The sequence below is a fragment of the Candidatus Bathyarchaeota archaeon genome (assembly GCA_026014725.1).
In the GTDB taxonomy this organism is placed as follows: domain Archaea; phylum Thermoproteota; class Bathyarchaeia; order Bathyarchaeales; family Bathycorpusculaceae; genus Bathycorpusculum.
In genome coordinates this window covers 287,298-344,968 of record JAOZHV010000044.1, presented here as the reverse complement: position 1 = coordinate 344,968, position 57,671 = coordinate 287,298, and the positions used below count along the sequence as shown (strand labels likewise).

The following is a 57,671-nucleotide window of genomic DNA, read 5'->3' as shown; positions in this document are numbered from 1 at the left end:
GAGGAAAAGTCTCAATAACACTGTAACCATAGACTATTGGAGACTTCTCAGAAAACAAATTAAGATTCCAAACAACCAAACCAACCACTACCGTGAGAACGACGATAATAAGAACTAAAGCTAACAGAGACCTCTTTTCCATGGAACAGAAAAATGACAACCACATTAATATGTACAACGCTAAAAACACCACAAAAACAGCAAAGCGAAACACTTAAGTGTAGAGAGAATCCTAACATGTGTCAGACTACAAAAATAGGTGTTGAAATCAATTGGCTGTTGAAGGTTTTTTCGAAAACAAAAAGGAACCTGTAGAAGCAAAAGTCGGCGACTTAACTCCGCAATCTAAAGCAGTTAATGTCACGGCCAAAGTAGTATCCAAAACAGAGATAAGAGAAATCCCGATGGGTAGAGACGGTTCACCCCACAAAGTATGTGATGCATTAGTGGGCGATGAAACAGGCGTGGTATACCTAACACTGTGGGATGACAACATTGAAAAAGTCAACGAGCAAGACACCATCCGCATAGAAAACGGCTACGTAACGCTATTCAAAGGAAACATACGCCTAAATATTGGCAAATACGGCAAACTTGAACTGGCAGAAACCCCTCTAGAAGCAGAGGTAAACACAGAAAACAACGTCTCAAGCAAAACATATGAACAGCAAAGACGACCATTCAGACGCGGTGGCGGCGGACGAGGATTTGGCGGTGGCGGATATGGCGGCAGAGACAGGCGCGGTGGCGGTGGATACGGCGGCGGGAGAGATCGTGATCGTCGCGGTGGCGGCGGATATCGACCAAGATATTGAGCTTCCAACATGTTGAGTTAGTAAACTATTCTCTTTTTTGATTTTTTTAATTTCATGTATTGATTTCTTATTTTTTTACTGATAACTGCTTATGTTTTGTAATTGAGAAAGGACTGAAAAACTAGAAAAATTTTATAACCAACTTAGTGCATATACAACCTAGCTACTTTTAGGAGAATAAAAAATGCAATTGACGAAATTTTTGGCTATTGCCACGGTTGTAATTTTAGCATTTTCAATGATGGCGGCTATTTTACCTACTTTTGCGCATGATCCGCCATGGCAGGTTCCAACTTATTCGTTCATTGTCGTTTCACCTAATCCAATCGGTATTGGTCAACGCGTCAACGTGAACTTCTGGGTTAACATACCGCCACCAACTGCAAGTGCACAGTATGGTGACAGGTGGACAAACATTACAGTAGAGGTCACTCATCCTGATGGAACAGTTGAAAATCTTGGAAAGTTTACATCTGACGCAACTGGCGGCACATATACAACATACACGCCAACTAAGCTTGGCAATTATACTTTTCAAATGAAGTTTCTCGGAGAAACCATATTGGGTCTAAATACTCCTAGCGGTTTACCATCCACAGACCCAAGCGTTGGCGACTATTTCAAACCTAGTGAAAGCAACAAATACGTTTTGACAGTACAAGAAGAGCAAATACCCTTCGAACCCATGGCTCCATTACCAACAGAGTACTGGACACGCCCAATTTATGGCGAGAACAATGCCTGGTACATAATTGGTGGAAACTGGTTAGGTCTTGGTCAATCAACTTTTGCATCCACCGGAATGTATAGTCCTGATGGCGGAAACTACGCACCATACACTACTGCACCAAACAGCGCCCACATTCTTTGGACTAAGCCTGAAGCGTTCGGCGGCATCATCGGCGGAGAATATGGTGGCAGTGAAACAGGCAATTACTATTCAACATCTCAGTATGAACCAAAGTTCGCGCCAATCATAATCCAAGGCATACTCTACTACACCAGATATCCAGGCAGTTCAACACACCCAGAAGGGTGGACTGCTGTTGATTTACGCACAGGAGAAGAAATTTGGACAAAGGAAGCCTCAGAAATCAACAATGAAGTTCTCAGATGCGGCCAAATACTCAACTACATTACGCCTAACCAATATGGGGCGCTCGCATACCTATGGTCCATACCAGTGTCTGCAGCTGGTTTTATGGCTGCCGGTTCGTACATGGCTATGTATGATGCAATGACTGGTAATTGGATTCTCAATATCACTGGCACGCCTTCTATGACAATTGTGAATGATGAACATGGCTCGTTGATAGGTTACTACGTTAACAGTACAACAAACTTTGTGACTGGCGAAGTTCAAGCTTCTCTGAGCATGTGGAACTCAACAGTATGCATCAACAAGAACGTAGCTAATTACGCTGGTGGAGAACCAGTTGCCGATCAATGGATGTGGAGACCGCCAAAAGGTGGTCAACTTAACTTTCAAGACGGGGTGCAATGGTCAAAACCCCTGCCCGCTACAGACACAGACGGCAATTCACTTACTGTCCTGACGACCTTTTTTGGCATGCAATTTCCGTCTTACCTGCTTAGTGTTTCAGCAGTAAGCGTTAAAGATGACGTGGTATACTTGCAAGGAACAGCCAGCGCGCAATTCGCTTATCAACCAGGCTGGCAAGAAGAAGCAGGATTCAAAGCGTCAACAGGCGAATTACTGTGGGGGCCATTCAATGTTACTGAAGTGCCATTTTCCATTGTCTACACTGGTGGAAACTGGGCAGGCAACGGCGCTCGTATTGAACTTACTGAATCAACACTGTCAGTGACAGGGTACAGTCTCAAAACAGGACAAAAGATTTGGGGTCCAACCTCATTGCCGAATGCTAGTCCATATTCTTCATTGGGAGCAAACTGCGTTGTCGCTGATGGTGTCGCTTACATTTGGTGTTACGGTGGAGACGTTTACGCTTTTAATATCACAACAGGAGCGCTTCGCTGGGAGTATCATACGCCGAGCGGTGGTTACGAGTCACCTTACGGTGTAGAACCATTATGGACTTTCTCGGTGGGAACCGTTGCTGACGGCAAACTGTTCGTTCCAGAAGGGCACATGTACAGTCCACCTCTATTCCACAATGCGAATCAGCTAGCAATTAACATAACGAATGGCAAACTTGTGTGGAGCATAGAAGCATTTGACGTAACTAGTGCACCTGCCGTCGCTGATGGAATCATGACAACTTTGAATGCTTATGACAACCAGATATACGCATGGGGTAAAGGACCCACCAAAATGAGCGTTACCGCACCCAGCGTTGGAGTAACAACCAACACGCCCATAGTGATTCGCGGTACAATCTACGACATATCTGCTGGCTCAAAGCAACAAGCAGTGGCTGCAAACTTCCCGAATGGTTTGCCTGCTGTTTCTGAAGAAAGCATGAGTTCATTTATGGAAGCCGTTTATATGCAGCAGCCAATGCCCAATAACATAACTGGAGTTCCAATTATTATCAGTGTTCTTGATTCTAACAATAACTTTAGAGACATCGGAACTACAACAAGCGACGGCAGTGGAATGTTCACCCTGACTTGGACGCCTGACATCCCTGGCGATTACAGAGTGGTCGCTTCCTTTGCTGGTTCTGAATCATACTATGGAACATACGCTGAAACATCGTTCTATGCTGGTGAACCTGCACCAACGCAATCACCACAGCAACAAAGCACTCTACCGCCACTTGATATGTACATCATCGGTGGCGTAATCGCCGTAATAATTGCAATAGCTATAGCCACAGTGTTAATCTTGAGAAAACGACCGTAAATAAAACGGCACTAAATCACCCCCTCTCTTTTTTTGGTTTTATTAGAAGAATGCTTGTTTTCTTGGAAATCCTTAAAACCATCAGTCAGCACTTTTAGCGTTTGAACAGGAGACTTCTCTATGGCTCACACTCCAAAAAGTAAACCCACTGTTGACGAGTTGCTTGCCAAAGCCAAAAAGCCAGCGCAACTGTCACCACCAATGCACAAATTCTACGAGGGAAAAATGCAAGTTATCCCCAAATGCGCTATCAGAAGCATAGATGACTTTGCAATATGGTACACACCAGGCGTTGCAGCCGCCTGCAGAGAAATCCAAGCAAACCCAGAAAAATCCTTCGAGCTAACCAACCGCTGGAACTACGTTGCAGTGGTTTCTGACGGCACCCGTGTTTTAGGATTAGGCAACATTGGCCCCCAAGCGGCAATGCCCGTTATGGAAGGCAAAGCGCTTATCTTCAAGTACTTGGGAGGAGTGGATGCGTTTCCAATCTGCTTAAACACTAAAGACCCAGATGAAATCGTTAGGGTTTGTAAGGCATTGGAACCATCATTCGGCGGCATTAACCTTGAGGACATAGAAAAACCCAAATGTTTTCACGTTCTCGAAAAAGCACGTGAACAGATGCAAATTCCAGTTTGGCATGATGACCAACAGGGAACAGCCACAGTTATCTTGGCAGGCTTGATTAATGCATTCAAATTGGTCGGTAAAAAACCCAAAGAAAGTCTAATCACACTGATTGGTTCAGGCGCAGCCAACATCAGAACTGCTTACGTGCTTATGCAGTGGGGTGTAAAGCCAGGCAACATTATCCTAGCCGACAGCAAAGGAGTTATCCACAGGGGAAGAGAAGACATCACCAAAGCAGATGACCCATGGAAATATGATGTTACCCAGAAGACCAACACTGAGGGAAGAACAGGAGGTATCGCCGAAGCGTTCAAAGGTGTGGACGCTGTTGTTGCAGCTTCAAAGCCTGGTCCAAACACGATAAAAAAGGAATGGATAAAAACCATGGCTTCAAATGCAATCGTTTTTGCTTGTGCTAACCCGATTCCAGAAATTTGGCCGTGGGACGCTAAAGATGCTGGAGCACGGATTGTCGCAACAGGACGTAGCGATTTTCCAAACCAAGTTAACAATAGTCTTGGTTTTCCTGCAATTTTCCGCGGCGTGTTGGATGTCAAGGCAAAGACTGTTACAGATGACATGTGCATTGCAGCAGCGCAAGAGCTGGCTAATTATGCCGAGGAGCGAGGAATTAGCGAAGAAGACCTTTTGCCTAGAATGGATGAGTGGGAAGTTTTCCCAAGAGAAGCTGTTGCATGCGCATTAAAATCCATCGAGCAAGGCGTAGCCAGAATTAAACCCAGCAAACAGGAACTGTACGAGCGTGCTTGCGCTATTATACAAAACGCTAGACAATCGACTGAGTTATTAATGAAACATGGCTTGATAAAAAAGCCTCCTAGCGAAGACGAACTCCTAAAGTAACCTCTTTTTTTGTATATAGCAAGTGATTTAAAATAAAAAATGAATAGGTTACAGCTTTGGTGCTGGCAGTAGTGTTATTCTAACTATATTTCTTTTTTCAAGCCTGCGCAGAGCATCGAGGCATTCATCTTTCTTCTCGCCAGTAATGTTGAGGTTTGTCATTATTTCCCGCACTGAAACGCCTGGTTTGCCGAAGTTTTCATGTCGCTTGTAGAGATGTTTAACGATGGATTTTTCGAGCTTACCGCATCTCCAAGTTGTATTGCGTATCAAAAACACGATGGTTCGGACAAGGGTTTGTTCGTTCGATTTCCTACCTCTGGAGTCTCCCATCTCTCCCCACCTACATGGCTTACAGCATCATCGTTTTTAAAGTTTTACTCCGCCCTAACATTCGGCTGGTAAGTTTAGAGGCTTTTTTTGAGGTGTAAACCATGTTTTTTCCCATAGTAATTGTCTAGTTTGCCTGTGATTTGGTATCCAAGAGTTTGGTATAGCTTTTGAGCTGCGTGATTATCTTCTCGAACTTCGAGGCGGCATTCTTTTATGCCTTTTTCTTTGAGTATTCTCTCTGTTTCGCGGATCAGCGCAGTGGCAACGTGTCGGCGTCGATAGTTTGGAGGTACGTTTATGGTTATTATGTGCCCGAATTGGCTATATTCATCTATATCGATTTGTGTGATTATGAACCCAGCAATGACGTTGTTTGCTTTGGCTAAGAGTGCAATGCTGTTGTAATCTGTTAGAAGGTATGCTATTTGCCGTTTAGTGAAAGCTTCTTGGTCAAAACAGGCTTCTTCGATTCGATAAAGTTTGTCTATATGTGTGATAGTTGCTGTTTCGATTTTTAATTCCATTTTGCTGGTCTTAAATTGTATTAGGTTTGAGGTGTGATTTTAGTTTTTTCTGTCTTTCCATTGGCGGCTGATAGGACTGGTTTTAATTCAAGCCATTGTTGCGCGGCAAAGCCGATGAAAAAGCGGAACCATAGTGTTATTACTCTTGTTAGGATGGTAACGGTTGCTGCTATTTCTGGGCGGACACCCATTGAAATGTAGAGCGTGGTCATGGTTGCTTCTGGAATGCCGACTTCGAAGGGTATGCCGATGGGGATGGATTTGACGGCTAAAACTATGGCTGAGGTGATTAAGATTATGCCCCATGAAATTGGATAGTTGAGTGCTTGGAAAACAAGGTAAGGTATGCTTAAGCTAAACAACCATGTTACTGTTAGGTAGAACATGGAGATTGCAAGCGGTTTAGGGTTGTGTCGGTATTCAATCATTGAATTGTGAAAGTGGTCTGCGATTTCTATGGCGTCGTGTTTGAGCTTGTCGAGGTTCCATCTTCCCTTGGTAATTTTTGCAGCGAAGCCTGTTATTGTGCTGATTGCTTTTAGCATCCATGCTTTCTTGTATGATAGGATAAGTAGTATGGCTATTATGGCTGTTATGGATGCGCCGATGAAAATTATGAAATTAAAAACAACTATGGAGACTTGGCCCTCTATTGAAAGTAATACCATGCCTGCAATTAGGATAATCACATTCATGGCCATGCCTAGCAAGCGGTGAGTGAAGAGTGAAGCTAACACTTTTCCGAAAGAGCCACATTGGTCTCTGGTTAGCAAGTATGCTCTGGCTGCTTCACCGCTTATTGATTCGGCTGGGACAACAATATCAACGTAGATGCCATACCAAACATAGAGGTATGCCTTTTTCAGTGTCATTTTAATGCAAAGGTGATTTGTGAGTGCGCGCCATGAAGCTGTGAAGAAAAGTATTTCCAGTAAACCGAAAAGTACTGCTAGCGAATAAATAAGCGGGTTTGCTCTTTGCGCCGTTACTATTATGCCCAAAATGTCGACTTGGAAGAGGTAAATGTAAAGAAAGAAACCGACTAAACCTAGTATTGGAAAAAGCACTGTCTTCCAAGTTATCTTTGCTTTAGGAGCTTGCATGTCGGTTTATTGCACCTGAAATAACGAGGGTATAAGCAAGCGATTATATACTTTGTCCAAATTGCGACCAAAGTTCACTTGAAAAATAGATGAGTGATTTCTAGTAGCCCCCTTATTTATAGGCGGTTTGACGCAATGTTGCAAAAAGTCTTGTTTGCTCTGCAACGAAGCCCTCCCCCATAAAAAGCGCCTATTTCCGGCATATTTTTGGCTTGAGAAACCGCCGATAGCACCTACCCCTCTTAGGATTCTGCAACGAGTTTCTAATATGCTACAAATATATGTGCAAAGACCGTTGGCTGCATAGGTCAAATATGGGGATGCGAGTATGTTCGTAAGTTGCTGATAACTAGAACAGGAGAATGTTAGTGATTTTGAAACTGGTTTTGTGTGTTGGCTGACCAATAGCCATCCGTCATCGAGGAGAAAGGAGAAGGCTTCGAAAACGGAAATCTGTTTTGGCATAGTGGATTAGCCTTCAACCTCACCAGTCCTCCATCACTAACAAGACTCAAGATATTTTAAAAAACTTATAAGTGTTATGAATTAGAAATTAATATTAAAAGTGTTTTTTAGCGTATTGTTAAAACGCCTTCAAGAATACTTTGTTCTGGGACTTCCAGTTGCCTAGATAGCCAACCCTTTAAAAGGGACGAGAATTTGGGAAGGGCGCCACTATAAGTGATGATTTGGTTTCCCTTAAGCGCGTCAGCTTGAAAAACTTTCTCATCTTCCTTATAGCTAAAGGACACCGTCTGAGCCTTCAAAGCCAATGGTTGGAAATCTTCCCATTGCGTGCAACGCAAAATTACCGATGGATTACCGTGTACCATGTTAGGTGTTAACGGTGGTGCGGGTGCTACGCCAACTGGTTGTGGTCTTGCAGGTGCAACTATGGTTTCCTTGGGCATACGTGACATGTAACCAATCAAGGTTGTTACTTCTTTTTGGAGACTGTTAATTTTTTCCTCAACTTTCTCCACTTTACCGCTTAATTCACCAGTGTCACCAAGTTGCTCGGTAACCGTTGCCAACTCGTTTATGAGTTTATCTAAGTCTTTTTCATGTTCTTTTAAGACGTTTACTATGAAATCGAGTGCCTCAAGAGCATCATCTCTCGATTGCGGATTCTTCGCCAATGATATCTACCCCCACTATCTGACAACTCAATATACGTATTGTATAAATAAAGGTAGCGAATCCCAAAGTAATATCACAGCAACGGTATAACTATACTGATTAAAGATACATTCTAAGTACCCTTAAGTGACGTTCGAGTCCTTCGCTGTAAAACCACAAACATAACAGTTAATGCTATCAAAATTGATGCGAATATTGCAGAACTTAACTCAACACTGAAACGCCAAGATACCCCTGAATCAGCTTGTTTAGTAATATCGTTGTCGGTTAAAGGCTCTTGCTGCGTAATATTTACTGAAGGATTCACTGGTGTAGTGTTAATATTGTTGTCTGGTTGCATGGTGGGTGTTGGCTGAACTTGCGGCTGGGGCTGCGTTGACGCTTGCTGGCTGGGGGTAAAAGGAATGCTCAACGGCGAAGAATCCGTGCCGCTCGACCGCCCTTCGGGAATTTGCAGCGTGCTCATGGTCATCGAAGTAATTAATGCTATCCAAAGGTTACCATTAGCGTTTGGAATAACCAAACGAAGGCCTTCAGGCAGAGGCGCTCCGTCTTTCTCGTAAGCGACAAGGACATCTTCTCGAACTGCTGTTTTGATTGGTATGTGGACTTTGTAGCCATCTTGCGCTTCGAAATAAATTGAGTCTACATTTTCATCTAAGCCACCTGCTTGGCTGATTAAGTCTGTTAGTTTAACGCCGCCCCAGTAGCCATCTGTGACAAGATTGCCATAGCAGTAAAGTTCAGCGTAAACGGTGGTTTTGGGCAACGTGAGAAGATAATCTGGGGGCAGGGTTATTGTTGTTCCATCGGTATTTGTCACTTTTAGGAATGGTGTAGTTTCGCCCAATGCGGTAGCTTGCATTATGAGTAAAATTGATAGAGTTAATGCAAATACGATTGTTTTTAGAAGTTTTTTCGTTATTTCTTCCCCTAAATAATGTTAAAATGACACGTGTCATAAATTTAAAGCTTCTCTAAAAAAGCGCGAACTCCTAAAAAAATGAGCATAGAGCAGTTTTAACTACTCCTCAAAAGATTAAGGGTCTGAAAAATTGTGGTGTTATGGCTTGAGGTTAGCGAGGGTTCCAAACGCACTTGATGGCTTTAGTCTCACAGGCAAGAACACAGGGTGTATTGTTGGTTTCAGGCTTGCAAGCGGAACAAGTGTACTTTATTTTTTTCCGATGTTCCTCTATTATTGCCGCCACGGTTTTATCTTCAAGGTCAATGAACTCTTCTTCTAATTGAAGCGCGCCTTGAGGGCACTGTTTAACGCATAAACCGCAACCTGTGCATTTGTCCGAATCAATCACGATATAGTATTCGCCGGAGCCGTCAGTGTAACCATAATGTATTATTATAGCCCATCACCTACGTCTTTTGGGCTTTTTCATACAAGGCCTTAGCGAAAAGAGCTGCGCCTAATGCGCCTGCAACCATGGGATCAAGACCGTTCTCGCGCCAGCGTGGCATGGGGAGCGTCTTTGTGCCGAGGATAACTTCGATTCGGCTTACTATTCCAATGTTTTTTGATTGCCCACCAGTGATTACAAGTTCTTTTTCTAAGCCCACTCGATTAATCAGGTTAGCCATGCGCACAGCCATAGCTCTCGTGTAAGCTGCCAGAACCTTCTCTTTGGACCAGCCTTTTCGCAGTAGTCCCATTGCTTCGGTTTTTGCGAAGGCAACGCATGTGCAACTCACCGGGTCGGGTTCCTTTTCCACTTTTAGAGAAATGTCACCGATTTCTTCAATGGGAATCTGTAGTAAATCAGCGAATACTTCCATGCCTCTGCCTGTTCCAGCAGCACACTTATCATTCATCAAGAACGAGACAACTCTTCCTGTCTCATCAATTTTAATAGCCTTAATATCCTGTCCACCAACGTCGAGCACGGTGCGGACGCTTGGACCCCAAATGTAGTTTGCGCCTTTGCCGTGGCAGGCGATTTCGGTTATGGCTTTGTTTGCCATCGGCACGTTTACACGCCCGTAACCTGTACCAACGATGTATTTGAGGTCGCTAACCTTGAGCCCTGTTCCTTCCAGAGCGTAACTGAGCGCTTTGTTTGCGCTTTCAGGACTGTTTGAGCCTGTGCGTGTTACTGCCCACGAGTAGGCTTTGCCGTTTATCATTATGGCGGCTTTTGAGCCAACTGAGCCAACGTCTACGCCTGCGGTGATTATGTCTTTGTTTGTCCACTTCATGCCTTCGATTACACGGTGGTATTCTTGCCAACGCCAATACTCAAGGTCTTTCACGGTGCTCGGTTCCTTCATTTCTGTGCCTCCTTTGCCCGAGATGCGGCGGTAAGCGCTGCTCCTAAAGCACCAACATAATCGGGATTCTCTGGTATAAGTACGTTGACGCCGAGTTTGCGGTTTAGTGAAGCGACAAAGCCTTCATCTTTAGCCACACCGCCAACCAAAACCACATCAGGGGTAATGCCAAGCCTGTGAATCATAGATGAGATTCTGTCTGCCATGGCATCAAAAACAGCCCGCGCGATTTCTGGCTTGGATTCTTGGCGATGAATCAGCGAAACAACGTCAGATTCGCCAAAGATTACGCATGAAGCATTAATTGGACTTGCCCGTTCTGCTTTAAGCGAGAGGGGGCCCATTTCTTCAAGTTTGACTTCTAAGGCTCTTGCCATGGCTTCTATGAATGCTCCTGCACCTGCGGCGCAACGTTCGTTGACGACAAAGTCAACCATGACACCTTTTTCGTCGCATTTTACTGCTCTGGCTTCTTCTGCGCCTACGTCTATGATTGTTCTTGCGCTGGGAATAAGGTAGACTCCTGCTTTTGCATCTGCACCCATCATGCTTATGGTGCTGTTTGCGTAGGGTGCCATGTCCATAGCTGAGCCAGTTGCGACAAAGTAAGCGATGTCTGATTGTTTGAGTTTTGCTTGTTTTAGTGCGTCTGCAACTGCTTGTTCAGCGGCTTTTGTAGGGTCGAATCCTGCGAACGCTTGCCCACGTGCTATGACAGCGCCGTCTTTTAGGATTACTGCTTTGACGCGTTGAGTGCCAAGGTCCATTCCAACTGTAATCATCTTTAGAGGTCCACTCTCGCCGTCAACATTTCAAGGAACGCTTCCACACGAGTTTTCATCTGCCCGACATCTTCTCTAGTGTACTCTGTATCAAGATAGTAAACGGGTACATTTATCTTGTCTAGAGCTTTTTTGACCCGCGTGTACTCCATGGCGTAGAGCATGCAACCGCGCACCACGTAGTAAATGACGCCTTGAATGTTCCATTCTTTAACTTTGTTTAGTAGCCAGTTGATTCTGTCTTCGTTGCCGTCCTTGGATGTGAAGCATGGGCATGTGGAAGCCATCAAGTAGCGGTCGCCGATGGCGTGAAGCATGTCATCCATTGACCACTCGTCCACTCCAACAGGGTCGTTTAGAATTCTCTCGCCTGAGCAGAGCTCGTCAGCAACTATGATGCCTTGCGGATTAGCTTCTTCGACAAGTGTAGGCAGTTTCCAGTTGTCTGGCCAAAACATCGGGGTGCCTGTGACCATGACTCTTGGTGTGTCAGGTGGGCAAACCCAATCTTTCCGTTGGGCTCTCTTTTCGAGTTCATCGCAGAGTGCCTCGGTTTTCTCTGTCCATCTTTTTTTGTCATCCCACAGGTAGGCTTGGTTGACCAGCATGGCGTCTCTGCCCATAATCACTGGTGGCCCTTTACGCAACTCTTGTAGTCGGCGGAATGCTTTTGTCGCCTTTTGATTCTGTTCAATGGCCGCTTTGAGGGCGCTGCGCGTGATTTTATTGCCTGTGAACTTTTCAAGTTGTGTTTTCATGTGCTTTAATTCGTCTGTCCAGAAACGCAGTGATTGTGGGGAATCTTTAACTCGCGGTATGTTCATGCCCCAAATTGTCTTGTAATCGCTCAAGATTTCGCTCAGCTTAGTCATGCCATCGCAGGTTAGAACGCTGATTAAAGCGTCACTCATTTCAAGGTAAGGTGAGAGTTCTATCATTTTTGCGCCTATGGTTGAGCGGAGAACTGGGCAGACCTCAACAGGAACAACCCTGTCGCCAAGTTTTGAAGTATCATACCAACCTGAATTCACCCTCACTGGAATGGCGTCTGCCGCCATAATCAGCTCGGTGGGGGCAAACAGGCACATGTAACCAATAACTTTCTTTCCTTTCTCTTTTTCAGCTGCTATTTCTTTTTGGCGTTGACCAAACAGGTCAGCGATATTATCAAAGTATTTCATAGCCTCGGGTCTGTGCGGGTCAGCTTTCTTCATGCGCTCGATGTTGTCAGCCATTATTTTCTGGGATGCAGCCTTAACGGTGGCTTTTAATTCATCGATTTCTTTTCGGGGGACTTCAGGCATATACTTTTTTTCAACAGTTTCACTTTTCATTTCTTTTTTCCTCATTCAGGTGGTGGTTGTAACCAGTCTCTTGACTTGAATACGGTTTTTTTACCTAATTTTACTTTCAATGTGTCTTGGTAGGGGCACATTTCCACACAGCGAAAGCATTGCATGCACATAGACGTAATTATTTTTCCGCCTTTCTGCTCGTAAACTTCAGTAACTTGGGCTGGGCAGACTCTCTTGCAAACCCCGCATTTGGTGCATTTCTCTTCATCCTTTTCAATGTAAAGTGCAGGTACCTTTTGAAAGCCCTTGAATTTATTCACAGCCGCCAAAGAGCAACCTGTTGGGCAGAAGCGGCACCAGACACGCCGAATAAAGAATGAACCTACAAGCGTTACAGCGACAAAGGCTATGCCGAGTATTTGACCAATATTTTGCCCAGCGTAATTGATAATGTTTTGAACATAGGGATAACTAAAGTTAATTTCATTAATTATTAACGGCGCACTTGACCATGGCACTATAAGCGGCACCATGGGATCAAGCAGAATGCCGTATGGACGGAAAGGTCCAGCTAAAACCTGCATCATTACTATTGCGAAATCCATGTTTGGCGGAGGGTCAAGCAACCACAAGCCAATAGGCAAAAGCAAGAAAACCAGCAGGATAACATACCGCAATTTATTGAGGCTATTGTTGAGTTTTTCAGAAATAAGGCGATACCGTATTTTTAATGCTTTTCTAACAACACTCACAATGTCCATGACAAATGCAAAGGGGCAAAGCCACCCGCAGAAAAACCTGCCCAAAAACAAGGACATAACGAAGACGGAAATCAAAACATACAGTAGTGGAATGGTATAGCTAAAAATATAAAATATAGTTGCAAAAGAGACTGCTTGAATAACAAACCTCAGAAAAGTGACTCGTGACGCTAGGTTTTTCTTCCATATGAGAATTGCGAGAACACCTGCTACGCCTAGGCCTGCAAGTACTGTTAATCTTAGTATGTCACCGATTATGTCCCACATCATCATCGTTTGTCACCTTTCATAGTCCCACTACCGAGCTTATTATTGTGATAGCGCCGAGCACTATCAATATCGCCGCTCCACCAACTGAAATCCACTTACGAAATAAGGGTGCCTTGTTTAAAAGCCAACCTGTAACCCCGCCCAGCAACAAAATCGGCGATAGGGCGGTTCCTAAACCAAACAACACCGCAATAGCTACAGTTCCAAGCGGATTAGAGAAAGGTATTGAATAAAGCAGTAACGCAATCAACGGTGGACACACGATTAACCCTCTGCTTAATCCAAGAGAAAAAGCGCCTAAATCTACCTCGAACCTGCTCATTCTGCTTCTCGCAGTTAGGTTTTTGTTGTCTTGCATGTTGCAGTCGCATATTTTTTTTGCTTTCAGTATGATGCTTGTTCCGATTACTATGCTTACTATGCCAAAAGCAACTGAAGAGTAAACTTGAAACGGTCCAAGGGTGGTGTCTGAAACTGACAGGTGAATTAATCCGCTGAGTAATCCTATTGCTCCACCGATTAGCGCGTAAGCAAGGATTCTTCCTGAGTTAAAAATGAAGGTTACTTTCATGCTTTTTTGGAATCCAGAGCCGATGCCTGCGATGTAACTTGCCACCACGGGAAGACAGGCTGAGGTGCAAACCGCTAACCCATACAGCAAGCCCCCTGCAAAAGCGCCAATATACGGATTAGAGATTTGAGGTATCCACGACATGCGAGTGTTCACGTTGAAATTTTGATTAAGCAAATAATGAGGCTATACCATTTAAAGCTTACAGAACTTAGCGTTTTACAGTTAAACCTTTGATTTTTGCAGAATAAAAGGAAGAGTAGAACGGTTTATGGCGGTGCTATTATGCGAGTGTTGTACTGTTGCAGGTATGCCAAGTGTACTGCGTCGTAGGGGTAACTCTCCGTGCTGGGGTAGGGGAATCCGCTCATAGCTATGAAAGGTAACGGGTTCACAGTAAAATCAAATTCGTAGCCCCAGTTTCCAGGCGGGTCTTTAAACCAGCATGCCACGAACAAGAAGTAGTCCCGTTCCATGCCTTCGGGCACTGGTTCGAGGGTGTCAGCGTTGAATTTCATTGAAACTTTGTCTCCTTGCATGCCTATAATGTACATGTCGTCAGCTTCCGCAAGTAAAGCAGTGACATCGCCGTATCTGGTGAAGCTTCCTGAAGCTGTGGAGGCGGTCATGCCGAAGTCTAAGGGTTCAAGAATGGCTGTTGGTTTGATTGTTTGAATGATTATTGGCTCTTGTTTTGACACATCGATTCCAATGTAATCGAAGGTCACGTTGAAGAAGTTGGTTATCCGTAACTCATAATTAGTTATTCCTTCAGGAAACACTCCTGTCAGGTCAACTACAAAGCTTCGCGGAACATAATCAGAGGGATGGGGCATCTGCTTGTCTTGCGGAACACGTATCCAGTTACCGTTTGCATCTTTGACTTCCATGTAGGGCGCTGGGTAAATTTGCGTATTTTGTTTGATTAAGCCTTGGGTGGCTGCTTCTTTAAAGAGGTCAATTAAGGTGTAGTAAGGTTCAGGTGCGCCCCAATCAACCATGCCGTGCATTACAAGCTTTATTTGTTCAGCGTTAGATAGGTCACCTAGATTTAGAGTCAACTGGTTTAAGGTAATGTTATTCCATGCCGGGCTTTCTATACCATTTTGACCCGGAGTGAAGATGCCGTCGATTTGTAGGATGTTTGCAAGAACGTTCTCTCCCTTTTCATTTACAGCTGAAATTGGAGTCAATATGTTGTTTTTGTTTACGGTGTAGATTTGTCCGTTAAAGACTTGGTTGATGTAGTTAGGCATCGTTGCATAAACGTCCGTGCCTATCGGGTGGTCAACCACAACCATGTAAGCTGCGTCTAAGTAGAAGATTTCGTCCCATTGCTGGAAAAGCACCAGGTCAAAGTAACCGTCGCCGTCAACGTCTTTTATCGCAAGTTTAGTGCTGTCAAGTTTTATGTGGTCCCATGGGTTTCCGCCACCGAATACCACTTCTCCGTCGGGAGTGATATAGTCGATGTATCCTAACCAGCCAGCATTTGAAACTTCTGTGACGTAAACGTAGTCTGTTCCATCCCAATAGTACAGTGAGGGGCAGGATGCGTAGCCACTTATTAAGGTGTAGGTTGCAACTATAATCAGTTTTTTATCTAAAGTGAACGTTCTAGTTGCAGTTGTTACTCCGTCACTCCAATATGAGAACTCTAACACTCCTGTTCCAACATCGAAGGGGTTTGGAACAGATAAAGTGTATTGCCCCTCAGGTAAGACCGCAGTATAGGGCGTTTGTAACTGCTCACCGTTTAACGTGAAAGGCAACGATTTCGAGCCGCCGCCCGACCTGTTGATGGTTAAAGTATGGTATCCTTTTGGAACTATAGTTAATGTTGCACTCAGAGTGTTTACTTTTATTGTATGTTTTCCTTCAGAGGTCACATTAACTATGAACTCAAATGTTTGGGTTGCTCCTCCAGCCATTGAAATAACTTGTGATTGCACCACCACCTCATCGACCGATATCTTTATCATCATCGTGTCTACTTCTGACGTTGGATTTTGAGCATTCACAGTGACCGTAACTGGGTCATCAGGCCACGCTTCATAGGGATTAAGTTTCAAGCCTGAAAGAATGATTTTGCTGAATTCAGGCGGTGCCTCTTTTACAACGAATTCGCCAGTTAAATCGCCAACTTTAACGTTGTAAGTACCATCCACCATTTCAATGTAGGTAAACTCAACAATTTCAGAAGTATAATTCCCGGAAAGCGTAATGTTAGCAGTGTCTTTTATTACCTCATTAATTTCAAGGTTTACCGTTAAGTTGCCTTCACGGTCACCGATATTGGTTACGTTAACCGAGATAACCACGGCTTCACCAGCATAAACTTCATGAGGGCTGATTTTAAGGTCTGTATAGACATATTCGGCTGGTTTTTCTGCGCCTGACACCAAACCTTGGTCTTGAAGATAAAAGTACACGCCGGCTGCTACGGCTATGATAATTAAGTCGATTACCAAGATAGCTTTTAGTTTAACTGTTGCTGACCGAGATAGCATACTTACACACTCAAATTCTATCGTTCTGAATATCGTAGTGAACAAAGAGTATTAAAAAGCTTTACCAGAAACTATCTTTCATGTCCCCAACATACAATGACGTGTTTTATGACTTTACTTTCTATATGCCTTCTGGCTCTATGTGCACCGTAACCACAGCGTTTGCAAACTGCTCCTTAGTTTCCTTTTCAACCTGTGAAGCTAACCTGTGCGCTTCCTTTATCTGCACTTGCTTGGTAAAACAGCAGTCAATGTTGATATAGCGTTTGCCTTCAGAAACATAAGTTACGACTCGTTTAATACGCAGGTTTGTTGCAATACCTTTAGCTGTTTTCTCAATTACTTTTCGGAGCTGCGCATTGTCTATTTCTGCAGTTGGAATAGCAACGCCTGAAGGCTCTATGTGCACTGTAACGTTTTCTAGAGGCTTTATGCCTGCATGCATTCTTTGTTCAATGGTCTCTGCAATTTTGTGCGCTTCTTCAACTGACAATTCAGGGTTAACATAGGCATGCAGGGTGATGTATAGCTTGCCGCCAGCATAAATTGTGGATATCTCGTGCACTTCTTTTACACCGTCAGCGGTCGCCAGCTTCTCTACTAATTCATCCAGTTTAGTGCCCTTATCGAAAGGTTCAATGTGAATAGTTGCTTCAACAGTGCCCATTTGCTCCTTCAGGCAAGTTTCAATCTTTGACGCTAAAGAATGCGCTTCTTCTAGACTCATCACTTTTGGAACTTGAACTGACGCCTCAACGAAAATCTTGGAACTTACTTTACGAACCTTAAGATTTTCAGTTTTCACCACACCATCACAAGAAGAAATAGCCTTCCTTGTTTTTTGAACCAGTTCTCTTGAGGCAGTGTCACTGAGTTCCATAACGCTTGATTTCACAAGTTTGATGCTCAAATAGCTAAGCATAACGCCAAGAAAGATGGAGGCAAAGGCGTCTGCATTAAAAATTCCCACAGTGGCTAAGCCAAAACCAAGCAAAGCTATCAGAGTTGAGCTTAAGTCTGCGATAGCATCGTATAGACCCGCCTTCATTGACGAGCTTTCAAGGTGCTGGACTTTTCTAAAAACGGTGACCCTAAGCAAAGAGATGAAAAGCGCATAACCAATAGCTATGAAACCTGCAAACTCCACGCCAGCAGTAATCTGAGTGTTTTCAATTAATCGAATAGCGGCTTCATAGAAAATCAGAATAGCCACAGCAATTAGGACTATGCCCCCGATTAGTCCGCCTATTGTTTCAAATTTTTCGTGCCCATAAGTGTGCTCCTCGTCCGGAGGCTTAATTGAAGCGCGAACAGCAAAAAACAGCATAACCATCGATAAGGCGTCCAAAAGTGCATGTAAACCGTCGCTAAGTATAGCAAGGCTGTTAACGATTAAGCCTATTATAACCTCAACGATTACAACACTAAAGATTGCAACAGCTGAAATTTTGAGCGCTTTAAGTTTATGGTTTCCTTCTTGGGCGCTTTGCATGATTTCAATCTAAGTTAGCTCATCGTAAGGGCGATTTAAGAATTTGGGTAAGATTACGTGTCTATATTGATAAAATAACTGTCTGAGATGAAGAGGGTCGGTTTGCTCTCAATTTAAATAATGCTTATGCAGAATTCATCTGAGCAATGAAGATGGCATCGCTTTTCCGCGGAGAATCCGCTGTCCTGAGAGGCAACTTTCTAATCATAACTATTAGCTGGATAATATTCTTCTTTGCGCAGCCAATCCCAGACACGTATGCTAGTCTTTTCTACCTGCATTTAGGCGCTGACGTGTTTTTGATTTCAATAATAGGATTTGTTGGCTCCATCGCAATCGCTCTTGTGCAATTTCCAGGCGGATACCTTGCGGATAAACATGGCAGAAGATGGCTAATTGTCTCTATGACTTTTGGGATAGCCATCGGCAGTTTGTTTTTCATTTTTGCGCCATCATGGCACTTCATAATGATAGGGTTACTTATCCAAAACTTGTGCTCCATTTACGGTCCAGCCCTGATGGCAATGGTTATCGATTCACTGCCGCCTCAGAACAGGGGGGCTGGGTTTAGTTTCCAATCAGTGGTTTCAACTCTAGTTTTGTTACCTGCCCCAATTATCGCTCAATATTTGGTTGCCACTTTTAATTTCGACTTAGGCATGCGGATAGCCTACACTATAGCTTCTGTTGCTTACTTTTCAGCAGCCATCCTAAGATTCAAGCTCAAAGAAACCCTGCCTGCGAGTGCCGGAACAATACGACCTAATCTAATCAGTGTTTTACGCCAATACCCTAAAGCAGTAAAAGAAGGCTTGAGCGTCTGGCGAAAAGTTCCCAAATCAGCCTTTAACCTTTTTTTAGCAATCATAATCATCAACGGCTTAGTTGTCAGCTGCCAAACTTACTTTGTTGTTTACGCCACCTACGAGCTTGGAATCTCAGAGACGCAATGGGCAATCGTTGTGGCGTTCCGATATTTGAGCATCGCCATCCCAGCCATCATCGCTGGTTTAAGCATGGATGTCTTGGGGAAAAAACGGTTCCTAATACTGGGCTATTTACTCTATGTTCCAGGCATGCTCCTTTTCATAAACGCCGATTTTAACATGTTGTTGCTTGCATTTTTCTTCTTTGGATTAGGCAACCTTTTGCAGCTGAACAGCTATCAGGTTTTGATGGGTGATTTAATTCCCAGAGGTTTGAGGGGGACAGTCACGGGGTGCTTGCAATTTTTCATGTTTATAGCGCAAGCGCTCCTGCAGGTGCTTATCGGCTTTCTGTACGCTTTTGTTTCGCCGCAGCTTCCGTTTCTTTTGCTAGCAATAACTGCAATACCGCTCTCAGTTTTTGTTTTCTGGCAAGTTTACGAGCCAGCAGTTAAAGAGGTATAAAAAATAGCTAAATGATTGTTTTGGCAATTATTTTTCCATTATTCAACTGTGTAGCTAATTCTTTTTTGTTATTACTATAGATTGTGATAGCTTTTGGGTTACTCCAAGTTTCTTTGAAGTGTTCACTAAAGGTGCCTATTATGTTTTGGTCGTTAGTCAATAGGAAACACGGATATCCCCTTTTTGTGTGCTGTTGAGTCGCAATCCATACTTCCTTGTCATCTATGACCTGATAGTTTTCGCAAATGCTCTTGTTTATCCACTTAGCTTTGAATTGCCCCTTAGTGGGCGCTATCTTTTCGATGATACGCTTAACAGAATCTATGTCTTGTGAGCCGACTATGATGAACCATATTTTTGAATTGCCGTCAGCGATTGTTCGCAGATATATTCGGAGGTCATGCAAAACTCCGTTTGTTATGTATTTGATAGAGCATACAATTTGTATCTTTTTTCTTGGTTCACTAAAAGTAATTCGGCTCTTGTTTAGAATTGCTTGTTCTGTTGTTAAAAGTGTAAAGCGTGCTTCATCCTGAATTTGTGGTTGGGACTGAATAGACGAAACTATTTCTTTTAAGTTCCGTTCTAAAAGTGAAATCATTCTTTTAGTTTTCTCTTTTTCTTTAAAAATGATGTTTCCTAAACCATCTTCTACTGGAATAGCCTCAACAGTGAAGGGTTTCTCGAGTGATTTAACAATTAAACCCATTTTTTCCAGTTTAGGCAAAAGCTTGTAAATGTCCTGCCTATGGAGCTGTGTATTTTTGGATATCCTTTCTACCCTTGTTCTGCCAGACTGGACGATACTTAAGTATACTTTGGCTTGGTTGACTGTGAAGCCGAAACCTGTCAATTTTACAACAATGTCTTCTTGCATAAAGCCCGTCTGCCTGCCCAACTTTTCGGATGCCATCCGAATAAAAGGCATAGTTTATTTGAACTGTACATAAGACTTGCGCACATAATGTGAATTCATCGAGTTTGTAGTCTTGTAGCGCTTTACCCCTTGATTCCTAATATATCTCATTCCAAATTATACGAATATAATTATCGATAGGCATTTAGGTTACAAGATAAGTATATCTGCAAACAGTTGATGCACCATGGCACTTGTGAAAATAAGCCAAATACTAGAAGACAAATACACGGATCAAAAAATAGCAGTCCGCGGTTGGGTCTACCGCAAGCGTGAAGGAAAAGAACTCATCTTCTTGCTAATTCGTGACTCCACAGGTGTAATCCAGTGCACTGTAAAGAAAAACAGCCCTTGCTGGATTGAAGCGCAAAAATTAACAATAGAATCTTCACTTTCACTTGAAGGCACCGTTAAAGAAGACAAGCGGGCTCCAGGCGGATATGAAATCGGTGCTGAAGCCATCTGTATTATTGGTTTGGCTGAAACTTTCCCGATTGCAAAGGATAAAAGTGAAGAATTCATCCGCGACATGCGCCACTTGTGGTTAAGAAGCAGAAAAATGAACTTGGTTATGAAAGTCCGAGCCGAAGTGTTAGAAGCATCACGCCGATACTTCAAAACCCAAGACTTCACGGAAGTTTCACCGCCGATGTTCATTTCAGCAGCTGTAGAAGGCGGCTCCACGCTTTTCGGCTTAAAATATTTCGACCAGGACCTCTACTTAACACAGAGTAGCCAACTCTACCTTGAAATCCTAATCTACTCATTAGAGAAAGTCTACTGTATTGCTCCTTCGTTCCGTGCGGAAAAAAGTCGAACTATTCGGCACTTAACCGAATATTGGCATATGGAGGGCGAGTGGCCTTTCGCAGACATGAATGACTTAATGAATTTTGAGGAAGGCTTAATGACTTATGTTTGCCACACTGTTGGCGCGTCATGCCAAAAAGAATTCAAGGAATTAGGCGCTGATATCACTAAACTCCAAGCCGTGAAGACGCCGTTTCCAAGAATAACTTACAAAGAAGCCATTGAGAAACTTAAATCGAAGAATCCTCAGTTGTCTTGGGGCTCTGACCTCGGCTACGAGGATGAGAAGGCGCTAGCTGACGAGTTCGGCAAGCCCTTCTTTGTCTACGATTACCCAACTGAGATTAAAGCTTTTTACTGCAAGACCTACCGTGACCACCCAGAAGTCGCCATGTCCGTTGACATGATGGTGCCACGCATAGGCGAAATCAGCACCGGCGGCGCAAGAGAAGACAACAAAGACACACTTATCGAACGCATGAAGCAACAGGGCTTAAAACCCGAAGACTACGAATGGTACCTTGACCTCAGACGATATGGCACTGTGCCGCATGTCGGTTTCGGAATGGGGTTAGAGCGCTTGCTGGTGTGGATGCTTGACTTAGACAACATAATTGACGCCATACCATTCCCAAGAACTACGAGAAGATTTTATCCTTAAAACGCCCACCAACCTAACGCAAAGAACACTGTAAAATAACACAACGCTGCCCCTGACGCAAGCACTATTACAGCATTTACTTCTTTTCTGTTAGTAAGTAGCCCAAGCAGCAAGAACATTGGAAACATTGCCATGATGTAGCGGGGAACACTAATCCACCATGACGTTGAAACTGCAAGACCCCAAGAGAGAAACATGTAAACGATGTAAGAGGGACGCAGACGCCGCCAAACAGCAAACCCAACTATCAAAAGTCCCAAGATAGCAAAAAACAGTGGTGCAATACCAATGGTAATAACGTCTGGATAAGATGCGGTCGTTACCAAACCAAACGCTCTCTTCAAACCGAGCAATGGGTCAAACGTGTTAAACCAGTGCGTTGCTTCTACTGTCATAAATGTAAAGGGGTTTCCGGTAACCTGATTGTTGATGTTAAGGTAAATCAGAAAGCCAGCCAACGGTGAAAACGCCCAAAGAATTTTCAAGTCTGCCTTTGGTTTCCAACCTTTCTGATGAAAATACTCTACTAGAAACACAGGCAAAAGCAGCAGCCCAGCTAGCCTTGTTAAGGATGCAAACAAACTAAATGCCCCTGTAAGATACCATTTGCCGAGCCGTGCATAGTAAAAAGCAGCGATTACTAAGGCGAAAAAGAGCCCTTCTGTGTAGGGCGCAGATAGAAAGTATGCTGTTGGAAAAACGCTCAAAAATAGCATGGCTTTCACGGCTACGCTCTCGTTGAATTCTAATTTTGCCAGTTTGTAAAGGTAGAAGAAGGCGACTAAACTGCTGATGTTTGAAACTATAAGTGCTGTGAGCTTGATGCAGCTTAAATCAACCGTGACTGCCCGAATAATAAGCGGGTAGAGAGGAAAAAAAACGATAAAGTTCGCTTGGTTACCAGTGTTAACATACCAATTCTGTGCAATGTCAACGTAGTTTGATGCATCCCAACGGTAAAACATGTCCCCCATTATAGTTAATGGCGAGGCAGGACCATTATTGATGTAAGTTACCACGTAACCTATGGTGAAAACAATAATTTTAACCATTAAAACGATGATAACCGCTATTTTTGCTGACTTAGGAATCTTATCTAACAGTGCTTTGGTGCTCACTTTTCAGTTGCCAATAACTTTCTTGTTAAGCAACTGTTTTAAGGTTTACACAAAATGGCAACAGTTTCGGGGCATGTCTATGCGTAGCCCGTGAAGTATTCCAACTTTAATTTTTCTTTGGATAGCCCTAAGGCTCCAACGAGTGCTTCCATCGCTTTAACCATCGGCGGTGGACCACAAGCATAAAAAACAGTCTCTTCGTAATCAGGCAGTTCTCTTTTTACCATTTCAGCATTAATATTGCCTGTTGCGCCTCTCCAGTCAGGAGTTGGTTCATTTAGGCTAAAAATCAATTTGAGGTTCTTGTTTTTTTGTGCCAGTTCTTCAAACTCTTTTCGGAAAACTATGTCTTGTTCTGTTCGGCAACCATAAAAAAGTGTAATTTTATTATTCAAGCCTTTGTCTGTAGCGTATTTGCAGATGCTTATGAACGGCGTTATTCCAATGCCTCCGCCAAGCAGGGCAATTTTTGGAGTTTCGCCTTCGAACGTGAAGCTTCCATAAGGTGCGTCAATTCTTGCCCAATCCCCCACTTTCGCATCTTTCATGGTTTGTGAAAATTCGCTGTCGCTTAGTTTTTTGGTGAATTCTATGTGATCATTCTCTGTTGGGCTACTGCTGAAACTGAAGTGTTTACGCAATTCCTTATCATTGTGTTTTAGGGTTACGAAAAAGAATTGTCCCGGCTTGTAATCGAGCCCTTCTGGACGGGGAAAGCGTAAGCTTGTAACGTTGTATGTACGTCGTTTAATTTCTTTGATTGCTGTTTCATACTTCATAAAAGGGGCACCTCAGACAGTTTTATTATTTGATTTTAATCTTTAGTACTTTGCGGCTCTTAAGTTGCTGATGGCAACCCTTTTGAAATTGGACTCGCTAAAAAACTAATATAGCGTTTTAACCAAGTACAACGTATAAGTCAGGGCTGTTAATGGACAACATAACGGACTATTTAAGAAGTCACAGGGTCGCAATTAGCTTGCTTTTAGCAACTTACGGTGCAGTATACTTGTCCTCAGTGATACTTGGCGGATGGACGCTGTCTGACTGGGGGAAAGACATCACAATTTACCCTCCATCATCTGTCAGTGCTTTGTTGCCGCGCAGTTATATCAACCCAATGTTTTTTGTCACAAGTATACCTGCCCTATTCATCGGCACCGTTGCATTGTGCATTTACAGCATTAGAGGAATCAGCGCCGATGCTACCAACCACAAAGAACATGTTGCCATATTGTTGACAGCCGCTGGTTTTGCCTACCAAGTTATTGGCGCTTGGCCGCTGGGCAACTTGGTGGATTTTCCATGGGAATGGCAAAAACAAATCATACAAAACGGAGCCACCCTCTCAGGGGCACTCTACGCGCTAAGCTTTCTTGCGTTTGTAATCGGCGGCACGTCACTGTACCTCCACAGCAGAATATACCATCAAAAACACCCAGAACTTGCTTTGGAAAGCTAACCGACTTTACATTATTTAGTTTATCCCTCTTTAATGCTTGCCAAGTCAGATTAATTGTTTGCCACAATGTTTCAACGACAAGAACTAAAAAGCGTTTCACTAATCTGCCTATGAATATGGTACCGGTCGGCTAACAATTAATGATTCTTCTCCTCGTCGGCAACTCTGGCTACCGCGTACATTGGGAATGGCTGTACTAGTAACGTCGCATAATCCATGTACGTGCTGAAAACCAACCTTGCTTTATATAGGGGGATAGGGGTAGCCGCAGAACAACAAACCTTGCCAACAGAGTACTTATACACCTAAAATCATGTGACTTGAGCAGATTCATAGGTGGTTGCGCCTCCTACAATAACAAATCAAATAACATTCACGAAGTGAAAGAATAAAAAAGGGAAAATGGGCGTTTTAAACAGGTGTTGGTGGTGGAGTATAACCTGTTGTATCAGGTGCAGTTTCCACAATCTTCATGTTGAAGAAAGCAATTGCCAGTATCAGCGCCGCAATCCACATTAAAATGAAACCTAAGCCAAACACAATTATCAAAGCTGCACCAATCAACAATAGTAAGCCAGCAGTACCAAACAAGCCCGTCTTTGTTTTATCTGAAACCTGCTTTAGCGAACGCCTAACAAAGAACGCAGCGATAATACTAAAGATCCACACAATAGCAACCACAGCTAAGATTCCTATCAGAAACGGAATTAGCTTTGTCACATCAATATTACTGGGATCAGGAGTCATGCCCTGAATTGAAGACCAATCGCCGTTCCACCCAGGGAACAACTCATACATTAAATCTTCAATGTTCGCCAAGATTACAGTAAATGCAACTGTGACCGCAGCCACACCACCCACAATACCAGCGATAACTCCGTAGAGCGCATTGTTAAAAATCCCCCGCTCCCGATAGAAATTGGCAAAGCCATGCAAAGCAACCAGAACCAAAACTGCGCCAACAAAACTAACGATCCACAAGTATGAAACTAACGGAATCGCACCAATGAATAGCAATATCGCGCCTATGCCGCCCAAATTCTTACTAGACTCAATGGTCATTTTAGATTTCTCCTAAATTCCCTTTGTCATTGAAATCAGAATAAAAGCTTTTTCATGACTGCAATAAGCCATTATAACTTTAACATGATCAAACCATATCAAAAACAAACCGGCAATCTTTCACAATAAACTCCTAAACGCCACGCTCAGCGCAATCCATCTGACCCTGCATCACACTATAAAACGTCCGCAAATACACTCGCCCGCTGTCAGTTATCGTATACACTTTACGTGAACGACCATTCTTACGCTCTCGAGTACTCGCAAGCAAACCCTTTGCCTCAAGACCATTCAGCGCCGGATAGAGCGCACCATGCCGCAATACGATGTTAAAATCCTCTTCCACCTGCTTTTTTATCCTATAACCCCATGTCGGCTGCGACTGAACGATACGTAAAAGCTGCACATCAAGCAAATTCTTGATGATGTGTTCAACAATTTCCTTTTTGAAAGTTTCAGACATACCTCTATCCAACCAATCGCCAAATGCTTGCGCTTACATGATTGTTATTATTCAAGATATGTTAATAATCCTGACGGTAAATATGCCACAATATGTTCCAATTATGCTTCTATTATGTGTCAAGATTTATATCGACCTATAGCATAATTAAACAATCAAGATATGTCTGAATAAAGACATATTGTATACAGGTATAACAGAAAAACTGTTCAACACAAATATACAAGAAGGAGAAAAAGAAAAATGTTTAAAGCAAGCTCACAAAAAGAGGTTTCAACTAAGCTAATGAAAGGCCTACTAGACCTCATAATACTGCAATTCCTAAGCACTGAACCCATGCATGGTTACCAAGTAATAACAAAAATCCGCAAGAACTTCGGCGTCTACTTCGGTCCAAGCACTATCTACCCGCTCTTAGGTACACTTGAAAAGAAAGGCTACGTCGGCAGCGAATGGAACATGAACTACGAACGACCCAGAAAAGTATACAAGCTAACAAGCGAGGGACAAAGCATGCTGAGTTTCACTGAAGAATCACTCAACCTAATCTGCAAGAAAATAACTCTAACAAGCCCTGAAGCCCCCATTCAGGCACAAAACGAACCCTCAGTAGGCATATTCAGTAGAAAAAGCATGAAACCGATAGCGTTACAGATTCACTAAAATCTCTTTTTTTACTGTGCAATTATTTTGCAAAGCCTTTTTTAAACATATAGGCTTTTCTATATTAGCATAACATGGTGACCGATTGAAACAGGAAAAATCCCTCGTTAACAACACGTTAAGCTGTCAAATTTTAGAGTTCTGTAGACATATTGCTGGGTCATCAGAAACCACAGCTATAGCTTATCTTGATAGCTATTCAATCAAAGGCTGCAACGAGCGTCAAATTCAAGAGGTACTACTGATCATTCATGATTATCAGCCAAGACTGATGAGTTACATTAAAAACGTTGACGAAAAAGCGGTTTTTGTTTTTGCAGTTGACCAATGGGTTTTTGAACGAGACATAGACAGAGGTTTTCTCGGCGAAGCTATTGCCAGTAAACTCGTCTTTCCGTATTTAGCGCTTTGTGGGGAAAGCTATTTACACCAACGGGAAATTGATCTCAAGAAGCGTCTAGTTTTAGAAACGATGGAAAATATAGCGTTAAGTTTTCCTGAACTCGCAAACCGCATTTTGATTCAGCCGCAATACTTTCTGTATGAGGTTCTGTTGAATCGTATGCGTGTTTTTCCTCTCTTAGCATATAATTTACCTGACTTAATGGGGTTCCTTATTCAAAATGAAGATTCTGCACTTGAGTGTTATCAGATAGCCTTAAGGCAACTTGAACGTGAGGGCAAGATTAGCTATTCAAATGGCTTTATAGTGATGTCTAAAAAGTTTGTTTCCCAGTGTCAAAACCCAAAGACAAGGCTTATCAATCTCGCAAGAAACGCTCCGCGAACTCTTTTCACATCTTTTTTGGGGATTTTCCCGCAATTGATTAAGGTCGTTTCGCAAAATACAGAGGCGTTTGTAAATACACAAAGAATTAACTGGCGAATTCAATCAGAGCCAACTTGCACATTTGTTGATCCACAGAAGTTTGCCTTCTTTTCTACTTCAGAAGGGTTGGTTTCGCTTGCCGATAAAGTTGACATTAGAGGCTTTGCGCAAAAGATGTTGCTGAAAGATCAAAGTGCAGACATTGAGATTTATGCTATCGGTAGTATGCTGAATGATGTGTACTTAATTAAAGCGCGAGGTAAAAATGGTGAAAGAAAGGTTTTAGCTAAGCGTTTTCGTGATTGGACAGGATTTAAATGGTTTCCTTTAAGTCTATGGTCTTTTGGAGCGCGCGCGTTTGCGGTAGCCAGTCAAGATAGACTATCAAGAGAATGCGTAATAAGCGAAGTTTTACGACAGGAAGGTTTTGATGTACCTAGAATTTTGCATGTGAGCAACGCCGAGCGACTGGTTTTTATGGATTTTATTGACGGCAAAAACCTAAGTGAAGCAATCAAGCGGATATCTGTGACTGAGAGGTTAGACGTTTTAGACGATGAACTTGCGAAGGTGCGTAAGGTGGGCGAAATATATGCGAAGGTTCACGCACGAAACATTACGCTTGGTGATACTAAGCCTGAGAACGTCTTGATTAGAAAAGACGGTAAGGTTTTTTTGATTGATTTCGAGCAAGCCATGGAAGGCGGTGACAAGGCTTGGGACCTAGCTGTTTTCCTTTATTATTGTGGGCATTATCTCCAGCCGTTCAATAGCAACAGTAATGGAAAAGCGGAATTAATTACTAGAGCCTTTATCGATGGTTATTTACGTGGCGGCGGAGATTCGAAGGTCATTCGAAAGATTGCTTTGACCAAGTACACGCGTGTGTTCAGTATTTTTACGATGCCGTCCACGATTAAGGCTATTGCAAATGTTTGCTGTGATGTAAAAGGTTGAGTGTGTTATGAATGGTTGAGGCTAAAACATCTCTAACGTTTTATGGTGGCGTTAACGAGATTGGCGGCAACAAGATTCTACTTCAAGACCATGATACAAGGGTTTTCTTTGATTTTGGCATGTCATTTAGTGCTAAGAAACAATATTATTCACCGCCATTTTTATCACCAAGAAATGAGCAAAGTTTGCAAGAGTTAGGAATTTTACCCAAACTTAATGGTGTTTACCGTTTTGACGGGTCTGAGCCACAGGTTGATGCCGTGTTTTTGTCACATGGGCATCTGGATCATTCGGCTTATTTGTCTTTTATCAAACGTGAGGTCCCGGTATATTGTGGTGAGACAACTAAGACAATTCTTAAAACGTTAGGCGACATTCGGCGGGCTGATTTAGAGTTCAATGTTGCGGATATCAGCTTTAGATCGTTTCGTACTGGCGACAAGATTCAGGTTGGAGGTATAGTTGTTGAGCCGTTTCATGTGGATCATTCTGTTCCGGGTGCTTACGGGTTTTTAATTCATACATCCAGCGGCACAGTCGTGTATACGGGCGATTTTCGTGACCACGGCGCAAAGCCCCAGATGACTTGGGAGTTTGTGGAGAAGGCACGTGAGACTGAACCTGTTGCGGTTGTGACTGAAGCTACGAATATGATTGGTGCATCGGTGTCAGATGAGGTTGAGGTTGAGTCGAAGCTTAACACTATTGCGGGACAAGTGGACGGTATTTTGTTGGCTGAGTTTGGTTATTCGGATGTTGATCGCCTCAACACATTCTTTGAGGTTGCAAAGGAGAATGGGCGGTGTCTTGCTGTTTCACTTAGACAAGCGTATTTGCTTGATGCGCTTCACGCGGACAAGCACTTGCATGTTCCAGCGCTTGATGATGATGGATTGTTGATTTTTCGAAAGTCGAAGAAGCGTTATGAGAAATGGGAGAGCGCTTTGATGGAGCGTTTTGGTGGTGGAGGTAAGGTTTTAGATGTGTTCGATGTTTCGAAGCAGCAGTGCAAGGTTGTTTTGGCTGTTAGTTTTTATGATTTTGAGGAGTTAAATGCGATTCAGCCTGCGTCTGGAAGTTGTTATGTTTTGTCGGCATCTGAGCCGTTTAATGAGGAGATGGAGCTTGATTATGAGCGTTTGATTAATTGGCTTAGTCATTATGGTTTGCCGCAATATCATGTTCATGTTTCTGGTCATATGATGCCGCTGCAACTCAAGAAGGCGCTCAAGTACATGAGTGCGAAGCGTGTTTTTCCTGTACATACTGAGAATGCTGGGTTGTTTAGGAAGTTTGTGGGTGAAGGTGTCGGTTTGGTGACTCTTGTGGATAAAGGTGTTGAGTACAGGCTTTAGAATTTGCGAGTAAGAGTTATTTAGTTTTGAAGACAATAATATTTGTTGATTTTTATGAGTCAGGAAATTTGTTTCTACAAGGGTTTACATAAGGTTAAGGTTGTTACGGAAAGTGAAGGTTACTGGATTGTGGAGGCACAGGAAGATTTTGAGGATCAGCTTGATGGGATGCGGGTAACCGTTAAGGCTGGTGAAAGACGCATTGTTCAGCCAAGTGAACTGCATAAGAAAAAGGTGCTGGCTCCGCCGATTCCTGAGCATGTTTATGAGAGGCAACTTGAGAGGCGCGTGAAGCGAATGGTTGAAGATGACGAGAATAAGAAATAGGAGAAACGTTTGTTGCTCTGCTAAAGACCCCTATCCCCTATATAACAGGAATCAAGATTTTTGTTTGGTTTTGTTTTTCTATTAAAAGAAGAAGAATCACTTGGCTTTGTTTCTTCATCTTCTTTTGGGCTTGGCAGTGCAGTTTGTTGTTGTTTTTGCGTCTGTTTCGGGCTGCTGGCTGGTTGTGGCGGATTGTACTAAGCAAAGCGGCTATTTTTTGGATCTACTGATAAAGCGCCTATTTCAGTATGCTAATGGGCTTATTTCAAGCCAAAGTGCCTGATCACTTAGGTTTCTGCGATGAGTTTCTAGTAGGCAACATCTTTTGTATGTTAATTTTCAGGTCTAATGTACACTTCAAATTGAGAATTAGAGTAAATTCTGTTATAACTCGTATCATCGGCAAGCTTGTCGTATAAAGCAGTGTAGCTGTTGTTGAAAAAGGACAAGTCGTATCTCATGGCGATAAAATAGTAAGAGTTAATTCGCATCACTACAAGGTCTGGTTTTTGTCGTGTCAAGTTGGGTGGAAAGTCTACAAGATTTAACCCTTTGGTAAGGTCGGCGTATGATGCCAGTTGCTGGTCGCTGGTCATACTTATCGTTTTATTTGAAAGGTCCACCTTCGTTGAAATAAAGACAAGACCTGTTTCTGCTGGGGGAGTGAAAGTATTGTAGGCTTCTTTACTATAAGCAATAATTGGAAATGTACAAACCAAAAAAAGAATAAACACAAACGAAGCCGCCGTTTGTACCCTAAATCTCTTGGGTCTATCTCGCGAAATATACGTTGCAATGCAAGCAGAACCTAGCAGAAGGAAAAATATCAACCCCCTGCCAAGCAAGAAGCGCTCCCCAGAAGAAGAAAAAAGCAGATAACTCATTGCGGCAGAAAGAATTGCTGTCAGCGCTAGTTCTATTCGTACTGTAGTTAGTGTATCCTTTTTCTTGATAATTTTAAAGAGGTTAAAGACAAAGACGGCCAAAACTCCAACCATAAAAAGGGCGTATATGAAAAGGCTAAGGTGACTGATCAGTGGATAAATAAATCCCTGCCCTCCTGCAGTCCATTCAACAGCATTCACTAGATTGGTTATAAAGTTTAGATTAAGGATATTTGCCACAGGAGTTTTTACGCCCACATAATTTGGTGCAACTTTATAAAATGTCCAATACGACCAAAAAATAATTAGAAACACAAACAGTAAAACAACATTTACCCTTACAAAACTTCGAGTAGCCTTACTTTTTAAAAAATCCCTCCTTACTTGCGTCAAGCTTACGAGTAAAACTGAAGACACATAAAGTCCTAAAAAGATTGGTGAGACTGGATGTGTCAAAACGAGGGCGGCAATAACAAGCAAATTCAAGATAGCTGCTTTAGTGCCCGTGTATGTCAAGAGGAGCAGTGATACTAACAACAGAACTGTTCCAGTGGCAAAAGGCGAGACGTGAGGCTCGAAGTAGTGCAATGCGGGCAACGCAAGTAACATCGCTATAAAAGCTGTTGATTTATTTGAAATTCTTGAAAGAAACAAATACGCTAAACTTGAGAATAAAGCAATGCAGAGTGGCGGAAAAATGTACAGACTGTAAGTTTGAATATTGACTCGAAGGAGCTTTTCAACTCCATAGGTGACTAGGAAAGAGAGCGGGTAGCTTTGCCCGTAATCCGTTAGCACATATTTTGAACCTGTGAGCAGAGCTGGAATATATTCGGCGACCCCACCATGCCAGAGGCTGTCAGGGCTCCAAGAAAAACCACCAAGCAAAAAAGGCGTGTAATAAAGCATCAACGAAAGTTGGACTAACAAAATCACGTGCAACCAAGAGGGGCTGTCTTTCCTGTAAAAAGCATATAAACAAATGCTTATCAATAAGGCGAGTATAATCCAAAAATACGGAAAAAGAATGTTAATCATGGCAAGCGCATCAGATTCAACCGCAGAAACATAAGTCGCCTGTAACTTCAGAACCATTATCAGCCATATAAAAAACGGTAGAAAAGACAAAAAGAGCAAGCGTTTTGGTTGTAAAAGACAGTTAGGCTCCATAGTTCAGCGCTCCTAACCATTTGGTATATCAGACCAAATTGACCGCAATTTTCCAGTTTTTGACAGCGGTATTTCATCCACAAAAGAAATGTTAAATTGTACATCGTCGGGTAAATCAAAGAACTTCTTGAGGTGACGGCCAAATTCTACAGCAAACGCATCCTTGTTTATGGAGAATTCTTTTACCTTCAAGTTAACGTTAATGAGGTCAGTTTTCTTTTGATGTATTTGAAATTGGTCAATGTCTTTGTAATGATTAAACGTGCTGATAGCATAGTTGAAAATCATAGGAGACAACACTCTGTTGTTGGGAAATTTGAGGAATGAATCCAGCCGACCTTCAACCAACTTCATTAATGGTAGCTTTCGTCTGCATGTGCAAATGTCATCTGAAGGTACACCGATGTCACCTATTGCGTACCTGATGAAAGGCATAACATAATTAAACAGGCTAGTGTAAGCCACCTCGCCTCGTTCTCCAGCTGAAACTGCCGCGCCATCTTTATCCAAAAATTCTGTTATGACGCTGTCAACATCCATGTGGTAACCTTGCCGCTCAAGGCATTGCCAAGCGCTCCTGTCGATCTCTGCGCAGCCAAACTGATCACAATAAGGTGCGCCAAAAGCATCTTCGATGCATTGCCTAGAGTTTTGGTCTATAAATTCAGCATTACCGAATACAATATGTGGTTTTATTGATGAAATATTTTTTTTCTGCACTTCTTTAGCTAACATAACAAGCGAACTTGAATACCCATCCAAAACATCGGGTTTTGCCTCGCTTACTTGTTGAATTTTCTGATCTGTTGGTTCAAAGAGCGAAATGCAGTTTTGAGCGAAAATACCTATTCTGCGCTGAAAATTAGTAGTATCATGAAAATGAGTAGGCGATGTTAATACGACCCAACGGTCTCTTGGTTTCTGCCCACAAGCAATGTTTGCTCGCATGTAAATTGCTTTTCTCCAAGCATTCTCGGTCTGGTTAATGTAAACTTCAAAGGGGGTTCCAGTTGACCCACTTGTTCGAACTATCTTGAGCTTGGAGAGATCATATTCACCAGATACAATTTGTTTAAGGCTCTGCCTCTTAAACTCAGCTTTCTTAACAATCGGCAGTTTAGATAGGTCTTCAAGTCGTTGAATACTGTTAATATCAATATTATACTTCTTGTAGTATTCATGGTAAAACGGCACGTTTTCGTATGCATATTTTACTACGCTGCGAAAGCGTTTATCTTGATAACGCTTGAGCTTGTCGCCGTCCCAGTAAAGTCGCTTATTCGCCTGCCTGAGAAAATACAGTATTTTTAGTACATTCACCATTCAGGTCATCTGTCCTGATTAAAACTTAATTTTCGTCTTTCGGTCTATGGTCTTCCAATAGACACTTTTTCTATGTGACGAAAGCAGTCCAATTACTAGATAGCACTGGTGAAGTATAAAGCTTGAGAGTAAACTGCCAAAGCGTTTAAAGGCTATCGATAGAACTAAAGTGCCAGTTAAGATTGCGCCAGCTAAAGCGTAAAGGAAAATGTTTTGGGCTAAAGCAACATAGAGACCGATTAGTACTAAGCCTGTAAGTAATAACAGAGGACATAGGGCGTGCATCAACAGTTTTAACGGAAAAATTGTGTGCCCAAAACTACCATACTTGATAGTCAAAGCTACATCGTAATTCCTCAAGAATACCTGTAACAACCTCTTAGCACGTCGAATCTTTTGCAGTTGATGGTCCCCAAGATTCTCAGGCGAGGGCTCATAAACTATTGAATTCGGAACATAGAGGAATCTTAACCCATGTCTTATAATGTTCATCGCGATGTTAGCATCAGTGCTGCCGTAATCATTCGGGATTTTTGAGGGAACTTTTGACTTATCATAAACAATTAATGGACCATTGCCTGGAAAAGCAGAATGCAACGAGCTTTCCGCCAGCATCGAAATATGATAAAAGTCTCTGTACGAAGATTCAGAGGTTTGAGCGACACCTCTGCCCTCAAACACTGGTTGAATATGACCAGTAACGCCCCCAGCATTTTCACACTCCTGCAGAACGTTCACCGCGTTAATTAGCGCATCCTTGTCAAGCAAAACATCGGAGTCTGTAATACAAATTATGTTGTTTTTGGCTTTGTCTATAGCAGTATTAAGTGACCTGTTTAAGCCCAACCTGCTGGGGCTGTGGATTACAGTTCCGTGAAGCCTCGTTTCTTTTAAGGTTATTTCTGCGATTGTACTAGTGTCATCCGTCGAATTATCATCATAAACAACTACTTCAAGCAAATCTTTTGGATAGTTAAGTTGAGAAATGTTTTTGATTTTTCTTTCAATCACTTTGGCTTCATTGAAAGTTGAGACTATTATCGAAACATTCGCCAAATTATTAACAAAGCTACCTCTCTTTTGATGAGCTATTAATGAATCAGTGAATGAGGTAATTGACGCCTTCCTTAATACTAAATAATAATAAAAAACGTAAACTATAATGACTATACTCAACATTGAGAAACCAATCAAGCCTAAGACGAGCAAGTTTGCGGTAGCCTCACTTCTATTTGCGGTTCCTGTTTGGTTGAACAGTAAAGACCAATTTCCTCGTTAACTTTAGCGATAGCTTGTAACATAGCTGGATTGAGCCCCATAGACTTAGTAAAGTAAATGAAAGCATAGAGGTCCTTGGGTAAACACATTCCACCAAACGGTTTTCCTCCATCCACACCATAGCTACCTATTCTCGGGTCAAGGGCAGCCGCGGTTGCCACAATTTTGGGGTTTATATTTAATTTCTGGCAAATTAGGTAAATCTCGTTAAAGAAAGAAATTTTAGCTGCGAGAAACGTGTTGGAAGCATATTTTATCATCTCAGCTGTATCTAAATCCGTGAAAATGATGGGGCATTTAAAAGAAGAATAAATTTTCCGTAGAGGAACACCTGACCTTTCATCTAAGGCGCCCACGACTATCCTGTTAGGATTGAGAAAGTCTTCTTGAGCGCTTTTTTCTCTGAGAAATTCTGGGTTCATACAGACGCCAAAATCAGCGCCTGCTTTTAGATTAGAATAAGTTTCAAGCAACGGAATTAAGTTAGTTCTTGTTGTCTGAGGAGGAATGGTACTACGATAAGTAACCACTGTGTATTTTTGTGCTTCTTCGAGTGCATTAGCTATTGTTTTTGTGCAGTCATAAATGTACCTGTAATCAATCTTTCTGCCAACTGTTGGCGTCGGCACACAAACAAAAAGTATATCCGAAAAATTAACAGCGTCAACCAAATTATCGGTTGTATCGTAGCCTTTACTTTTCAGAGCTAACAACTTGCCCTTATCAATGTCGTAAAATTTTACTCTGTTGCCATTGGTGGTAAATCCTATACCAGTAGCTTGTCCAACAATACCTGAACCAATAATCGAAATTTTCAAAAACCAATACCTGCCTTTCCCGTTGACTATTTCTGCCTAAAATCTCGAGTTCCCTTTCTTGTTCCGTTTTACCGAACTATACAATTTACTGCACAGTACTAAAGCACGTTCCTGTCAGTATCTTGATTTTCAAGAAACAACTATCAGTAAGACACGAAAATGACTTTTTAAGCGTATGTGATTGATATTTGCCTATCACTATGGTTAGGCAGTAAATAAGCGGCTTTGTTAAAAGCAGGATTGTAAGATTAAAAAAAGTTCTTATGTTACACTACATGCCGAGCTTGAGCCGTCGGTAGGTAGTGTAATCAAGGTATTCAATAAATGGATTTTCTGCTTGAAACTTCACCGTGATTTTCTGTCGTTTCCGCTTATCAATAAGTTGGTTGGTTGTCCTGAGCACATATGCATCACTTCCTGCACCTGAACCGTAACTGGCAACTAAAATACGCTCATCAGGTTTAGCAATATCAAGAACAGCCGCTAAACCCACAGGCGAGCAACCAGAATAAGTGTTGCCAAACTTACTTATCAAAAGCGATGGCAAAATCTGGTCATCTCTAAAACCAAGTTCTTTGGCGATGCGGGCTGGAAACTGCGGGTTAGGTTGATGAGGCACAAAATAATTCAAATCACTTGCTTTAAGGTTTAATCGCTCCATAAGTTTTGAGGCTGCCTTGCGTACATGTTTAAAGTAGGCTGGGTCACCTGTGAATCTTCCGCCATGCATAGGGAACGGTTCTCCGTCGCGACGCCAAAAATCAGGCGTATCTGATGTGCATGAGTACCAGCCCTCAACTTCAGCAATAACATCATGTTTGCCAAAAAGGAACGCTGCACCACCGTACCCCACGAAAGTATCTAATTCTCCGCCTGGGCAACCTCTTGGTGCCGCCTGAGAGTTATCTGCACCGATAACCATAGCGTAGTTTATGCCTGAACGTTGGTAGCTCACAAGCGCTACTGCGTCTTTGAACATACTTGTCGCAGCTTTACAGGCAAACTCGGTGTCCACAGCATCAACCCCTTGAATGTCACCGTCTTCTTCGCCTAGTTGGAGAACCTGCGCTACTTTCGAAGCAATTGGCTTAACGGCATACGGGTTTGATTCTGAACCAACATAAACCTTCCCAACTCGAGAACTGTCTAGTCCTGAATGAATGAGCGCCAACTTTCCAGCTTCCACCGCGGCAGTTACAGCATCTTCATCAATGAAGGGTACAGACCGCTCCATCCCAGTCTCTTTTATACGGAACCTAGAAGTATAAGCGCCATAGCCCACGATGCCTGGGAATTCATATTCCTTTTTGGGCTCAACTATTGTGTACTCTTGGTGTGGGTAGTATTCATCGGTTAATGTGAAAGCCAAAGAAATCGTTGGAACAACATCCCCGCGCCCAACAGAATAGCGCCGCCTAAACCGAGGAATAACTTCTCTGCCTTCAAGCTTTGAGAGGTCAACTTCTTGTTCATCGCAAATTAACTGGTCAGTTAGTCGAGCGGGCACGCGGATTTTGCCGTCACGGAAAGCTACGATACCGTAAACGAATTTTTCAAGTTTGGTGAACTTATTTGTAGGCTCGTTGATTAGGGTGCAAAGTTCCAGCGTGCCCTTGTCGTAGAAAAGGTCTGCACTGTCCATTTTTCCGTAGCTTTTTCTGCCACAGTTGCTACAGTAATCACGTACTTCAAAATACTCTTTACCGCAAATCTGGCAACGACTAGCTCTCAATCTATCGCCTAAGTAAGAGACACGACGCTCTATGGGTTCACTGCTCAAGCGTTATGCCCTCCGAAAATTGTAACGTACGCTTTTGTGCCAAAGCCTTCAAACTCAAGGGTGCATCCCTTCTTTGGTAAACTATCATCGATTTTAACTTGTCTCTCTCCTGCTTCTCCACGTAACTGTCGATAAATCTCAAAAATTTGCGCGCCACCAGTTGCGCCCAACGGGTTGCCGTCAGCTTTTAAGCCGCCGTTCGTGTTCACGAATAGTTTCTTATCACCAATTTTGTAGTAGTTTTGATTATTTGGGAAGCTGTCAAAAATGTTTTTCCAAGCAGTCCCTGGTGAATAAAAGCCCAAGTCCTCAAGCGAGACCATCTCCATCATGGTGGATTGGTCATAGACTTCGATGACCTGCAAATCAGACGGCAATATCTTGGTTGTTTTGGATGCGTTCTTCATTGCAAGCTCAGCGGCTACAAAATGTGAGAGGTCTTCTCGTCCTGGATAGTAGAGGTAATCGGTGGCTGAACCGTAGCCTAAAACGTAGAGTGGGTTTTCAGTTAAGGTCTTGGCAACTGATTCGCTGGTTAGGATTAGGGCTGATGCGCCATCTGAGATTGGGGCAAAATCGAGAAGTCCTAATGGTTTATGGGATGTTTTTCTTGCGTTTAGGACTTGGTCAATGGTGATTCTTTTTTGGTATTGTGCGTATTTGTTTTTGCTTGCGTTATCATGATTTTTGACGCTAATCTGAGCTAAAGCGGTGTTGAACTGGTCGAGCGGTTCGCCCTCTATGCCATACCGTTTGATGTATGCTCTTAGCATGAGTTCATGGTTTGATTCGGGTGTTCCACCGGCGTAAAAGCTCCATGGGTCATCAAGAAGCATAAGGTCATCGCGAATCTTGTCCCACCGGTCAGTCATTTTCTCAATGCCGCCCACGAGTACAGTTTTGTAAACTCCTGCCTGAATGGCGTAGCATGCTGTTTGCAGGGCAGCGCTAAAGGAGCGCATTACTTCCATGGGTACATGGAGTTCGGTTAGTTCTGAGAGAAAGCCCTCTTCTAGACCTAGTTTGTTGGTGATTGGGAGAAAGCAGTCTGACATGTAACAGGCTTCAAGGTCTTTGCGTTCTATGTTGCATTCGTTTGAAGCGGCAAGCCAGGCTTCCTCTATTAGTTTTTCTGGCTCTTTGCCGTAGTGTTCTCCAAACTTGGTTCTGCCGACAGCAACTATGGCTGGTTGCATTCATGTCCTCTCTTTTTGTGATAGCATTTTACCTTTTTCAAGAAGATTATTAAGTGTTTGCCATTTCAGCCAAAATAACAATAAAATGTCCATGTGGTAGGCGACCGCTAATGGTTATGGAAGTTAATTTCGTTTGTTGTTAATTGTTGCTTGAGCGTTTCAATTAGGTTTTGCAGTTTGACGCTTAATTCGACAGGATAAATAGAAGCGTTGGTTAGCGTCTTGTATTTCTTTGGTAATTTAGCAAGGTTTTTTGCGGCTGTTTCGCGGATTTGGGTTAGTGATGGTAATTTGTAGGTTAGTTTGCCTTTTTCCATTACTTTAATCAATAGTGGTTCTCCGTCTATCTTTTCGTCGGCTAAGGCGATGATGTCTTTTTTGAAAGTGCTGTCGTGGTTGGTGAATCTGTAGACTTGTTTTCTGCCTGGGAGGGTAATTTTGTCTTTGCTTAATTTCATGATGGGTGCGTAGATGCCGTCTGTTGTCATGGTTTCGCATAGTTTGTAGATGACGTCAAGGTAGGGTCGGTCGGCTGATGTGCCCATCTTTGTGCCGACGCCGAAGGCGTCGATTTTTGCGCCTCCTTTGAGTAGTTGTGCGATTTTGAATTCGTCTAAGTCGCCGCTTGCAAAGATTTTGACGTAATTTAATCCTTGTTCGTCGAGGATTTTTCTGATTTTTTTGCTGTTTTTGAGCATGTCGCCGCTGTCTAGTCTGACTCCGCCGAGTTTGTGGCCTTTTGCTTCGAGTTCTTTGGCTATTATGGTGGCTTTTTCTGCGCCTGTGATGTCGTTGTAGGTGTCGATGAGGAGTGTGGATTTGTTTGGGAAGGTTTTGGCGAAGGCGCGGAAGGCGTCGATTTCTTTGAGGTATGACATGATGAAGGAGTGTGCCATGGTTCCGAAGACGGGGATGTTGTATGTCATGCCTGCTAGGACGTTGCTTGTGCCTTGGCATCCTGCGATGTATGTTGAGCGTGCTACTTTCATGCCTGCGTCGATGCCTGGTTCGCGTCGTAGGCCGAATTCGATGATTGTTTTGCCGTTGGCTGCGTGGATTACTCTTGAGGCTTTGGTTGCTATGGTGGTTTGGAGGTTTATGGTGTTTAGGAGGAAGGTTTCGATTAGTTGGGCTTCTATGATGGGTGCGGTGATGCGGATTAGGGGTTCGTTTGGGAAGGCTATTGTGCCTTCTGGGATGGCGTGTACGTCTCCTGTGAATTTGAAGTTTTTTAGGTAGTTTAGGAAGTTTTGGTTGAAGCCTTGTTTTTTGAGGTATGTGAGGTGTTGTTGTGTGAATTTGATGGTTTGTAGGTATTGGAGTGCTTGTTCTAGTCCTGCGAAGAGGAAGTATGAGCGGTTTTGTGGTAGGCGTCTTATGAAGAGGTCGAATGTTGCTGGTTGGAAGTTGTTGTTGTCGTAGTAGCTTGCGCACATGGTTAGTTCGTAGTAGTCGGTGAAGAGGCTCATGTTTTCCTCTTTTAGGTAGTCTAGAAAATGGTTCATGCGCTAGTAGTGGCGGTTTGGTTGATTTATTGCTTTCTAGGTTTTGGTTTTTTTGTTTTTCTTTGTTGGTGTGAGTGCATGTTTTGAGCGTTTTAGAATCCACAAGAAATGTTGAGTGGCAATGAATGGTGCAATGCAGTTGGGCACTAGCATGACCCAGTGGGATTTTTCTTTCGCCCGTCAACTCTAAGCCAAGCCCAAACCAGCCCTATAAACAATTTTGGCATTCAAAAAACCATTTAAAAAAAGCCAAACAATCAACCGCAATGTGTTTTTGCTGCTCTGCACCCTACCCCTATCCCCCTATAAAAAGCAATTTGGGCGGTTTACTACGACCAACAAATAGGTGACTATGGTTGCCTTTGAAAATTTTACCACGACCATTCCAGATGGGCAATGGCTTCCGTAATGGTCGTAGTAGCAATGGTCGTAGTAAATTAACATGCTTTTGGAGCAATTTTGCGCCAATAAGATACCCCATTAGGGTGTAGTGCAATGGTTAAGTATTAGAATCCAAATATGCCTGCCCCACAGCCGTGAAGGAGCAGATTTCACCTACCCCCTATAGGTTTATACATAGAACCTCTATTAGGCTCCAAATATGCTTGGTCTGTAGCCTTGTGGAGCGTCGTTTTGACCTACCCCTCTATAGTTTCTGCATAGAAGTTCTAATAGCATCCAAATAGGATACTAATAGACGCCAAATAGGTTGGTGAGCCACGCAAAAATTGTACAGCCAGCCGATGGGTTGGCTTTTAGCACCTCTCCATTTTTAAAGCGTGATTTGTGTTTTTTTGGTGGCAGAAGGTTCTTAAGTTGGACTGTGCATTAGTGTGACTGTGGTTTAGTTGTCCCGTGTTAGAGTTAAACGGAAAGGTCAAGTAACCATCCCCCAAGAATTGCGCACCAAATTCGGCATAGAAGAAGGAGCAATCCTAGAAGCTAGTTCGGAAGACGATAAAATTGTGCTCAAACCATTGCCGCCCTTAGAGCCTGGCGAACCCGTTGGTGAAGAAGAATTTAAAAAAATTCTTGCTGAGCTTGATGAGCGTCGGAGAAACTGGCGTTGACCTGTGTCGCTGATACTCGTCTTTTGTTTTTCTTGGAAGTTCCCGCCACTGCTGAAATGGGTAGAAAAGCTAGAGATTTTTTGGAAAAAGAACTCAGAGGGCATCTGTTGGTTCCTACAGTTGTGTTGGCTGAATTTGTTGAAATTGCGGGTGCGAGAATTGGTCAGGAAGCTGCTGAAAACAAAATACGATTATTAAAAGAGCGTGGGGTGGAAGTCGTGCCGTTAGATGAAGAGCATGCATTAATCACTGGTGGTCTGTTGCTGTCAAATCGAAAAATACCGCTTGCTGATGCTATAATCGCTTCATACGTGAAAAATGGCGAAGCTGACTATGTGTTAACTGATGACCCGCATTACAAAACATTAAACATAAAAACAAAATGGATACCATAGTGCGGTGGTTGGTTTTTTTCTATTTTAAGTCAAAGATATTTAGCAATTCATGAAGCACAGTGTCAACATGCCATCGATACAGAAAGGTGAAAGTTTGCCTTCTGTGCCTTGTCTTATGCAGAGTGTTTTCATGTTGCATTTTGGGCAAATCTGGCTGACTAATTGGTCTTGACTGGTTTCTAGGAGGTTATTTTCTTTGAAGGTTTCAAAGGCTAGTTTTAGGTATTTGCCTTCTGCTATACGTGGCACGCCGTATTTGGCTGCTTCAACGCCTGCTTGTATGGCGAAGTGCTCGTAGAGGCGTCTGGCTCCTTTTTGGGAGTTACAACTTTTGCATATCCAAACGAGGTTTTTTTCGGTGTTTGGACCGTGGAATTTCTGTGGCAGTAAATGTTCAAGTGTTAGGTTTGTTGTTGCGCCGCAGAAGATGCATTGGTCAGAATGCTCCCTTTCTTTAACGTATTCTCGGATTTCGTTCCAAAAGATTTCCCCTTGCTTGAGCTCCTTAAACCTGTTCATGACAAAACCATAATCTTTCTTTCCGATCCCTGCTGATTGGGCAATAATTTTTGCATACTGCCAAAAAATCAAGTCTTTAACACTTTTCACAGCTGCTGGCGGCAAAGCATTTACCCCTCAAAAACAAATTATAGGTTTCATCTTTTAGCGTTTTCCTATTATAAAAAGGCGCTTTTGGAAGAGGGGGTTGCCTTACGCTTTTACTACGTACAGGATGAGTGTTTTGTCGTGGCGCTCTGTTACTACGTGCAACCAAGAGGGTTCAATGTACGTAGTAGCCTACAACATAATGCTTGGATTACTAAACAGAACCACAAGGAAGCCTATTGAAATAAACCTGAGGATAGATTCAGAAGCCCGAACTTTGGCTCCTAGACTCTGTGGATATATTGGAAACATCACGTGATGAGTTGAAAGCCGTGGAAGTCGAATTGAATATTATATACAATAATGTAACAAATGAAACACGACAGACAACTTTTATAAAATATCCCAAGTATACTGAGTTCATGTTACTTTTTGCTCCTCTGAATACAGGGCAAGGGGTTCTATTGAGGTCAATAGAGGACTTCAAATTGGCGAACCGAGCTGCAAAATATTTAAGAAAAGTCAAATCATAATCAATCTAACAAGCCTTAAATCTACATAGCGTAGAAATAGCATTGAGGTAAAAAAATGCCGGAGAAAAGGAAAGCAGTGGAAGCCAAATCGCATTTAATAAAAGTTACAGACACCTGTAAAGTAAACGATTCAATAACTATTGAGCGTTTCTCATTCAATTTTGATGCTGAAGTGCTTAAGAATTTAACCTCTGGTTCATGCATATTAGGTTCAACTGAAGATGATAAACAACCTCAAAAAGTTGCCATTTGTAAAGAAGGTAAAACAATTAAGATTTTCAAAATAGTTGACGAGAAGAAATAATCTATGGCAAATGACGATAATGAGAAGAAAATTTCGCTTAAATTGCCTCTAAACATAGACGTAAAAAATATCAAAATCCAAGAAAGAACGATATTGGAATTTGTACCAAACACCCTCAAAGAGGGGGAACCTATTATCGTCAGAACCAAAAAAAAACTTTGGGCTTTCTGAGCAATGCTTTGTAGTTTGTTATGTTGATGGGAAAATCTCAATAACACCTATTAGTAGTAAATAAAACGCTCCTCGCCCTTTTAGATTTTTATTTTCTGATAGGCATTCATTACGGCAACACTTCGACAATATTACCAGCAGTTTGCTACTTTCAAGTAATTGTACATCTAGAACCCGAGTAGGCGCGTGTGATTTAAATAGACTATTTAATAACCACTTACAGCGGAACCTCTCATGGATATCTTGCAATCAATAAGTTTAGGCTTAATCCAAGGCATAACAGAATGGTTACCCATCTCCAGTACAGGTCACCTAAGAATCGCCGAACACTTCTTTGGCTTAACCGTACCATTGCTCTTTGACGTAGTGCTGCATGTCGCCACGTTGTTTGTGATTTTGGTTTACTTTAGGGGCACCATCAAAAACGTACTCTCAGCACTTTGGAAACGAGATTTTCACTCGCAAGACGGCAAACTAATCATGCCTATAATCATCGGCACAATCCCAACAGCCCTCATAGCACTGCTGGCGGGCAACGAGTTAGACGCTTACTTTAACACTCTTGCGCTTTTAGGCGCGGGATTAATCGCTGGCGGCATAATCCTCTTCACAACAAAATTCACCACTGAGCGAAAAGACACCATAAGCTACCCAGTCGCGTTTTTAATCGGCGTAATGCAGGGCATATCCATCATCCCAAGCATTTCAAGAAGCGGCTTAACCATCGCCGTCGCCCTCCTACTCGGCATAAGAAGGGAAGTAGCTTTCAAATTCTCGTTTTTACTCTCGGTTCCAGCAGTCATCGGCGCCTTAGGCATGACACTATACCAAGAACACAACGCGCTGTCAATTGCAGGCATCGGCGCACTGGAACTGGTTGCTTCAGTAGCCATAACCGTGGCAGTTAGCTTTTTGGCTCTAAAGGTGCTATGGAAGAGTTTGGCAGCAAAGAAATTCTACCTATTCTCCATCTACTGCCTAATAATCGGAGCGGCACTTGTAGTTTTAGGTTTACTGGGTTTTTAGCCAAAACGGCTTACCCACAAGAAACTCAGTCAAGAACACGGCGAAATCCTCCTCGCGCTTGTAGACAGGCAACACTTCCTCATTAACCAGAACCTTGAAACTCTTACGGACAGACTTTGCAATCAACTCGGCAACACCAGCATTCTTCCCACCATCCGCAAGCTTCTCTTGCAAAAGAGCCGCAACATCCACGTTTTTCCGAGGCACCACGACCACCCAGCGACCATCCTCAACGTATGGACCAGAGACCACGCCCTTGCTGGCGGAATACTTTGCCAAGAACTTCTCGCATTCCTCTTCACGCTCAAGCGGTGGACCCAAATGCTTCTTAACGTTCGGCAAAACTTGCGCTTCCAGCTCAAAAACAAAGATGCTACGATTTTTCTCGTTACTCCAAACTGCATCCCTGAGAACCCTGTAATCATTTAACTCAATTAACTTGCGCAGTGAACGCTGTGAGCGGTAGAGTTGCCCCCACAAAACGTCTGGAACAGCATTCAACTGGTTAATCACCAAAAAAACCGTTGATGAACCGCGATTCTTCAGATTACGCCTGACCTTTACAGGCGACAGGCTTTGCCCTTCAGGCGGGAAGAAAAACGCTTCATCGGGCTTCTTCAGAAACGCCCTTGCCGCACCAATAAACGTGTAGAGTTTGTGAGGCTGCACTGCTGAAGCCACGTTTCTTCCCTTATCGACAGGGTCAACAATAACCAGTTGCTCTGGAAAAAGCAGTGGCAACTCTTTTTCTCTTTTGGCATAGAAACCTTCAATGTCAATTACTACTTGGCGATTGTAACCAGCAAAGGCTTCAAGAACACCCGCGAACGAACCAAACTTCATGATTAAAAGCTCGCACAGGTAGCCGCTAAAGCCGCCAACCTTAATCTCCGCACCATAAACACCAACACCAGCCATAAACGCTTTCAGAAGCCGAACGTCACCAAGCAACTTCTTGTCCAAATGCTCTTTGATGTAGTCAGTGTGGTAGGGTGTTCGGTCAGTTGCACTCTGCCACTCACCAGCCTTAGCATCATAACAAGGCACAATGTCAACGCGGTAACCGTCAACAAAAATTTCAAGGTAAGGATGCTCAGCAAAACGTTCAACCTGCACAGCACCGCCAGCGGCTTTCCTTGCAATCTTTAAGCCTACATCGCCAAGGTTTTCTCTTGGAATCGAAGTTGGCAGGCGCATGAATACGTCAATGTCTGGGTTTTCGCTAAGCCAAGTGTCCTTCGCAACTGAACCCTCAACACGCACAACAGCAGAAACGCCTTCACTTTGGCACGCCTCAGCAATTTTCTGCTCTAACTTGCGGCTTAGCGCCTCAATTTTGGCGCGTTCTTCTTTTTTAGGCGTAATTTTCGCAAGAACCCGCTTGGTTACTGTTTCAATTTTTTGCATGGCAATCATTTTTGTGGACAATATTCCCTAAGAGTCGAGTAAGTTGGACCTTGCGGTGAGAGCACACTTTTTTTAAGCCGCAAACAATCAGCACTAATCGCTCCAAAATCATAATTTGCCTTTTTCGTCACAAACTCTGCAAGTTGCTGCTTGTTTTTTCCTGACCGCACACGAGCAGTCGTTAAGTGTGGGCTGAAACCGTACGCATCCTTTGGAAAACCTAAACTTTGAATTTGCGGTTCCAACTGACTAAAAATGCTCTTGAGCTGTTCCGCACCCTGCGTCATACCAACCCAAACCACACGCGGATAACTCAAGCTGGGAAAAACACCTAAACCGCACAATTGAACCGTGAAAGGCGAAAACTTGACCTGCTTCATTGCTTCATAGACCTTTTCCACCATAGTGGGGCTGATGTCGCCAAGAAACCTCAACGTGACATGAATGTTCTGCGGCGCAACCATTTTGAGGTCTGCACCCGTTTCAACCAGCTGTTTCTGCACAGCACCTAGCCGAGCCAGAACCGCTTCGTTTTCCATATCAAACGCGATGAAACTTCTGATTCTCTCAGACATTCATTTTTCCTCAAAGCTATTTTTAACACGTAACCCGCATAAATGCTTTTTAATTCAAGAACAATATACAACCAAAAAAGGATTAACAGTATGAACGCTAACAAACTAGTCATCGGATTAGCAGGCATGCCTGGCTCAGGAAAATCTCTAGTCGTTGACACCGCACGCGAACTGGGCTACGACATTGTAGTCATGGGCGACGTAATTAGGCAAGAAACACAAAAACGCGGCTTAGAATTAACACCCCAAAACGTGGGCAAAGTCATGCTACAACTGCGCCAAGAAGGCGGAAACTACGTTGTCGCCCAAAAATGCATCCCAAAAATCCAACAACAAACCAGCAACAAAGTCCTCGTGGACGGCCTGCGAAGCCTCTACGAAGCCGACATATTCAAAGAGCACTTCTCAAAATTCATCCTCGTAGCCGTTCACTCAGCGCCAGAAACCCGATTCCACCGCCTCTACAACCGAGGCAGAAGCGACGACTCAGCAGACTGGAACGTTTTTCACGAGCGAGACATGCGCGAACTCAGCGTTGGCTTGGGCAACGTCATAGCGATGGCACAGGTGATGATAGTGAACGATAATAATGTCGAGCAAGTTAAGGCTAAAGTAAAAGAGGCACTGGAGAGGATTGAGGAAAAATGGCTCAAGTAACAATAACCGTTGAGGCAGAGGTCAACCCAACCGAAGACGAAGAAAAAGTCAAAGCGGCAGTAAACAATGTTTTAGCCAACGCCTCCATAACAATCAAGCCTGCCCACAAAGGCAGCGTCCTTGTCGCAGAAGCAAAAGGGCAAGAATCACTCACGAACCTGCGCAATCTTCTTCGCCAAGACAGAATCCGCGACGCCGCACGAAAACTACTCTTCAAATCCATTCGAGGAAACACGATTAACTTTTACCTAAACAAGCAGGTAGCTTTCGCTGGGCACGTCTCGTTCTCAGAAGAAACCGCAGAATCCCCACTTGGCCCACTCAAGTTCACCATCCAAACAGATAATCCACGCCAGCTAGTCGAGTGGCTGGCAGAAAAAACCACACAATAGAAGGATAATGCTTGGCTGAAAGGGCTCGGGTAACAAAAAGCGGCGCTGTCCTGCTAGGTGACAGTGTAGCCTGCGACGCTTTTGATGGCACAAGACCACTGCGGGTTGTGACGCATGCGCATGCAGACCATCTTGGCGGTTTACGCAAGAGTTTAAAGTGCTGCGAGAAAGTTTTGATGACCAAAGCCACACGTGACCTTGCCATGACACTTGACTGCTCGCTAAAGCTCAAAGAGATGCCAGTGCAATGTTTAGAGTACGGAAAAGTCCTCAAGTATCGTGATGAACGAATCAGACTTGTCAGGGCTGACCACATTTTAGGCGCCTCGCAAGTGCTGCTTGAAGATGCTGGCGGCATACGTATCGTTTGGACAGGCGACTTCAGATTGGACGACACGCCAGTTGTGGACTGCGACGTGCTGGTGGTTGAGGCAACGTATGGTAGCCCATCGTGCAGGCGCAACTTTGGCGTTGATGTGCGAAAACTTTTGGTTTCTATGATTGAGAGACGTTTGCGCGGCGGCGCAGTTTACGTGTTCGGCTACCATGGCAAACTACAAGAAGTTATGCAGCTTTTACGTGACGCAGACGTTGCAGTGCCGTTTGTCATGCCAGAACGAGTTTATGAAGTTACCAAAGTCTGCGAGAAACATGGCATGCGTCTTGGTGACGTGTCGCTTTCCTCTTCAGCAGAGGGGCATGAGCTTTTGGACGGCAACTTGCCGTGCGTAGCATTTTATCATATGAATTCGCGTCAGCACGTGGGTTTGCGGAACGCACGGATTTGCGTAAGCGGTTGGGAGTTCAGCAAGCCTTGTCGGCAAATCGGTGACCGCGAATACCTTGTCGCATTAAGTGACCACTCGGACTTTGATGGGTTAGTTGAATACGTTAAGCTTTCAAAAGCTAAACAGGTTATAACTGACAATTACCGAAGCAACGGTGATGCGTTGGCGAAAGAGATTAACAAGCGGTTAGGTGTTTCTGCAGTTGCCATGCCAAGAAGTTCGGGGCAAACAACTTTATAGGCAATAGTGTTTCTGACTGTGGATTAGTTAAAGCTTAAAAGCGAAAAATCAAAACTACTCACACACCTCAAAGGAAGATGTAATGGAGAATGGTCAAGTCGTCAGTAATCTCGGGCTTCTACAAACTCTCACCCAAAGAGCGATTAGCAATTGTTAAGGCTTTCGCAGGCTTAACGGACGAGGAAGTCTGTTTGCTGGAGAACACTGGTTCCTTGTCGATGGAAAACGCGGACCACATGGTTGAAAATGTCATCGGTGTTTTCCCTGAACCGTTAGGTGTCGCCGTTAACTTCCTAATCAACGGTAAAGACTACCTTATTCCAATGGCTACTGAAGAGCCAAGCGTTATTGCCGCAGCCAGCTATGCAGCAAAGATGGTTCGTGATGGCGGAGGCTTCCGCACAAGTAGTACCACACCTGTTATGATTGGACAAATTCAAGTGGTTAAACTTGAAGATGCCCAACTGGCAAAACAGTTGGTTTTGGAGGCTAAAGAGGCAATTTTAAAGAAGGCAAACGACCAAGACCCAGTTCTCAACTCTTTTGGCGGCGGCGCTAAAGACTTGGAGGCAAGAATTATCGATACGAGGATGGGTCAAATGTTGATTGTACACTTGTTTGTGGACTGTCGAGATGCAATGGGTGCGAACGCTGTTAACACTATGGCTGAGGCAGTTGCGCCGATGATTGAGGGACTTACAGGCGGGCAGGTGTATTTGCGGATAATCTCCAATTTAGCTACGAAACGGCTGGCGAAAGCATGGTGCACCGTGCCCAAGGAATCATTAGGCGGAGAAGCAGTCGTAGACGGCATTGCTTATGCTTCAGCTTTTGCTGAGGCTGACCCATATCGAGCAGCTACACATAACAAAGGTGCAATGAACGGCATAATCGCTGTGGTTTTAGCGACGGGAAACGACCACCGCGCAATTGAGGCAGGAGCGCACGCTTACGCAGCATTAAACGGTGCCTACACCACCTTATCGAAATGGACGAAGAATGCAAGCGGTGATTTGGAGGGGGTTATTGAGTTGCCGATGGCTGTTGGCTTAATTGGCGGTGCTGTGAAAACGCATCCTATCGCGCGGATTGCCATGAAAATTTTAGGTGTCACATCTGCTAATGAGTTTGCGGAGGTTTTGGCGGCTGTTGGCTTGGCTCAGAACCTTGCCGCTTTGCGTGCGTTAGCGAACGAGGGTATTCAGCGGGGTCACATGTCGCTTCATGCAAGAAATATCGCCATCACCGCTGGCGCAAAAGATGAACTGATAGATTTAGTAGCTGCACAAATGGTTCAGGAACGGAAAGTCCGCGTTGACCGCGCTAAAGAAATCCTCGACCAACTAACCAAAAAACAATAAACTGCAACATTTTAACGATGATTTTGGATTTATGTTGCTCTGCCATAGACCCTATCCCCCTATATAAAGCAAGTTTAGGTGCTGGGTTGCTGTGGCGGTTTTACTACGACTATCAAGGAGTTAGCTATCGCGGTACTTGGGAGTTTTACTACGACCAACCCATGAGAGCAACAGCAACCGCAATGGTCGTAGTAACGGATGGTCGCAGTAAAAACAACAAAACCAACAACTAAAAAATTCCAAAACACCAACCTACCCCTCTATAGGTTTCTGCAATGAGTTTCTAATATGCTCCAAATATGTTGGTGAGCGTTCGTTTTACTACGTACATGGCTTGCGGCAGGTTTACCACGTACATTAAGGGTCTTGGTTGTACGCAGTAACAAGCAGCATTCAATTGTTTGTAGTTAAATCAATGGTAACAGACCCTATAGGTTTAGGTGCATAAATTTAATATTAGGATGCAAAATATGTTCACTGCGTCAGCAACCTGAATGTAAGCAAAGTCAAAAGTTATAGGTTGAACTTATATCTAAACCACGCTTAACAATAAGCCAGAAGTGCGCTGTATGGAAAAGTTTCGGTTAGCTGTCTTCAACACCCAACCGCCTCACCTGTACTTTGGAGGCGTAGAGCGTCGCATAATCGAAACTGCCAAGCGGTTGCAAAACCAAGCTGACATCACCGTTTACAGCGGCACAAAAGCAGGCTTCACAACGCCAACAACAATAAATGGAGTCAAAATAGTTCCCTGCCCTTCCACCGACAAGCTTTATCCCATAGACAACTGGTATTTCAACCGCAGCTTAACCAAAAAAGCCAGCGAGATAGACGCTGATGTTTATGAAGCTCATGCGGTAAGCGGCTATGGTTTTCCCAAAGCACTCCATAAACTGGGCATCAACAAGCCATTCATACATACAATCCATGGGGTTCTGGCTGATGAGTATGAGCAAGCAAAGAAAAACGGTTACCAAACCTTCCGTAGCAGGGTTGCTAATCGATTTATGCGAAGGCTTGCCAACTTAGAAGCACAAACAGCTAAGGATGCAACGCTTATCATTACAATAAGCAAGTATTCACTGGAAAAAATTCAGCGCCATTACCGTGTTGAGCCAAGTAAGGTTCGGATTGTCCCAAACGGTGTTGACGTAGAGAAATTTAAGCCCATATCGAATGTTGAGGCAGTAAAAGAGCAGTTCGGCTTAGGCAATGAGCCATGTGTGCTTTTTGTCGGAAGTTTAATTCCGCGGAAAGGCTTGTCTTTTCTGGTTGAGGCTGCTAAAAAGATTGTAGCCGAATATCCTGTAACGAAGTTTTTAGTTGTCGGTGAAGGTTCCCAAAAAAAAGAGTTGACAGCCACTCTGCAGGCTGCTAATCTTTTGGGTAACTTCATGTTTATTGGTAACGTGAAAGAAGATTTGCTTGGTGCACTCTACAACTGCGCTGACGTGTTTGTTTTGCCATCGATTCAGGAGGGGCAAGGCATAGTGTTGCTTGAAGCGCAGGCGTCAGGTAAGCCTGTTGTTGCTTTTGATGTAGGCGGCGTCAAAGAAGCTGTCCGCGACGGAGAAACTGGCTTTTTAGCTAAGCAAGGAAGTGTTGATGCGTTAACGGATGCCTTGCTTAAGCTTCTTTCAGACAAAACTCTGAGAGAAAAGATGGGTGCTAGCGGTCGCAAGTTTGTCTCTGAAAACTTTACTTGGGACATTTGCGCCCAAAAAGTGCTCAACGTTTACAGAGAAGTGCTGTCAACATGAGAGGTTAACTGATTTTGCCAGCTTTTTTAAATCGTACTCGCTCATCCACTCAGTCCTTAAGTATGAGCAGATTCGTTCCTCGCTCAAACCCAGCCGTCTTGCCTCTTGTACGACGTAGCGGTAAGCTTCTATTTCTGTGGGTCGTTCTACATAATCGTATCTTGTGTCGAAGAGTTCTCTGCCTTCTAAAAATTGTTTAACATGGTAGAGTTCGTGAATTAAATCTAAGTAGATGTCTGTTTTGTTGCCTGTTGTTAAGTAGTTTTTGCTAATAACCAAGTGACCATCTGAGCCGTCTACGTACATGTAGCCGCTCACCCAGCTAAGCTCTACCACAAGATTGCGAAGAACCTCGCTGGTTTTTTCTCCGAAAATCCCCTGCACAGCGGGAATGTTTTCAAAGCCTTTAAAATAATCCGTAAAAATGACCTTGGGGTTTCCGATGCCCAATATGTTAACAGGTAGTTTTCTGAGCTGGCGCAGGATTCGAAACAGCATGTATTCTACTGGCGACACAGCACTGATGCTCCTCCTATTTGAAAGCTGATAGGTACTCGAGCCTCATTCCCTGTCGTACTAGTTGCTTAATATTTTCTACGGTGCCGATGCTGGCATCTATGTTTCGGTGAACAGGGTGGCTCCACATGCTGTTTGGCGTAAGATTAAACTGCAGTGGAACGTCGAGTTTTATGTTGTATTTTTGGCTTATGTTTGCCATTAGTGTGCCCTTTCTGCAAACTTTTCTAGCGGAAGCGTAACTTTGCAAAAGCTGAGGGGAGGCATACAAGCCTACGCCATGCCAAACCGCAGCGTCTTCAGGTGAACCTAAAGAGTAGAGGAAGAACTGCGGTGAAGAGGGGGTCTCCTCGAAGTTGTAGTTTGCGAGTTTTTCGCCTGGCACTGTAAAGTCGTCGCTGGCTTTTGCAACAGCTACGTCTTTGGGATCAATGTCGTTGGGGTAGAGTTCAGTGTTCTGATATTTGACGTTGACATCTCGCAGTTTGCTGTCGTCAAAGTGGATTTTGCCTCGTGCTGCCCGTTTGGAGCCGTAGCCTTTTTTTGAATGCGGCACCGTTAACAGCGTTGTTCGTTTTGACATGCTTCTTCCCATGCAGGAGTATGCTTCTTTGATGGCGTTGTAGTCGCGGTGGCTCTCACTAATAATATAGTGCAACAAGCCGTCTTTGCCTTCCGTTTGCAGGGTGGAGAGGGGCATACGAAGAGAATACAGTGATAAGTCCATGCCGAAAAGCTTGGAGAGGTCTTCAAGTTGCTTGTGCTTCACGCAGTCAACAAAATCAAGATAGTTACCCTTAGTGCTTTCAAGGTTTTCGCTTATGAACTCAGCCTCTTTTTTTGTGATTAAGGTACCCTCATACTTTTTCACAAAATCCCAATCAACCTTTAGCTGGTCAGTGTTTACGTAAGCGGCGGGAAAAGCACTTTGCCCACTCTCCACTATGGAGTTTTTTAGCGGGTTCATTGAGTACCTGTCAAGTTCAACATCGTCAGTGTTTAGCAGGAAGGGCACGATGTAGCCTTCAGGAGGTTTCTTTAATGCCTCACAAAGCTGAACGATGTCATTTGCATCTGGTTGGTGTAGACCACACTTGGCAAAGTAGTTGGCGCAAACTTCAAGCATACGTGTGCCAATGACGCCCTGAACTTCCTCGACAGTTAACTGGGGGTTCGAATACTCAATTGAGCCTCTCAAAAAAAAGCGGTCATCATCAAACTCAACAAGTTTCTTTTGCCCCTCGTCGCATTGGAATAACATTATTTTTCTTCGAGTCTTTTCTTGCGTGGGGCTCGAAATTGCTTCTGCCAGTACCTTTATGGTTGACCATGAATTATCAAGGAAATCTTTAAGCAGACAAGTACAGTAATCGTCATGTATCAAGGTTTTATCCTCTTTCAAGAGACTCTGCTAAATATATACAATCTTTCGTTGCAACATGTCCTAAAAACATTCGTGCCACCGAGAATTTCTCTGTAAATCCAATATTCACAAGTTTAGAGATAAAGACGTTTTCATTCTTCGACACACAAAGATAAACGCTCAAACCCACCAGTTTACCGAGGACGCATTCGAGAAGTTGTTTGGCTTCATCTAAACGGCCAGGTTGACACACTAAGGGTCCAACCTCAGCCATATTTCCGTAATTTTTAGCTAATACATACCCCACAACCTTGCCTTTTTCTGAGTAAAAGTAGCCAAAATTGCCCTTGGCTAAAACAATTGCTTCCAGTAGTTTGTGCCTGTCCCAACCAAAACAGCACCTATCAAATTCTGCCACTGCTTGCAAATTCTGCGGTGTTACATTGAGCAGATTTTTCTCTATACTCTGAGTGGGTGTTGCTTGCATAACAGCAAAGTCTTCATAATGTTTGAACCCAATGTTGGTATAAAATTTTGTAAGCTGGGGATAAGCGTAAAGCCCTACGGTTTCTATGCCTTTGCCATGAAAATAATCAATCGCATGCTTCACCAATAGGGTTCCTGCACCCTTGTTACGTTCTCCTTCTTTGACGATAAGGTTGCCAAACCAGCCTACGAGGCCATAGCTGATACAGGTAACCATACCCACCCGTTCCGCGCCCTTAACGAGCACAAAGCAACCTTCTGGTTCAAGCGAAGCGATGAACTCAAGGTCTTGTCTGGTCATGTTCCAGTTCATGGTATTTGCAAGCCGCACCGCGAAGGGATAGTCTTCAACGCTCATCACTTTAACTTGAAACATAAAATAAACGAAATAAAACTAACAATTAAGCTTGATTCTTATTTTTGCGATTTAATGTAACAGGTTGTTGCAACAAACACCTTTATGCTTTCAGCAGTATATAAAAATAAGAAGATAATCTTCAGCAGTTTTGATCCAAGAATTATTCTCTAAACAAAACAGAAAGGAGTGAATATTTTTGCAGGCAAAAGGAAACTACTTTGTAATGCGTGTTGTTACTCTTGGAGCAGTTTGGGTACTGTTACTAATGCTTGCAATGTCTTCGTTGACATATCTTTCATCCTTGTTTAGTAATAATCCTGAGAGACATAATATTTCAAGCCTAAGTTGGGCTGGGTATGTTGTTGCAAATGATTTTATTACTCCAGAGTTTGAGGTGGTTGCCATAAACGCTTCGTGGGTTGTACCCACGGTAAACAATTCCAATGGGGCGGGTTATTCTTCAGCTTGGATAGGAATTGGTGGACAATTAGATACAACGCTGATTCAGGTGGGAACAGAACACAACGTCGTAAACGGCCAAGTGACGTATAATGCTTGGTATGAGATGCTGCCTGACTTTGCAATAAAAATAGAAGATATGAGTATTCGCCCACAAGATACTGTTATGGCTTCGCTTACTTTGATTAACCCAGATACTGACGAATGGAGCATACAGATAAGGGATGTTACGAACGGCCAGGGGTTCGGCAAAAACGTCATTTACAATTCCTCGCGCTCATCAGGTGACTGGATTACAGAAAGACCGACGGTGAACCGGCAGATCAGCTCTCTGTCAGATTTTGGAAACGTCACCTTCAAGGACTGTTTTGTGACCATAAATAATGCAACAGGTCGCATAGGCAACTTTAGCTACTCTAAGGTGGATATGATTAACCAGCAGAATTTCAAGTTAGCTTCTGTTTCATCTCTTGGCGGTGATGGCTCAAGCTTCACGGTTAGTTACCAAGCAAGCGGATAGTGATTTAGTGCGCCTGATTCATCTCTTGCTTTTTTAAGTGAATAGCCGCCACTGTGGGTTTAACGTTCTTTTCCTCAACCACCAAGATAATCTGCGATGTGTGCGGTGCGAAAATGCCGCGTTTGATGTTGATGCCTGAGATAGCGCCAATCGCCACTGATGCCACGCCCGGAGAATCCTTCATCTTGTCACCGATGAGTGTGACTACGCCTAAGCCGTATTCGATTTTCATGTCCTCGTCAAAGCCCTTGAGTTTCTCCTCATTCTTCTTGAGAAAGTCTGAGTCTAAGAAGAGAAAGTCGCGGATGCGCTCCCCTGTTTCCAAGGTTTCAGCGCCCAAGTCCATGAAGTCGTTTCTGCGCTCCCAAATCCGCAAGGAATCTTCCAGCGAGTGGCTTTTTTCATCATTCATTGAGACGATGGCACAGCCTGATTTGCCTGCTAGGCACTTTACGACTTCGCCCCCGCTCTCTTCAGCTTGGATTACTGAGCTCATTTTGGGCTCGTCAATGGGCACCACAATCAATGGTTGGCTGAAGCGTCTTGCCATGGCAATGGCGGGGCTCTGCACAATTTTCATCCCCATCATCGAAGCCTTATGCGCCTCGTTATAGGTTAGTGCTTTAACATGTTCGGTTTTTTGTCCCTTGACCACTTTGGGGTCAGCGCTTTGCACTGGCACATCCTTGTAGAGGAGTGTCTGGGTTGCGTAAACATCCTTAAGAATACATGAAACAAAAACCGCAGTCAAATCTGAGCCGCCTCTGCCCAAAATCGTTTCAAGCCCATCTGCAGTGACACCCAAGAAACCTGCCATACAAACAATCTTGCCTTCTTCAAGCGGTTCAATTAGTGAGTGGATTCTTTTCTTGCTTAACTCATAATTGGGTATGGCATCCTCAAAATTGTCGTCAGTAACAACAGGCCAATCCTGAGTTGAGAGGGCGCATGAGTCTAAACCGTTGCTCTTCAAAATATAGTCTGCCAGCTTGGACATGGCGAGTTCTCCGCCGAGCGTGAGGATGCGTGCTTTGATGTTGCCGCTGAAACGCTTGTTAACGTCCTCAAGAGCCGCCTGTGTTTGTGCCTTGTACTTTTCCAAGTCGTCTGCGGCTTGCCTTTGCCATTCCCCTTTAACGTGGCTTTTTGCTAATCTTTGGTAAACTTCAAAAACAGGCTCCAGAGAAAGCGGAGTTCCCTGTGCGTATGATTCGCCGATTCTTATGAGCGTATCTGTGCAGCCTATGGGCGCGGAAAACACGACGACTGGTCCAAAACCGTCTTTTCGGTTAATTTCCTTTATGCGTTTTATGATTTTGGGGATTCTTTTGCCTTCTGTGTCTAGGAGGCTGCCGCCGAATTTTGCTATTGAAAGCGCTTTGATGCCGATTCCACCCTATTAGGAGTTAGCAGACAGAATCTAGCTTTAATAATTTTCTAGTCAAACGACAGTTGTATTCTCGAAGTATTAGTAAATTATATAGCATAACAGCCTGAACTTAGTAAAAGATGGTAAAAATGAATGAAAAAGCGAAATATTTAGCCATACTTCTTCTAGCAATGCTAGTTAGTGCGACTACTAGTTATATAATAAGTTACTCTACTGGTGCGAAAGGTTTAGAAAACCAGCAAGCCTCAGGAATTCAAAGTCCAGACGGGAAAAGAATCGAGCTTCAGACACGGGAAATAATTCTTGATGCAACAGGTCCTGATTATGTCATAGTTGCTATTGCCAAAGCTGTCGACAATCTGACCATTGTTTATCAATATACTTGTCTTAACGGCACAGTGCTTACTGAGAGTATTGATTATGGAAGTTACACTCCCTGTTGGAATGGCGATATAATTAGTCCGGGGATGATTCCCACTCTTAATTTCGGAATACCTCAACACATAATCTCTGCTTCTTCGTCGCTTAAGGGTATAGGAGATATGGGTGGTGTGGAGTGGGACGTTTCACCTCAAGTTGAAGTCATAGACATCTATGGTTACACATAGACACATTAATGGGCTAAAACAACAGTACCGAAATTGGCGCTGTTGCTACATGCAATTAGACGTTACTCTTGCGAACGGTAACATGCCATAATTGACATCGTTAGCTAGTGCTTAGTGAATTTTCTTGCTTGTATCTCCAAAATTTTGTGGCAACTAAAACAACGCGTGAACGTTAATTCAAAACCGTTTAGGATGTCGTAGCGTTTTTGTGTATAAGTTTGCTGTTTGTCATGTTGGCAGTTGGGTTGTATAGTGTAGACTTGTCTTTTTTCTTCCATTGCCTTCTCCCCACTAACCCTTTCGATTTAATCATTAAAAAGACTTTGCAAAAAAGGGTGCCTGAGGCGTTTTAGGGCGCGGCTTTGATGTCTGCTTCAACCTTAACTGGAACTGATTCCTTGTAGATGTAGATTACTGGGCAATTAGCTTCAGTCCTGCGCCAAGCCGCTTCCGCCAGAGCCTTGCGTGCCTTCGAGGAAATGTTGACTTTCATTGTCACAGAGTTTAGTGTG

The 57,671-nt window shown here is 43.4% G+C and carries 58 protein-coding genes (2 of these 58 cut by a window edge); 23 read left to right on the top strand and 35 right to left on the bottom strand.

From position 1 onward, the window contains the following. Positions 1–79, bottom strand: the beginning of a protein-coding gene (locus NWE95_09285) for a glutaminyl-peptide cyclotransferase (protein MCW4004087.1). Its footprint begins 650 nt before the window's first position; the window shows 79 of its 729 coding nt (coding positions 1–79); the start codon lies at positions 77–79; its stop codon lies off the left edge, out of view. A gap of 193 nt (positions 80–272) precedes the next feature. Here NWE95_09285 and NWE95_09280 point away from each other — a divergent pair, with 193 nt between their 5' ends. From NWE95_09280 to NWE95_09270, 3 genes are all read left to right on the top strand, one after another. Then, the gene (locus NWE95_09280) at positions 273–815 is read left to right on the top strand and encodes a single-stranded DNA-binding protein (protein MCW4004086.1); all 543 of its coding nucleotides are present in this window, start codon (positions 273–275) and stop codon (positions 813–815) included. Between the two features lie 184 nt (positions 816–999). Continuing rightward, complete coding sequence (locus tag NWE95_09275; GenBank protein ID MCW4004085.1) at positions 1,000–3,645, top strand: PQQ-binding-like beta-propeller repeat protein; 2,646 nt, start codon at positions 1,000–1,002, stop codon at positions 3,643–3,645. A 120-nt stretch (positions 3,646–3,765) separates the two neighbouring features. Further along, positions 3,766–5,142, top strand: coding sequence for an NADP-dependent malic enzyme (locus NWE95_09270; GenBank protein MCW4004084.1), 1,377 nt, complete (start codon positions 3,766–3,768; stop codon positions 5,140–5,142). A gap of 48 nt (positions 5,143–5,190) precedes the next feature. Here NWE95_09270 and NWE95_09265 read toward each other — a convergent pair whose 3' ends face one another. The 13 genes from NWE95_09265 to NWE95_09205 all read right to left on the bottom strand — a co-directional run bounded on the left by NWE95_09265 (position 5,191) and on the right by NWE95_09205 (position 18,206). Further along, on the bottom strand, positions 5,191–5,475 hold the full coding sequence (locus tag NWE95_09265; GenBank protein MCW4004083.1) for a hypothetical protein: 285 nt from the start codon (positions 5,473–5,475) through the stop codon (positions 5,191–5,193). Positions 5,476–5,549: 74 nt separating this feature from the next. Beyond that, positions 5,550–5,999 carry a ribosomal protein S18-alanine N-acetyltransferase gene (gene rimI / locus NWE95_09260; GenBank protein ID MCW4004082.1) on the bottom strand — a complete coding sequence of 150 codons (450 nt, stop codon included), beginning with the start codon at positions 5,997–5,999 and terminating at the stop codon, positions 5,550–5,552. 20 nt (positions 6,000–6,019) lie between these two features. Next, positions 6,020–7,102, bottom strand: a complete 1,083-nt coding sequence (locus NWE95_09255; GenBank protein ID MCW4004081.1) for a flippase-like domain-containing protein — start codon at positions 7,100–7,102, stop codon at positions 6,020–6,022. 572 nt (positions 7,103–7,674) lie between these two features. Continuing rightward, entirely contained in the window at positions 7,675–8,241 is a 567-nt protein-coding gene (locus tag NWE95_09250; GenBank protein MCW4004080.1) for a hypothetical protein, read from the bottom strand. A 113-nt stretch (positions 8,242–8,354) separates the two neighbouring features. Then, positions 8,355–9,092 carry a molybdopterin-dependent oxidoreductase gene (locus NWE95_09245; GenBank protein ID MCW4004079.1) on the bottom strand — a complete coding sequence of 246 codons (738 nt, stop codon included), beginning with the start codon at positions 9,090–9,092 and terminating at the stop codon, positions 8,355–8,357. Positions 9,093–9,318: 226 nt separating this feature from the next. Next, on the bottom strand, positions 9,319–9,600 hold the full coding sequence (locus tag NWE95_09240) for a 4Fe-4S binding protein (protein ID MCW4004078.1): 282 nt from the start codon (positions 9,598–9,600) through the stop codon (positions 9,319–9,321). Between the two features lie 16 nt (positions 9,601–9,616). Beyond that, positions 9,617–10,525, bottom strand: a complete 909-nt coding sequence (locus tag NWE95_09235) for an acyl-CoA dehydratase activase (protein ID MCW4004077.1) — start codon at positions 10,523–10,525, stop codon at positions 9,617–9,619. Then, positions 10,522–11,307: an acyl-CoA dehydratase activase gene (locus NWE95_09230; GenBank protein ID MCW4004076.1), complete on the bottom strand. Its 786-nt coding sequence runs from the start codon at positions 11,305–11,307 to the stop codon at positions 10,522–10,524. Before NWE95_09230 ends, NWE95_09235 begins: the two co-directional genes overlap by 4 nt. A 2-nt stretch (positions 11,308–11,309) precedes the next feature. Then, the gene (locus NWE95_09225; GenBank protein MCW4004075.1) at positions 11,310–12,641 is read right to left on the bottom strand and encodes a 2-hydroxyacyl-CoA dehydratase family protein; all 1,332 of its coding nucleotides are present in this window, start codon (positions 12,639–12,641) and stop codon (positions 11,310–11,312) included. A gap of 11 nt (positions 12,642–12,652) precedes the next feature. After that, positions 12,653–13,636: a 4Fe-4S binding protein gene (locus tag NWE95_09220; protein MCW4004074.1), complete on the bottom strand. Its 984-nt coding sequence runs from the start codon at positions 13,634–13,636 to the stop codon at positions 12,653–12,655. Positions 13,637–13,649: 13 nt separating this feature from the next. Continuing rightward, positions 13,650–14,348: a sulfite exporter TauE/SafE family protein gene (locus NWE95_09215; GenBank protein MCW4004073.1), complete on the bottom strand. Its 699-nt coding sequence runs from the start codon at positions 14,346–14,348 to the stop codon at positions 13,650–13,652. A 125-nt stretch (positions 14,349–14,473) separates the two neighbouring features. Next, a complete protein-coding gene (locus NWE95_09210) occupies positions 14,474–16,714 on the bottom strand; it encodes a hypothetical protein (GenBank protein ID MCW4004072.1) in 2,241 nt (746 codons plus the stop codon). 121 nt (positions 16,715–16,835) lie between these two features. Then, positions 16,836–18,206, bottom strand: coding sequence for a cation-efflux pump (locus tag NWE95_09205; GenBank protein ID MCW4004071.1), 1,371 nt, complete (start codon positions 18,204–18,206; stop codon positions 16,836–16,838). A 152-nt stretch (positions 18,207–18,358) separates the two neighbouring features. Here NWE95_09205 and NWE95_09200 point away from each other — a divergent pair, with 152 nt between their 5' ends. Then, on the top strand, positions 18,359–19,597 hold the full coding sequence (locus tag NWE95_09200; protein MCW4004070.1) for an MFS transporter: 1,239 nt from the start codon (positions 18,359–18,361) through the stop codon (positions 19,595–19,597). 7 nt (positions 19,598–19,604) lie between these two features. Here the strand turns inward: NWE95_09200 and NWE95_09195 are convergent, their stop codons facing one another. Beyond that, the gene (locus NWE95_09195) at positions 19,605–20,510 is read right to left on the bottom strand and encodes a hypothetical protein (protein MCW4004069.1); all 906 of its coding nucleotides are present in this window, start codon (positions 20,508–20,510) and stop codon (positions 19,605–19,607) included. A 190-nt stretch (positions 20,511–20,700) separates the two neighbouring features. On the opposite strand from NWE95_09195, the gene asnS reads away from it, so the two are divergent. Then, entirely contained in the window at positions 20,701–21,984 is a 1,284-nt protein-coding gene (gene asnS, locus NWE95_09190; protein ID MCW4004068.1) for an asparagine--tRNA ligase, read from the top strand. Here asnS and NWE95_09185 read toward each other — a convergent pair. Continuing rightward, entirely contained in the window at positions 21,981–23,102 is a 1,122-nt protein-coding gene (locus tag NWE95_09185) for a glycosyltransferase family 39 protein (GenBank protein MCW4004067.1), read from the bottom strand. The genes asnS and NWE95_09185 overlap by 4 nt on opposite strands. A gap of 77 nt (positions 23,103–23,179) precedes the next feature. After that, entirely contained in the window at positions 23,180–23,881 is a 702-nt protein-coding gene (locus NWE95_09180) for an FAD-dependent oxidoreductase (protein MCW4004066.1), read from the bottom strand. Between the two features lie 152 nt (positions 23,882–24,033). Here NWE95_09180 and NWE95_09175 point away from each other — a divergent pair, with 152 nt between their 5' ends. Beyond that, a complete protein-coding gene (locus NWE95_09175) occupies positions 24,034–24,564 on the top strand; it encodes a hypothetical protein (GenBank protein MCW4004065.1) in 531 nt (176 codons plus the stop codon). A 411-nt stretch (positions 24,565–24,975) separates the two neighbouring features. Here the strand turns inward: NWE95_09175 and NWE95_09170 are convergent, their stop codons facing one another. Then, positions 24,976–25,626, bottom strand: coding sequence for a DUF996 domain-containing protein (locus tag NWE95_09170; protein ID MCW4004064.1), 651 nt, complete (start codon positions 25,624–25,626; stop codon positions 24,976–24,978). A gap of 133 nt (positions 25,627–25,759) precedes the next feature. Next, entirely contained in the window at positions 25,760–26,089 is a 330-nt protein-coding gene (locus NWE95_09165; protein ID MCW4004063.1) for a PadR family transcriptional regulator, read from the bottom strand. Positions 26,090–26,332: 243 nt separating this feature from the next. Between NWE95_09165 and NWE95_09160 the strand changes: the two genes are divergently transcribed. The 4 genes from NWE95_09160 (at position 26,333) to NWE95_09145 (ending at position 30,220) form a co-directional block, all read left to right on the top strand. After that, a complete protein-coding gene (locus NWE95_09160) occupies positions 26,333–26,752 on the top strand; it encodes a PadR family transcriptional regulator (GenBank protein ID MCW4004062.1) in 420 nt (139 codons plus the stop codon). Positions 26,753–26,837: 85 nt separating this feature from the next. Beyond that, positions 26,838–28,538, top strand: coding sequence for a hypothetical protein (locus tag NWE95_09155; protein MCW4004061.1), 1,701 nt, complete (start codon positions 26,838–26,840; stop codon positions 28,536–28,538). Positions 28,539–28,549: 11 nt separating this feature from the next. Next, positions 28,550–29,893, top strand: coding sequence for an MBL fold metallo-hydrolase (locus tag NWE95_09150; protein MCW4004060.1), 1,344 nt, complete (start codon positions 28,550–28,552; stop codon positions 29,891–29,893). Positions 29,894–29,947: 54 nt separating this feature from the next. Beyond that, a complete protein-coding gene (locus tag NWE95_09145) occupies positions 29,948–30,220 on the top strand; it encodes a hypothetical protein (protein ID MCW4004059.1) in 273 nt (90 codons plus the stop codon). 332 nt (positions 30,221–30,552) lie between these two features. Here the strand turns inward: NWE95_09145 and NWE95_09140 are convergent, their stop codons facing one another. The 7 genes from NWE95_09140 to NWE95_09110 form a co-directional block, all read right to left on the bottom strand. Next, on the bottom strand, positions 30,553–32,274 hold the full coding sequence (locus tag NWE95_09140; protein MCW4004058.1) for a hypothetical protein: 1,722 nt from the start codon (positions 32,272–32,274) through the stop codon (positions 30,553–30,555). Between the two features lie 12 nt (positions 32,275–32,286). Beyond that, positions 32,287–33,597, bottom strand: coding sequence for a phenylacetate--CoA ligase family protein (locus NWE95_09135; GenBank protein ID MCW4004057.1), 1,311 nt, complete (start codon positions 33,595–33,597; stop codon positions 32,287–32,289). An 18-nt stretch (positions 33,598–33,615) separates the two neighbouring features. Next, entirely contained in the window at positions 33,616–34,653 is a 1,038-nt protein-coding gene (locus tag NWE95_09130) for a glycosyltransferase (GenBank protein ID MCW4004056.1), read from the bottom strand. A 140-nt stretch (positions 34,654–34,793) separates the two neighbouring features. Further along, positions 34,794–35,693 (bottom strand): nucleotide sugar dehydrogenase, encoded by a 900-nt coding sequence (locus tag NWE95_09125; GenBank protein MCW4004055.1) that lies wholly within the window; start codon positions 35,691–35,693, stop codon positions 34,794–34,796. A gap of 271 nt (positions 35,694–35,964) precedes the next feature. Continuing rightward, a complete protein-coding gene (locus tag NWE95_09120; protein ID MCW4004054.1) occupies positions 35,965–37,473 on the bottom strand; it encodes a hydroxymethylglutaryl-CoA synthase in 1,509 nt (502 codons plus the stop codon). Then, positions 37,470–38,669 (bottom strand): thiolase family protein, encoded by a 1,200-nt coding sequence (locus NWE95_09115; GenBank protein ID MCW4004053.1) that lies wholly within the window; start codon positions 38,667–38,669, stop codon positions 37,470–37,472. Before NWE95_09115 ends, NWE95_09120 begins: the two co-directional genes overlap by 4 nt. Before the next feature lie 107 nt (positions 38,670–38,776). Then, entirely contained in the window at positions 38,777–40,174 is a 1,398-nt protein-coding gene (locus NWE95_09110; GenBank protein ID MCW4004052.1) for a nicotinate phosphoribosyltransferase, read from the bottom strand. Between the two features lie 848 nt (positions 40,175–41,022). On the opposite strand from NWE95_09110, the gene NWE95_09105 reads away from it, so the two are divergent. Next, a complete protein-coding gene (locus tag NWE95_09105; GenBank protein MCW4004051.1) occupies positions 41,023–41,244 on the top strand; it encodes an AbrB/MazE/SpoVT family DNA-binding domain-containing protein in 222 nt (73 codons plus the stop codon). A gap of 56 nt (positions 41,245–41,300) precedes the next feature. After that, positions 41,301–41,639 carry a PIN domain-containing protein gene (locus NWE95_09100; protein MCW4004050.1) on the top strand — a complete coding sequence of 113 codons (339 nt, stop codon included), beginning with the start codon at positions 41,301–41,303 and terminating at the stop codon, positions 41,637–41,639. A gap of 39 nt (positions 41,640–41,678) precedes the next feature. Here the strand turns inward: NWE95_09100 and NWE95_09095 are convergent, their stop codons facing one another. Beyond that, complete coding sequence (locus tag NWE95_09095) at positions 41,679–42,263, bottom strand: HNH endonuclease (GenBank protein ID MCW4004049.1); 585 nt, start codon at positions 42,261–42,263, stop codon at positions 41,679–41,681. Between the two features lie 118 nt (positions 42,264–42,381). On the opposite strand from NWE95_09095, the gene NWE95_09090 reads away from it, so the two are divergent. From NWE95_09090 to NWE95_09080, 3 genes are all read left to right on the top strand, one after another. Further along, positions 42,382–42,564, top strand: a complete 183-nt coding sequence (locus NWE95_09090; GenBank protein ID MCW4004048.1) for a hypothetical protein — start codon at positions 42,382–42,384, stop codon at positions 42,562–42,564. A 269-nt stretch (positions 42,565–42,833) separates the two neighbouring features. After that, positions 42,834–43,082 (top strand): hypothetical protein, encoded by a 249-nt coding sequence (locus tag NWE95_09085; GenBank protein ID MCW4004047.1) that lies wholly within the window; start codon positions 42,834–42,836, stop codon positions 43,080–43,082. Between the two features lie 405 nt (positions 43,083–43,487). After that, the gene (locus tag NWE95_09080; protein MCW4004046.1) at positions 43,488–44,279 is read left to right on the top strand and encodes an undecaprenyl-diphosphate phosphatase; all 792 of its coding nucleotides are present in this window, start codon (positions 43,488–43,490) and stop codon (positions 44,277–44,279) included. Here the strand turns inward: NWE95_09080 and cca are convergent. Both cca and thpR read right to left on the bottom strand, forming a co-directional pair. Next, positions 44,265–45,686 (bottom strand): CCA tRNA nucleotidyltransferase, encoded by a 1,422-nt coding sequence (gene cca / locus NWE95_09075; protein ID MCW4004045.1) that lies wholly within the window; start codon positions 45,684–45,686, stop codon positions 44,265–44,267. The genes NWE95_09080 and cca overlap by 15 nt on opposite strands. 5 nt (positions 45,687–45,691) lie before the next feature. Further along, positions 45,692–46,261: an RNA 2',3'-cyclic phosphodiesterase gene (thpR, locus tag NWE95_09070; protein MCW4004044.1), complete on the bottom strand. Its 570-nt coding sequence runs from the start codon at positions 46,259–46,261 to the stop codon at positions 45,692–45,694. Between the two features lie 90 nt (positions 46,262–46,351). On the opposite strand from thpR, the gene NWE95_09065 reads away from it, so the two are divergent. The 6 genes from NWE95_09065 to NWE95_09040 all read left to right on the top strand — a co-directional run bounded on the left by NWE95_09065 (position 46,352) and on the right by NWE95_09040 (position 51,459). Further along, the gene (locus tag NWE95_09065) at positions 46,352–46,918 is read left to right on the top strand and encodes an AAA family ATPase (protein MCW4004043.1); all 567 of its coding nucleotides are present in this window, start codon (positions 46,352–46,354) and stop codon (positions 46,916–46,918) included. Next, positions 46,906–47,310 carry a hypothetical protein gene (locus tag NWE95_09060; GenBank protein MCW4004042.1) on the top strand — a complete coding sequence of 135 codons (405 nt, stop codon included), beginning with the start codon at positions 46,906–46,908 and terminating at the stop codon, positions 47,308–47,310. Before NWE95_09065 ends, NWE95_09060 begins: the two co-directional genes overlap by 13 nt. Positions 47,311–47,321: 11 nt before the next feature. Then, positions 47,322–48,338 carry an MBL fold metallo-hydrolase gene (locus NWE95_09055; GenBank protein MCW4004041.1) on the top strand — a complete coding sequence of 339 codons (1,017 nt, stop codon included), beginning with the start codon at positions 47,322–47,324 and terminating at the stop codon, positions 48,336–48,338. Positions 48,339–48,427: 89 nt separating this feature from the next. Further along, a complete protein-coding gene (locus NWE95_09050; protein MCW4004040.1) occupies positions 48,428–49,699 on the top strand; it encodes a hydroxymethylglutaryl-CoA reductase, degradative in 1,272 nt (423 codons plus the stop codon). A gap of 86 nt (positions 49,700–49,785) precedes the next feature. Then, the gene (locus NWE95_09045) at positions 49,786–49,932 is read left to right on the top strand and encodes a hypothetical protein (protein MCW4004039.1); all 147 of its coding nucleotides are present in this window, start codon (positions 49,786–49,788) and stop codon (positions 49,930–49,932) included. A 336-nt stretch (positions 49,933–50,268) separates the two neighbouring features. Continuing rightward, on the top strand, positions 50,269–51,459 hold the full coding sequence (locus NWE95_09040) for a glycosyltransferase family 4 protein (GenBank protein ID MCW4004038.1): 1,191 nt from the start codon (positions 50,269–50,271) through the stop codon (positions 51,457–51,459). Here NWE95_09040 and NWE95_09035 read toward each other — a convergent pair. The 3 genes from NWE95_09035 to NWE95_09025 are packed head-to-tail and all read right to left on the bottom strand — an operon-like array spanning position 51,451 to position 54,182. Next, complete coding sequence (locus NWE95_09035; protein MCW4004037.1) at positions 51,451–51,975, bottom strand: hypothetical protein; 525 nt, start codon at positions 51,973–51,975, stop codon at positions 51,451–51,453. The two genes, NWE95_09040 and NWE95_09035, sit on opposite strands and share 9 nt — an antisense overlap. 16 nt (positions 51,976–51,991) lie before the next feature. Continuing rightward, the gene (locus NWE95_09030) at positions 51,992–53,377 is read right to left on the bottom strand and encodes a hypothetical protein (GenBank protein ID MCW4004036.1); all 1,386 of its coding nucleotides are present in this window, start codon (positions 53,375–53,377) and stop codon (positions 51,992–51,994) included. Next, complete coding sequence (locus tag NWE95_09025; protein ID MCW4004035.1) at positions 53,364–54,182, bottom strand: GNAT family N-acetyltransferase; 819 nt, start codon at positions 54,180–54,182, stop codon at positions 53,364–53,366. The genes NWE95_09030 and NWE95_09025 overlap by 14 nt, the downstream gene beginning before the upstream one ends. 196 nt (positions 54,183–54,378) lie before the next feature. On the opposite strand from NWE95_09025, the gene NWE95_09020 reads away from it, so the two are divergent. Then, on the top strand, positions 54,379–55,161 hold the full coding sequence (locus NWE95_09020; protein MCW4004034.1) for a G1 family endopeptidase: 783 nt from the start codon (positions 54,379–54,381) through the stop codon (positions 55,159–55,161). Positions 55,162–55,165: 4 nt separating this feature from the next. On the opposite strand, the gene NWE95_09015 is transcribed toward NWE95_09020, so the two are convergent. Continuing rightward, positions 55,166–56,530, bottom strand: a complete 1,365-nt coding sequence (locus tag NWE95_09015) for a hypothetical protein (protein ID MCW4004033.1) — start codon at positions 56,528–56,530, stop codon at positions 55,166–55,168. 191 nt (positions 56,531–56,721) lie between these two features. On the opposite strand from NWE95_09015, the gene NWE95_09010 reads away from it, so the two are divergent. Continuing rightward, positions 56,722–57,159, top strand: a complete 438-nt coding sequence (locus NWE95_09010; protein MCW4004032.1) for a hypothetical protein — start codon at positions 56,722–56,724, stop codon at positions 57,157–57,159. Positions 57,160–57,263: 104 nt separating this feature from the next. On the opposite strand, the gene NWE95_09005 is transcribed toward NWE95_09010, so the two are convergent. Beyond that, a complete protein-coding gene (locus NWE95_09005) occupies positions 57,264–57,437 on the bottom strand; it encodes a hypothetical protein (GenBank protein ID MCW4004031.1) in 174 nt (57 codons plus the stop codon). 71 nt (positions 57,438–57,508) lie between these two features. Beyond that, positions 57,509–57,671 carry the end of an OsmC family protein gene (locus NWE95_09000; GenBank protein ID MCW4004030.1) on the bottom strand. The gene runs 257 nt beyond the window's last position, so 163 of the gene's 420 nt are visible here — the last part of the coding sequence; the start codon falls outside the window, past its right edge; the stop codon is at positions 57,509–57,511.

Coding starts and splice junctions, on each gene's coding strand:
- NWE95_09210 (MCW4004072.1), bottom strand. CDS start 16,714: ATGCTATCTCGGTCAGCAACAGTTAAACTAAAAGCTATCTTGGTAATC.
- NWE95_09270 (MCW4004084.1), top strand. CDS start 3,766: ATGGCTCACACTCCAAAAAGTAAACCCACTGTTGACGAGTTGCTTGCC.
- NWE95_09180 (MCW4004066.1), bottom strand. CDS start 23,881: ATGAAGTATGAAACAGCAATCAAAGAAATTAAACGACGTACATACAAC.
- NWE95_09060 (MCW4004042.1), top strand. CDS start 46,906: ATGGCTCAAGTAACAATAACCGTTGAGGCAGAGGTCAACCCAACCGAA.
- NWE95_09175 (MCW4004065.1), top strand. CDS start 24,034: ATGGACAACATAACGGACTATTTAAGAAGTCACAGGGTCGCAATTAGC.
- NWE95_09225 (MCW4004075.1), bottom strand. CDS start 12,641: ATGAAAAGTGAAACTGTTGAAAAAAAGTATATGCCTGAAGTCCCCCGA.
- NWE95_09050 (MCW4004040.1), top strand. CDS start 48,428: ATGGTCAAGTCGTCAGTAATCTCGGGCTTCTACAAACTCTCACCCAAA.
- cca (MCW4004045.1), bottom strand. CDS start 45,686: ATGCAAAAAATTGAAACAGTAACCAAGCGGGTTCTTGCGAAAATTACG.
- NWE95_09085 (MCW4004047.1), top strand. CDS start 42,834: ATGCCGGAGAAAAGGAAAGCAGTGGAAGCCAAATCGCATTTAATAAAA.
- NWE95_09110 (MCW4004052.1), bottom strand. CDS start 40,174: ATGAACCATTTTCTAGACTACCTAAAAGAGGAAAACATGAGCCTCTTC.
- NWE95_09220 (MCW4004074.1), bottom strand. CDS start 13,636: ATGATGATGTGGGACATAATCGGTGACATACTAAGATTAACAGTACTT.
- NWE95_09145 (MCW4004059.1), top strand. CDS start 29,948: ATGAGTCAGGAAATTTGTTTCTACAAGGGTTTACATAAGGTTAAGGTT.
- NWE95_09230 (MCW4004076.1), bottom strand. CDS start 11,307: ATGATTACAGTTGGAATGGACCTTGGCACTCAACGCGTCAAAGCAGTA.
- NWE95_09165 (MCW4004063.1), bottom strand. CDS start 26,089: ATGTCTGAAACTTTCAAAAAGGAAATTGTTGAACACATCATCAAGAAT.
- NWE95_09080 (MCW4004046.1), top strand. CDS start 43,488: ATGGATATCTTGCAATCAATAAGTTTAGGCTTAATCCAAGGCATAACA.
- NWE95_09235 (MCW4004077.1), bottom strand. CDS start 10,525: ATGAAGGAACCGAGCACCGTGAAAGACCTTGAGTATTGGCGTTGGCAA.
- NWE95_09150 (MCW4004060.1), top strand. CDS start 28,550: ATGGTTGAGGCTAAAACATCTCTAACGTTTTATGGTGGCGTTAACGAG.
- NWE95_09025 (MCW4004035.1), bottom strand. CDS start 54,182: ATGAGCGTTGAAGACTATCCCTTCGCGGTGCGGCTTGCAAATACCATG.
- NWE95_09205 (MCW4004071.1), bottom strand. CDS start 18,206: ATGCAAAGCGCCCAAGAAGGAAACCATAAACTTAAAGCGCTCAAAATT.
- NWE95_09265 (MCW4004083.1), bottom strand. CDS start 5,475: ATGGGAGACTCCAGAGGTAGGAAATCGAACGAACAAACCCTTGTCCGA.
- NWE95_09115 (MCW4004053.1), bottom strand. CDS start 38,669: ATGCAACCAGCCATAGTTGCTGTCGGCAGAACCAAGTTTGGAGAACAC.
- NWE95_09215 (MCW4004073.1), bottom strand. CDS start 14,348: ATGTCGTGGATACCTCAAATCTCTAATCCGTATATTGGCGCTTTTGCA.
- NWE95_09135 (MCW4004057.1), bottom strand. CDS start 33,597: ATGGTGAATGTACTAAAAATACTGTATTTTCTCAGGCAGGCGAATAAG.
- NWE95_09200 (MCW4004070.1), top strand. CDS start 18,359: ATGGCATCGCTTTTCCGCGGAGAATCCGCTGTCCTGAGAGGCAACTTT.
- NWE95_09160 (MCW4004062.1), top strand. CDS start 26,333: ATGTTTAAAGCAAGCTCACAAAAAGAGGTTTCAACTAAGCTAATGAAA.
- NWE95_09005 (MCW4004031.1), bottom strand. CDS start 57,437: ATGGAAGAAAAAAGACAAGTCTACACTATACAACCCAACTGCCAACAT.
- NWE95_09275 (MCW4004085.1), top strand. CDS start 1,000: ATGCAATTGACGAAATTTTTGGCTATTGCCACGGTTGTAATTTTAGCA.
- NWE95_09100 (MCW4004050.1), top strand. CDS start 41,301: ATGGGTAGAAAAGCTAGAGATTTTTTGGAAAAAGAACTCAGAGGGCAT.
- asnS (MCW4004068.1), top strand. CDS start 20,701: ATGGCACTTGTGAAAATAAGCCAAATACTAGAAGACAAATACACGGAT.
- thpR (MCW4004044.1), bottom strand. CDS start 46,261: ATGTCTGAGAGAATCAGAAGTTTCATCGCGTTTGATATGGAAAACGAA.
- NWE95_09065 (MCW4004043.1), top strand. CDS start 46,352: ATGAACGCTAACAAACTAGTCATCGGATTAGCAGGCATGCCTGGCTCA.
- NWE95_09170 (MCW4004064.1), bottom strand. CDS start 25,626: ATGACCATTGAGTCTAGTAAGAATTTGGGCGGCATAGGCGCGATATTG.
- NWE95_09140 (MCW4004058.1), bottom strand. CDS start 32,274: ATGGAGCCTAACTGTCTTTTACAACCAAAACGCTTGCTCTTTTTGTCT.
- NWE95_09040 (MCW4004038.1), top strand. CDS start 50,269: ATGGAAAAGTTTCGGTTAGCTGTCTTCAACACCCAACCGCCTCACCTG.
- NWE95_09255 (MCW4004081.1), bottom strand. CDS start 7,102: ATGCAAGCTCCTAAAGCAAAGATAACTTGGAAGACAGTGCTTTTTCCA.
- rimI (MCW4004082.1), bottom strand. CDS start 5,999: ATGGAATTAAAAATCGAAACAGCAACTATCACACATATAGACAAACTT.
- NWE95_09195 (MCW4004069.1), bottom strand. CDS start 20,510: ATGGCATCCGAAAAGTTGGGCAGGCAGACGGGCTTTATGCAAGAAGAC.
- NWE95_09010 (MCW4004032.1), top strand. CDS start 56,722: ATGCTAGTTAGTGCGACTACTAGTTATATAATAAGTTACTCTACTGGT.